Raw genomic sequence first — 53,194 nt, forward strand, 5'->3', positions numbered from 1 at the left:
CCCGCGCCCGGGGGCTTGTCACGGGGGGTTGTTGCAAACCCCGGGCCAACTAGACTGACCGCCCGGGGGGGGGGGGGGGGTTGCCCCCCCCCCCCCCGCCCCGCGCGCCCCACCTCACCTTACGGAGATACGCATGCCGGTGAACCAGATGCCGCGCCCGTCCCGGCGGCTGCCTGTCGGCTGGGCCATCGCCCTTTCGTTCGACTTCCTCGCCACGGTCCTGACGGCCCTCGTGCTGTGCGCCCTGGGCCTGCTGCTGCCCGGGATCACGGAGGACTACGGCCCCACCACCGAGTCCACGTCGCCCAGGGCCCTGGCCTGCTTCCTGGCCGCGCTCGCGCTGGTCTCGTCACTTGGAGGGACGGCGGTCCTCCTCTCGCGGGCCGGGACCGGGCGCTCGCGCACCCTCGGCCTGTGGCTCTCGGCCGTTCGGCTCGGGCTGATCGTGCTCTCGGCCGCCGCCTTCGTCGCGTACGGCATCGTCACTGTCGAGCTCGCCTGACGCGGCCCGTCCTACGCCGGTGCCAGGTTGCGGGCGCGGGCCGGGAGGCTGCGCAGACCGCCGCGATGGCCTACCGGCTGGTGATGACCATCACCGACGCGGTCCGCCGCGCCACCCAGAAGCGACTCACGGGCAAGGAGGAGGAGCTCAGCGAGGACGCGGAGAAGATGGCGCCGGGCTGGTCGGCCAACCAGCTGCGCGGCGTCCTCGGCGACGACATCCTCGCCGAGCTGATGGCGGGGGCGGACTGGCCGGTGATGGTTCGCCAGCTGGTCGGGCTCCAGCAGGCCGGAGTCGACCTCGGTGTTCGGGAAGTTGACGAGCAGCCAGGCCGGCCGCGTGCTGCGCAGCTTCACCGAGGCGCCGATCTCCGCCAAGCTCTGGTCCGCCAAGCCTCAGGCACGGTGGAAGAAGCTGCTCGACATCATCGAGCCCAAGCTGACCGCCCGCTCGGACCGAGAATTGCTTGAGGCGGTACGCGCCTTCACCGGGACCCCGGACAAGCTGGCCAGCGACACCAAGATTGCTCGGCTGGCTGCCCCCCGGCGCGTCGTACGGCGCCCGAAGAAGAAGTGAGTGGGTGGGCTCCATACCCGGAGCCCACCCACTTGCCTACGCCCAGCCCACGCCCAGCTTCGCGAGGGCGGCGAGCGGGTCGGCGGTGAGCTTGTCGGCGATGAGCTTGTCGCGCCGGCTCTTGGTGTTGGAGACCCATACACCCAGCTTCACGATCACCGGCTCCGCCTCGCCCTTGACCGCGAACTTCCTGCATGCGCCCTCGGGACCGGCCGGTCCGCACCTTCCCACGCGACCCACTGCGTAAGGGCCTCCAGGCCCCGCTGGAACACCTGCTGTGCCTTGGCTCGGACCCTTCGCTGCACGACCGGCTGCCGGGGCGGGAGAGGGCGCCTGGTCGGGCTGCACGCCCAGCGTGGTCAGCCGCTCCTGCTGTTCGGGCAGGAGCCGCGCCCAGGTGGCCGGCTGCTTCTGCTGCCGGAGCCACTTGCCGACGTCGTCGCCGTAGAAGACGACGCCCGGCGCGATGTAGGGCAGGACGCCGTCGGCGTCGAACAGGTCCGCCAGGACGCGGTTGTGAATGGGTGCGGTGGTGGCACTGGCTGGGCGTCAGCCAGGGCGGGACGGCTGTCCCTGCTCACGTTGCACAGCGGTAGTGATTATGGCTGTCACAGGGTGACCAAGCTGCTGCCGTCAGGCGCCAATCGCGAAGATGGCTGGCTGCCATTGGCGCGGCTGTTCACAACTGGTGCTGGCCTGGGTTGATGGCGTTACGAGGGTGTCGTTTTGCTGGTGAAGGCCGCTGTCGTTTGGTGGGTGGGCTGTATGTCGCCCCTGTGGGTGGGTGTGGCGAAACGGTGGGTGGGGCCGTGTGGGCCTTGACCCCGGATTTTGAACACGTCTATGCGGCTTGGGCCGGGGTAGTTGCTGTCGCTCGACGTGCCGATCGCGGAGCGGCCCGCCCCGATGATCAAGTCGCCTTCCCAGTGTCCGGGGACCGTACGGTCCCCGGCCTCGGCGGGCCGTTCACTGAGGATGACGTCCGCGGTGACATGCCCCTGCGGCTTGCTCTGCGACCGTGCGCGGGGAACCCGCAGCGCCCGGCCGGTGCGCAGACACGCGACCAGTTCCCGCTTGAGCGCGCCACGGCCTTCGATGAACAGCGCCTGGCAGATCGACTCGTGGCTGATGCGCATGGACTCATCATCGGGGAAGTCGACATGGAGCCGGTGCGAGATCTGCTCCGGGCTCCATGCCGTCGCCCACCGCCTGTCCTGCCGATGCGGCTTGTTCAGCCCTTTCCACCCAGGCGTCTCAGGCCCGGTGACGATCATGCCGTCGGGGTGACGGACGCTGCCGGCGAGCCGCTCCTGCACGTACTCACGCAACCTTTCGTCGCCTGCGAGCTTCGCGGTCTTCGGGCGCTTCGCAGCCTGCTGCGCTTTCCACTGCGCCACCAGAGCCCGGTAGACCGGTTTGCCGCCCCGGGTCGCCGCGTTGCGGCGCAGCTCGCGTGAGATCGTGCCCGCGTCGCGGCCGATCCTGCGAGCGATCTCCCGCACGCCGAAAGTAGATCCGGACCGCACCCGCCCCCTGACCGGTGACGCCCTGGGTGTAACAGGAAGGAACCTGCCAGGGTGGCGAGCAGCGCGGCCGGCAGGAGCAGCCGACGGAACATCCGGAACATGCGGGGCGGACGGTGTCGGCGGAGCGTATGGAGCGGGCCGCTCCGGTGGATGGCGCGTGCGGTGTTCATCAGGGCCCTCCTCGCTCGGGTCAGTGGCCGAAGCCGAACCAGTTGACGTTGACGAAGTCGGCGGGCTGGCCGCTGGTGAAAGTCAGGTAGACGTCGTGGGTGCCCGTCACGGCGGTGATGTTGGCCGGCACCGTCCGCCAGCTCTGCCAACCGCCGGTGTTCGCCACGGAGAAGCTGCCGATCGGCGGGGCGGTCCTGCTGTCGAGGCGGACCTCCACGAGGCCGCTGGCCCCGCCCGCGGCGCCGCTCGCCACCCGGCCGAGGAACTGCCGCGCGGGGGTGGCACCGAAGTCCACGCCCTGGTAGCGGGCCCAGTCGCCGTTGCCGATCGTCGTGAGGTCCTGGCCGCCACCGGTGTCGGTGGTCGTTTCGTGTACCACGCCCGCCTGGCCGTCGTGGGACTCGGCCTGGATCGCGGCGTACGCGTCGCGGTGGCCGGGCGGGGGTGTGCTGGGGGGAGTCGTCGGCGGTGTGGTGGGCGGGATCGTGGGCGGGGTCGTGCCACCGGTCGAGCGGAGGACCGACACGTAGTCGACGACCATCGGGTGGCCCGGCTGGGTGCCCGCGTCGGGGCCGCCGCCGAAGGCCGCCGGGAACTCCCCGCCCATCGCCACGTTCAGGATGATGAAGTAGCCGTGGTCGGTCGCGTTGGTCCAGGTCGCCGCGTCCACCTGACTCGCCCGTACGGTGTGGTAGTTGGAGCCGTCGACGTAGAAGCGCATCTCCTCCACCGCTATCGACCTGTCCCACTCCACGGCGTACGTGTGGAACCCGGACTGGCAGCTGGTGCCCGGGCAGACGGTCTGGCCGCCGATGCCGGACTTCTCGTTGCAGGGCCCGCCCGGGCTGGTGCCGCAGTGCATCGTGGCCCATACCTGGTTGATGCCCTGTACGTTCTCCAGGATGTCGAGCTCGCCCACGCCCGGCCAGTTCCACCAGTTGCCGCGGTAGGGGGTGCCCAGCATCCAGAACGCCGGCCAGTAGCCCTTCGCCGCCGGGCCCGTCACGTTCGGCATCTGGATGCGCGCCTCGGTGCGCATCTTCCCGCCCGCCGGAGGCTCGAAGTCGGCTCGTCTCGTCTCTATTCGGCCCGAGGTCCAGTTGCCGGCGGCGTCCCGCCTCGGGGTGATGCGGAGGTTGCCCGCGCCGTCGAGCGAGACGTTGGCGGGGTCGGCGGTCATCGTCTCGATCTCACCGGTGCCGAAGCCCCCGGGCCCGCCGGGGTAGCTCGTCCCGGTGGTGTACTGCCAGTTCGCGGTGTTCACGCCGGAACCCGCGGCCCCGTCGAAGTCGTCCAGGAACACCTGGGACCAGCCGGCGGGGGCGAGGGGAGCCGCGGCGCTGGCCGGCAGGGACAGGGCCGCCGCTGCGGCGGCGATCACGGCCACGGCGGCCAGTGTGGCCGTGCGGGCCCGTCGGACGGTGGGTCGCCCGCTGTGGGATGTCCGGTGCATGGATGCCCTCTCTGAGGCGCCGCGAGGCGCCGGTGGGGGGAGGATCAGAGGCGGGGGAGCGGTGGGGCGCCCTTTTTGAGAGCGCTCTCAAGCGCTGCCGCTGACACTGTGCTCCCCACCCCACGGGGCGTCAAGACATTGCGCCGGAAAAGGGCGTGGGAGGGAGAGAGGGTTCAACCGTTGAACACCGGCCGGGCCGGACCGCGCCTAGGGAAGCCGCTGCCCCGCGCCCGGCACCCCGTGCCCGGCACCCCGCGCCCGCCGGAACCCGCCGACGCCCGGGTGCCCGCCGGCCTTTCGAGGCGTCCGTCACCCGTCCGGGCCAACCCGCCGCGTCCGGATCACTCCGGCGGCCAGAGCACCTCGTCGGCGCCGGGCAGGTCGTGGACCGCCGACGCCGTTCCCGTCAGGGGCAGCAGCCCTTCGAGCGGGCACACCACCGATGTCTCGTGGTCGACCTCCCACTGCCCGGCCGCGTTCCCGCCGGCCCGGTCCGTGGTGCACACGGCGTACAGGTGGCCGGAACATCCCCGGCAGAGCAGGGTCTGGTGTCCGCTCATGACGGGCCCTTCTGGAGTGCGGCCCCGGCGAACGCCCGGACCGCGGGGGACATCGGGACCTCCGGCAGGGCCGGCGGGTTGCGCCGCGCGCTCCGTTCCGCAGGCCGGGGGCCGCGCCGCGCCGGAATGCCGGGTGCGCGCCGCGCTTGTAGCGTCGGTCGCGTCGGGAGTCCGGGTGACCCGACGAGAATCCGCCGGCCGGTTCGCTTGCGCGGAACACCTCCCGTCAGTGTGCCGCGCCACCCGTGCGCCGCCCGAGTCAGCGCCGAGCAGGTTCGCCCCCCGCGCCAAGACCGGGCACACGGGCAGTCCCCGTACGAGAGGCCGTGCCGATGTCGAACGATGCCGCGACCGCCCCGATAGCCCAGGTGGCCCCGTCGGCCCCGATCGCGAGTCTGATCCGGGTGGAGAGGGGCCTGGCAGCCCCCGAGGAACTGGCCGCCATCGCGGTCGTGGTCGCCTGCTACGCGCGCCGGACCGGTCGCGAGCGCGACGCGGCCGAGCCGAAGGGCGCCGGCCCCGGGCACGGCGGTCGCCGTCCCGCCCGGGCGAACGCCGGCTGCTGGGCAGGATGCTGGGCCTGCCGCTGAGCCCCTTCCGCCGGCCGCGCGCACGGCCGGCGGAAGGGAGAGCGAGGTCGTCACGCCCGGCGCAGCACCGTGGACATGACGTCGAGCAGGACCGCCCGGGGGTCGGAGACCGCGTCCTCGGACCGCCACGCGACGAATCCGTCCGGCCGTACGAGCACGGCCCCCTCGGGCGTCAGCTCGTGGGCCGCCGCCCAGTCGGCGTCGCCTTCCGGAACCAGGTCGGCACCCCGGCCCGAGCCGATCGCGTATCCGTCCAGCCGCACCGACAACTGCCCGGCCACCTCTTCGGCGGCCTCGCGCCACGGCGTGCCCACGCCGCTGAGCAGGACGAAGGACCGCTCGTACAGGTCCAGGGTGGAGACGCGCTCACCCGCCCGGGTCACCCACAGGTGCGGGGCGCGGGTACCCGTGTCACCCGTCAGGCGCAGCGCCTCCGGGATGATCGGCCGGCCGGGATCGCCCCCGACGACCGCACCCTGCGGGTAGCTGTAGCCCATCGCCGTGGTGAGGACCCCGCTGCCGGGCCCGCCGCCCATGGTGGGCGGAGGCGCGTACCCCGGGTGGCTGTGCTCCGCCGAACGGGCCGAGGCGCGCTCGCTCGTGGCCCGGGCCACCGGGAGCCGCTCGGCCTCGTACGTGTCGAGCAGCTCCATCCCGGCCGATCCGTCCAGCACGGCCGCGATCTTCCAGGCCAGGTTGTGCCCGTCCTGAATGCCGGTGTTGGAGCCGAACGCCCCCGTGGGGGCCATCTCGTGGGCCGCGTCCCCGGCGAGGAACACCCGTCCGGACGAGTACCGCTGCGCCACCCGTTCGGCCGCGTGCCACGGCGCCTTGCCGCCGATCTCCACGTCCAGGTCCGGTACGCCGATCGCGTTGCGGATCTGGGCCACGCAGCGCTCGTCGGTGAAGTCCTCCAGGGTCTCGCCCCGGTCGGGGTGCCACGGGGCGTGGAACACCCACTGCTTGTCGTTGTCCACCGGCAGCAGCGCCCCGTCGGCTCCGGGCCGCATCAGGTAGCAGACGATGAACCGCAGGTCGCCCAGGGCCTCGGCGAGCCGCTCCGAGCGGAAGGTGACGCTCACGTTGTGGAACAGCTCGCCGTTACCCGTCTGGGGGATCCGCAGCTGCTCGCGGACGGGGCTGCGGGGCCCGTCCGCCGCGATCAGGAAGTCGGCGCGCACGGTGGTGTGCTCGCCGGTCTCCCGGTCCTTCACCACGGCGCTCACCCCCGTGGCGTCTTGGTCGAAGCTCATCAGTTCGGTGGAGAACCGCACGTCGGCGCCCTGCGCGCGGCTCTGCGAGGCCAGCACCGGCTCGATGTTGTTCTGGCTGCACAGGCACCACCCGGTCGGGCTGAAACGCCGGAGCGCCCCGGCCGGGTCGATGGCCTTGACCAGCCACTTGTGGTTGTCACCGGTCAGTGACTCGGTCTGCAGAATGCCCTGGTTGCCCTCCAGTACGGACGCCGCCCGGCGGATCGCGCTCTCGGCTCCCGCCGTACGGAACAGCTCCATCGTTCGGGCGTTGATGCCTCGGCCGCGCGGGTGCGCGGAGGTGCCGGAGTGCTTCTCGACCAGCAGGTGCCGCACTCCGTGGCGACTCAGGAACAGCGAGGTGGACAGGCCCACGAGAGAGCCGCCCACGACGAGAACCGGTACGCGAACATCGGCTTTGTCTTCCATCAGCTGCGGGCTCCTGTTTTCTGTGTGGGGGAGTGGAGTCTTTATGCCCCCGATCCAAGATCAGGCCCAGTTGATTCGCCGGTTGTCACCCGCTTGATCCGGACATGTAGCGGTACGTGCCCTTTCGGATGACGATGAGCGACAGCGGATCACCCTGAGACGCGCCGGCCCGCCCCGTCCCGAACGAGGCGGCCACCGGCCCGGGAGACCGCCACCGGTGACGGACGAGGGGTCCGTACGCGATGGATCTCCACCCCCTCATGAAGGAGTGAGTAGATGACAACCACCCTGTCCGAACGGGTGTCGCAGTCAGCCTTCGACGGCTCCATGCTCCGGGTCGTCCTCCTGATGGACCTCCACGAGGGGACCCAGCAGCAGTTCTTCGAGGCGTACGAGAAGCTCCGCCACGACATCGCGTCGGTCCCGGGCCACATCAGCGACCAGCTGTGCCAGTCCTTCGAGAACCCTTCGCAGTGGCTCATCACCAGCGAGTGGGAGAGCGCCCCGCAGTACCTCGCCTGGGTGAACAGCGAGCACCATGCCGAGCAGGTGAAGCCCCTGGGCGCCTGCGCCCGCGCCATGCGCCCGCTGAAGTTCACCGTCCTGCGCGAGACGGGACGCGGCTACGACCAGGTGGCCCGCCCGGCCTCGGCCCGCCTCCAGGCCGCCCCCCGGCTGGGCGCGGGCATCGTGCGCCACGCCCTCACCTTCACGGTGAAGCCGGGCAGCGAGGAGGAAGTCGCCTCCATCCTGTCGAGCTACGCCTCGCCGGAAGCCCGGGTCGACGACCACACCCGGCTCTGCCGGACCTCGCTGTTCATGCACGGCAACCGCGTCGTGCGCACGGTGGAGGTCCAGGGCGACCTGATGGCGGCGCTGCGCCACGTCTCCGAGCAGCCCGGGGTCCGGGCCGCCGAAGAGGCGCTCAACCCGCACCTGGAGAAGGACCGCAACCTCAACGATCCGGAGTCCGCCCGCATGTTCTTCATGCGCGCCGCCCTCCCCGCGGTCCACCACATCGAGGCCGGGGAACCGGAGAGCGCCGACGTACGGCGGCACGCGCTGTTCTACCCGGCGAAGCCCGGCTGCGGCCCGGCCCTCGCCAAGTTCCTCGCCCGACAGGACGAGGCCGCCGCGCACGGCGCCGAGAGCCCCGTGCGCAGCAGCAGCATCTTCCAGCGCGACGACATCGTCGTCCGCCTGGTCGACGTGCGCGGACCGCAGGGCGCCGAGCCCGACGCGGCCTACGGGATCCAGGACCCCCGCAAGGCGGCGGTGCTGGCCCGGCTGACGGACGCGCCCGCCGAGCGGTCCGGCGCCGCGCACCGCACGATGAACCTGGTCACCGACCGCCGGGCACCCGCGCAGTCCTGACCCCCGGTCCAGCCACCCCCAGCCTCGTCCAGGCTTCCCACACGCCAGGAGGAACCCCGTCATGACCAGACAGCGCCCACGCATCGTGGACCTCAGCGAGACGCCGCCCAACCGCCGGCGCGGAGGCGATCTCCGGGCGGTGCTCACCCCCACCTCGGTGGGGTCCACCAGCGGCTTCATGGGTCTGGCCGTGATGGCCCCCGGGGAGTCGATCGCCGAGCACTACCACCCGTACTCCGAGGAGTTCGTGTACGTGGTCGCCGGGCAGCTGGAGGTGGACCTCGACGGCGAGGCCCACCCGCTCCGCACCGACCAGGGGCTCCTCGTCCCGCTGAACGTCCGCCACCGCTTCCGCAACGTCGGCGACACCGAGGCCCGGATGGTCTTCCACCTCGGCCCGCTCGCCCCGCGTCCGGAGCTCGGCCACGTGGACACCGAGGAGGCACCGCACCCGGAGAGCACCGCCTGGGAGCAGCCCCCGGACCGTACCGGGGTGGTCTCATGACGCGCCGCCGGGTGGCGGTCACCGGGGTCGGCGTCGTCGCCCCCGGCGGGATCGGCGTCTCCGCCTTCTGGGACCTGCTGTCCAACGGGCGTACGGCGACCCGCGGCATCACCCTCTTCGACCCGGCCGGGTTCCGCTCCCGGATAGCCGCCGAGGTCGACTTCGACCCCGCCGCGCACGGCCTCACCGAGGGCGAGGCGGCCCGGGCCGACCGGTACATCCAGTTCGCCCTGGTCGCCGCCCGCGAGGCGGTCCGGGACTCCGGTCTCGACCTCACCACCGACGAAGCCTGGCGGACCGGGGTCTCCCTCGGCACCGCCGTCGGCGGAACCACCCGCCTGGAGCACGACTACGTGGCCGTGAGCCAGTCCGGCGCCTGGTGGGACGTCGACCACAAGCTCGCCAGCCCCTTCCTGCACCGGGCGTTCACGCCCGCCACCCTCGCCTCCGCCGTCGCGGAGCAGACGGGTGCGCGCGGCCCGGTGCAGACCGTCTCCACCGGCTGCACCTCCGGGCTCGACGCCATCGGGTACGCCGTCCACTCCATCGAGGAGGGGCGGATGGACGTCTGCATCGCCGGCGCCTCCGACTCACCCGTCTCGCCCATCACGGTGGCCTGTTTCGACGCCATCAAGGCGACCTCCCCCAACAACGACGACCCGGCCCACGCCTCCCGGCCCTTCGACGCCGACCGGGACGGTTTCGTCCTCGGCGAGGGCGGCGCCGTCCTCGTCCTGGAAGAGCTGGAACATGCCCGCGCCCGCGGCGCGACCGTGTACTGCGAGATCGGCGGCTACTCCACCTTCGGCAACGCCCACCACATGACCGGGCTGACCACCGAGGGCCTGGAGATGGCCCGCGCGATCGAGACGGCCCTGGCCCAGGCCCGCATATCCCCGTCCGACATCGACTACGTCAACGCGCACGGCTCCGGGACCAAGCAGAACGACCGCCACGAGACGGCGGCCGTCAAGCGGGTCCTCGGGGACCACGCGTACAAGACGCCGATGACCTCCATCAAGTCGATGGTGGGCCACTCCCTCGGCGCCATCGGGGCGATCGAACTCGCCGCATGCGTCCTCGCCATGACCCACCAGGTGGTCCCGCCGACGGCGAACTACGAGACGCCGGACCCCGAGTGCGATCTCGACTACGTGCCCCGCACCGCCCGCAGCCGCACGCTGCGCAGCGTGCTGTCGGTCGGCAGCGGCTTCGGCGGGTTCCAGTCCGCCGTCGTCATGAGCCGGCCGAAGGAGGAGGTCTCGTGAGCAGCCGTACGGTCATCACCGGCATCGGGGTCGTCGCGCCCAACGGAATCGGCGCCGACGCCTTCTGGAAGGCCACCCAGTCCGGCGTCAGCGTCCTGGACCGGGTCACCCGGCCCGGATGCGAGCACCTGCCGCTGCGCGTCGCGGGCGAGGTGCGGGGCTTCGACCCCGGCGCGATGGTCGAGGACCGGTTCCTCGTCCAGACGGACCGGTTCACCCACCACGCGCTCGCCGCCGCCGACCTCGCCCTGGAGGACGCCCGGCTCGGCCGGGCCGACTACGAGGACGACCCGTTCTCCGTCGGCGTCGTCACGGCCGCGGGCTCCGGCGGCGGTGAGTTCGGCCAGCGCGAGCTCCAGCACCTCTGGGATCAGGGCCCGCGCTTCGTCGGCCCGTACCAGTCGATCGCCTGGTTCTACGCCGCGAGCACCGGCCAGATCTCCATCCGCCGCGGCCTCAAGGGCCCCTGCGGGGTCGTCGCCAGCGACGAGGCCGGCGGGCTCGACGCCTTCGCGCACGCCGTCCGCGGCATCCGCCGGGGCAGCCGGGCGATGCTGGCCGGTGCGACGGAGGCACCGCTCGCGCCGTACTCCATCGTCTGCCAGCTGGAGTACGAGGGACTGAGCACCCGGAACGACCCCGAGCGCGCCTACCGGCCGTTCACCGCCGGCGCCTGCGGCTACGTACCCGCCGAGGGCGGCGCGATGTTCGTCGTCGAGGACGAGGAGGCCGCACTCGCGCGCGGAGCCACCGTGCGCGCCGTACTGGCCGGCCACGCTGCGACCTTCAGCGGCACCCGGCGGCCCGACGAGGCCGGCGAGGGCCTGGCCCACGCCATCCGCGGCGCCCTGCGGGAGGCGGGCTGCGCCCCCGAGGAGATCGACGTGGTCTTCGCCGATGCCCTGGGCACTCCACAGGCCGACGCGGCCGAGGCGGCGGCCCTCGCCGACGCCCTCGGCGCACACGGGCGCAGGGTGCCCGTGACGGCGCCCAAGACCGGGACGGGCAGGGCCTACTGCGCGGCCCCGGCCCTGGACACCGCCGCGGCGGTCCTGGCACTGGAACACGGGGTCGTCCCGCCGACCCCGAACGTCTTCGACGTGTGCCACGACCTCGACGTGGTGACCGGCAGCGCCCGCCCCGCGGAGCTGCGCACCGCGCTCGTCCTCAGCCGCGGCCGGATGGGCTCCAACTCCGCGCTCGTCCTGCGCAGGGGCCGCCCGGCGCCCGCTTAGCAGGCCAGCAGTCCCCTTCAGGAAGAGAGACGCCACCATGTCCGACCGACTGACCATGGAAGAACTGGCGGTCCTGATGAAGACCGCCGGCATCACCGTCGACCCCGCCGAGATGGCGGCCCGCCCCGACTCCGCCTTCGACTCCTACGGACTCGACTCGCTGGGCCTGCTCGGGATCGTCGGCGAGCTGGAGAACCGGCGCGGACGGGCGCTGCCCACCGACGCCGACCGTTGCAAGACCCCCCGCGAGTTCCTCGACCTCGTCAACAACAGCCTGATGACAGGAGCCTGAGATGGCACACACCGAGAACGAGATCACCGTCAACGCGCCCCTCGACCTGGTGTGGGAGGTGACCAACGACCTCCCCAACTGGCCGCAGCTGTTCAGTGAGTACGCCGCGCTGGAGATCCTCGAAGCGGAGGGGGACACGACCCGGTTCCGCCTCACCATGCACCCCGACGAGAACGGCACCGTGTGGAGCTGGGTCTCGGAGCGCACCGTCGACCGCGCCGCCCGCAGCGTGCGCGCCCGCCGGGTCGAGACCGGCCCCTTCGCGCACATGGACATCCACTGGCAGTACGACGAGGTGCCCGGCGGCGGCACCCGGATGAAGTGGACCCAGGACTTCGCGATGAAGCCGGAGGCCCCCGTCGACGACGCGTGGATGACCGACAACATCAACCGCAACTCCAAGGTCCAGATGGCGCTCATCCGGGACAAGATCGAGCAGCGCGCGAGCGAGGCCGGTGTTCCCGCCGTCAGCCGCCGGTGAACCGTCCGCTGTGACCGGCGGCATGCGGCCCGGGGCTTGTCGCCCGGGGCCCGTGACCCGCCGATCGTGATCCGCCCCCGAAGCGAAAGGCAGCAATCCGGATGCACCGCGCTCTCATCGTGGCCCGCATGGCGCCGGGATCGGCCCCCGACATCGCCGAGCTGTTCTCCGGCTCGGACGCGGGTGAGCTTCCGCACCTGGTCGGGGTCTCGCGCCGCAGCCTGTTCCAGTTCGGCGACGTGTACCTGCACCTGATCGAGTCCGAGCGGCCGCCCGGCCCGGCCATCGCGCAGGTCACCGAACACCCCGAGTTCCGGGACCTCAGCGACCGGCTCACGGCCTACATCAGCCCGCACAACCCGGACACCTGGCGCAGCCCGAAGGACGCCATGGCGCACGAGTTCTACCGCTGGGAGAACCCCGCCGCCAAGTGAACCGAGCGGTACGGACGGGACCCGCACACCCCGGTGTGCGGGTCCCGCCGCGCGTACCCGTCGCGGCCGGGCCGGGGGAGCGCCCCGCATCCGGAGCCGGGAGCCTCCGGCGCCCGTACGGGGCCGTCCGGCGCGTCGGCGACCACAGGGCGTGAGCTATGTTTGAACGCGAGTGACATGAGAAGGAGGCCCGCCGGTGTCATCGGGGCAGCAGGCACGCGCGCAGGCGGCCGCGATCACGCCGAGCGGCCGACAGCCGCTGGAGCCGGAGCAGGGGAAACCCCCGGCCGACCGGCTTCTCGCGCTCTTCGACGGCCACCGGCTCTCACCGGGGCAGCGCCGGATCGCCCAGTACCTGATCGACCACCTCACCGAGGCCGCGTTCCTGTCGATCACCGAGCTCGCCGAGCGGGTCGGCGTCAGCCAGCCGTCGGTGACCCGGTTCGCCGCCTCGCTGGGGTTCAGCGGCTATCCCGCCCTGCGGGACGTGCTCCAGCCGATCGCGCTGAGTGCGGTCGCCGGGTCCCCGGACATCCGTGAGCAGATCCGCCGCAACGAGCTCCAGGCGGCCGTCGACGCGGAGATCGAGAACCTGGAGAACGTGCGCCGGCTGCTCGCCGACACCAACCAGGTCCTCGACATCGGCCGCGAGCTGGCGGCCTCGGTGCCCCTGACCGTGCTGGGGCTGCGGATCTCGGTCTCCCTGGCGGAGTACTTCGCGTACGCCGCCCGGCGCATCCACCCCGACGTACGCCTGGTGACCCGCGGCGGCAGCGTCGCCTTCGACGCCCTCCTGCAGTCCCGGGCGGCCGGCGGGACCTGGGTGCTGGCCTTCGCCATGCCGCGGCACGCCAAGGAGACCCTGGCCGCGATCCGGGCCGCCCGCAGCACGGGGCTGCGCGTCGTGCTGATCACGGACCCCACGCTGGGGCCGCTGGTGGACGAGGCGGACGTGTCGCTGACGGCGGGGACCGGGTCGCGCCTGGTGTTCGACTCGTACGCGGCGCCCGGCATGCTGTCGGCGGCCCTCCTGCAAGCCATGGCCGACGCCGACCCGGAGCGCACGCAGGCGCGGCTCGAAAGCTACGAGCAGGTCGCCGACCAGCACGGATTCTTCCTGTAGCAGCCGGTCACGGCTGTTTGACCGCGGGGGATATTCAAACTTACCGGCGCATGAAATTTTTCATACGCTTGCTTACTCGACGGTATATATGTTTACTGGCGGCGGCGCTCCGGATCCACCAGATGCCAAGGAAGGCGTCCCCACGCCCTCCTGAAGAGACACCCGGCACGACGAACCTCCTCAGGTCGCGGCCCGGGTGCCGAGTCCAGGCTTTCGGATCCCGCTGAGCGCCCCGGCGGCCTCGGTCAACCCCTGGGCCGAGGCCGCCCACCCTGCACGTCTCGATCAGAGTTCGACACCCCTCGGAAGTGACGAGAATGCCCCAGACGGCCACCATCACGCGCAGCCCGGACTGGCCCCTCCAGGTCAAGGCGCCCGGGACCCACGACTGGGAACGCACGGCCTCGCGCTGGCTAAGGGACCTCCTCCCGGCCCGCTACGGCAGCTACCTGACGCTGAACCGCCACCACGCGATCCTCGTCCGGCACGTGCAGCTCCAGCTCCAGCACGAGATACGCGCGGTCCGCGTGGCCCTGCAGACCAGCCGGGCCGAGCTGCCCACGCTGGGCGTGGCCGAGTCCGTCATCGAGAACACCATCCGGATGTACGCGGTGGAGCTCGAACAGCTCAGCCGCCTCGCCCGCGGAGTCCGCCTCGTCGACGAGGCGCTGAAGGCCGCGCCGCGCAAGCGGTGACGACCGCGCGGTGCGGGCGCTGACGGCCTCGGGGTCCCGGGCGCCGGCTACGCGCGCCACGACCGCAGGCGGTCGGCCACATCGAAGACGGTCACGCGCAAGAGCCGGATGTCGGTGACGAGCTCGCTCCACTGCTCGTACGCGGCGTCGACCGCCCCGCCCCCGGAGGCCTCGATGTAGGCGACGGCCACCCCGTACGCGAAGTACTCGTTGTGGTCGGGGAGCGGCCGCAGCAGGACGATCGCCTCCAGGAGCGCCGCGGCCCGCCAGAAGGCGTCCGGGTCGTCCACGCGCAGACTGGGGGTGTTCACCCGGTGCCGGGCGACGGCCGCGACGAGAGCGGAGTGGTCGGCGACCTCCACGTCCTTGAACAGGGCCTCCTGACGCTCCAGCAGCCAGCGGTGGTCGATGTGCAGTTCCACGCGCCTCACGCCGCCCGGAAGCCCGGGCGGCCGGTGGCGCCGGCGCGCGGGTGGACGGTGGCGTGCGGGGGGACGGTGGTCTCGGCCATCCCCCGAGTATCCACGCCCGCGCCCCGCTCCGGAGGCCTTTCCGGCCCGGGCGCGGGGCGGGGCGGGAACGCTACGGCCCCGGCAGGGTGCGGCCGGGGCGGTTCGGGTCGACGAGACGGTGCGGGCCCGTCGCACACCGCTGCCATCGGCTCGTACGGTGGCTGAAACCGGCCCTGGGGATCCTGGCCGTTCCGGCCTGTCCGGTGGGTGGGGACGCGGACGTACCGCCGTGGTCCCGCCGACGAGCCCGCCGCCGTGGCAGCGGACCCGTACGAACGCGCCCGGGGGTCCGCTGCCGTGGTCAGGGCCCTGCGAGGGCGCAGGGGGTGCTCCCGTACGGGGCGCGGGCGTTCGCGCGGACCCCGATCCGCAGCCGTGCCCGGCGGTGGTCCGGCCGTTCGGGGCGGTGCGGACACACGGTGGACGGGCCGGTCTCAGGCTCTGGCCGGAAACAGCATGGTCTCGCTACCGTAAAGGTGTTCCATACCGGACCCTTTGCCTCCTACGGTCGGTGCAGCACAGTTCCGGACCAGGAGGCAGCGTGGAGCGCGAGATCGGCATCGATGAACTGGTGGCGGCGATGAAGGCCGTCGACGAGGCGGGTCGGCTCTTCGAGGACGCCCTCGCCGTGTACGGGGCACGCGGCCCCAAACGGACCGGCGACGACTTCAAGGTGGCGGGCGGCCCGGTCCAGACGCTCCAGGGCGCCGAGGAGATGGCCCGCGGCGCACGCCGGCACCTCGCGGATCTCGCGGTGATCGTCGGGTACGCGGCGGCCGGCCTGGAGGACCCGGTGGGCGGCCGCCTCGACGCGGTCCGCAAGGGATTCACCGGGGTCTCCGTCGGCGGCTCCCGCATGGCCCGCCCGCTGCTCGAACCGACCGTACGGGGGCTGCGGCTCCTGCTCGCCGTGGACCTCTTCGAGCCCGGGTTCCTGGAAGAGGTCGAGGAGGTCGTCCGCGCGGAGAAGGCCACCTACCCCGACCCGGCGACGTTCCGGGTCCCCGCCTCCGCCGCCCGCCCCGCGGCGGCCCGCTCCGCCTGAACCGGCTGCCGGGGGCCGGCCGGCCCGTGACCGCGGCCGGGCTCCCGTCGTCCCCGCCCACCCGGCGCCGCCCGGTGTCAGCCCACCGGGGAGGGGCTGCGGGGGTCGGTCGGGCGGGGGACGAAGACCGGGGAGTCCGACTGGTAGAAGAGGTCGATGTCGGCCTCCTCGCCGCCGACGATCAGGGTGTCCCAGGCGCCGCTCTCCCGCAGGGTTCGGAGGGTGGACGGGGCGATCGAGGCGAGGTGGGCGCGGAGTTCCGCGTCGCCGGGCAGACCGGGCATCCGGGGCGCCAGCCGCTCGCGGATCCCGCTCATGCGGTCCAGCAGGGCGTCCAGGTCGCTCCCGTCCGCGGGAGCGGAGGCGGGGCGGCTGCCGGCCTCCGAGCTGCGCGCGATGATGTCCTTGATGGCGTGGGTCACGCCCTGCTCGTCGGTGGTCACCATGGCGTTCCAGGCCCGGCTCTTGTGCCGGTACTGGAGCATGGACATCGCCGCCTCGTGCCGGATGAAGTCGGCGTCCCGCAGCGGCTTTCCCCGCCAGGAGCGGCTGAGCGAGCGGGCCAGCGAAGTGGCCGAGGCGAAACCGCTGTTGAGGCCGCGGCCCGGCCAGAAGTGGATCGCGTTGGCCGCGTCGCCCAGCAGGAAGCCGTAGGTGCCGGGGGCCGTCCCGGTCGGCCGGTGCAGCTGGGCGGTGAACCGCGGGCGCTGCACCATGTCCAGCCGGAACGAGGTGATCGCGGACAGGTCGTCCTCGGCCACCCCGAACAGGGCGAGGCCCTGCCGGATCTCCTTCCACAGGGGTGAACCGCGCAGCAGGGCGGGGAGGAAGAGGGTGCCGTGGGTGGGGCAGCGGAACTCGTTGTCCTCCTCCTGCCGGCTCATCAGGCACGGGCGGGCGGCGATGCACTCCTCGAAGACGTGGCGGACCGGGTCGATGCCGATGACGTTCCTGGCCTCCTCCCGGGTGAGCCGCATGTTCAGGAAGCCCTCGCCGCGCAACGAGTTGAGCAGGAAGCGGTTCTGCGACACGGTGAGCAGCACGCTCATCGGGTCAGGCAGCTGCGACTTGACGCGCAGTCCCAGCACGATGTCCTGCAGGTGCTCGCCGTCGAGGGAGTAGATCGACGCGTCGGCCGCGCCGAAGCGGTCCGCGTAGTGCTCCCGGGTGCGGGAGCGGCCCCCCTCGGCCACGACCAGGACGTGTTCCTGGGTGATCCGGCCCTGCTGCTCCGCCACGTCGAAGCGCTTGGGGACCAGGCGGATCGACGGTCTCCGGTTGGCCAGGTCCAGCAGCCGGTCCTCGATGTGGGCGATGCGGATGTTGCGCGGCGGGCGGCCGTCGACCGAGTCGGGGCCGACGGGCCACATCTCGGAGTAGGCGGCGCCGTCGTCGAAGAGTGCGGAGAGCACCTCCTCGGGCAGGGCGAGGTACTGCCGGCTCTGGACGGTCACCACCTGCTGGCGGCGGAAGTTGCCCTGGGTCTCGTCCTTCCAGACGACCGTGGAGCCCTTCCTCGTCCAGCGCCCGTCGTAGAGGGTGATGGCGGTCCGCCCGGGCAGGATCTCGTCGAGCGCCAGGGCGAAGGCCAGGCCCACCGGGCCGCCGCCCGTGACGGTGACCCGCAGCGTGCCGGGGTCCGCGGCGCTCGGCCGGGGCACGTCCATGAGGGAGAGGTCCATGACCGTCTCCATCGCGTCCTGCGCCTCGTAGAGGAACGTCTCGTCGCCGATGCGGATGCAGTCGTTCGGACGCAGCACGTGCCGCGTGACGCGCTGGTCGTTGACGAACGTACCGTTCCGGCTGTCCCGGTCGTAGAGGACGAAGCCGGCGTCCTCGGTGAGGATCTCGGCGTGCAGCCGGGAGGCGCTGGGACTGACGATGACGACGCTGCTCTCGCCCTTGCGCCCGAAGCTGAGGGGCTCGTGGCCCAGGACCACGCTCTGCCCCGTGAAGGGACCCGTGCGTCCAACGATGACCGAAGGCACTCCGACACTCCTTGGATGAGACGCCTGCTGACTGCTCGTACGACAGAACACGCCATCGAGAAGGTGTTCGGTTCAATCATTTTCGAAAGAGTTTGGCCCGTTCGTGAACCGGACGCGCCGGTTCGTACGTGATGTTGACGTCGGTAGGCGATCAGAGGAGAACCGCCCCCATGTACAACGAGGATTCCGAGACCGTGACGGAGAGAACGCTCGCGGCCACCACCGCGGCCGCGCCGGTTGTACCGGGCGGGGGGCCGGAACGGCTGATCGCCGGCCGGTACAGGCTGCTGTCCCGGCTCGGCGAGGGCGGCATGGGCACCGTGTGGCGGGCCCGTGACGAGACCCTGCACCGCGAGGTCGCGGTCAAGGAGGTCCGGGCCCCGGCCCACCTGCGGGACGGCGACATCGCGCGGATGTACAGCAGGCTGGAGCGGGAGGCGTGGGCGGCGGCCCGGATACCCGACCGCAACGTGGTGATGGTCCACGACGTGGTCACGGAGGACGACCGGCCCTGGATCGTCATGGAGCTGATCCGAGGGCAGTCGCTGGCCGACCTGCTGCGCGCCGAGGGGCCCCTGACCCCCCGGCACGTCGCGCACATCGGCGCGGAGGTGCTGGGCGCGCTGCGCGCCGCGCACGCCGTCGGGGTGGAGCACCGCGACGTCAAGCCGGCCAACGTGCTGCTCGCCGAGGACGGGCGGGTGGTGCTCAGCGACTTCGGCATCGCGGTGGTCGAGGGCAGTACCGCGCTGACCATGACCGGCGAGGTGGTCGGCTCGCCCGAGTACCTGCCGCCGGAGCGGGCGCTGGGCCGCCCCTCGGGTCCCGAGTCGGACCTGTGGTCGCTGGGCGTGATGCTGTACGCGGCCGTGGAGGGAATCTCCCCGTTCCGGCAGGACACCGCGCTGAGCACCCTGCGGGCCGTCGTGGACGAGGAACCGCCGGTGCCGACCCGGGCGGGCCCGCTCGCCCCGGTCATCGCCGGGCTGCTGCGCAAGGAACCGGCCGAGCGGACCCCCGCCGCCGAAGTCGCCGGGGCCCTGCGGGGCATCGCCCACGAACCGGACGCCACCACGGCCGCCTCCCGCGTCCTGCCCGGGCCGGCGGAGCCCGCCACGGCTGTTACGGCCGCCACGGAGGCAGCCGACACCGCGGCGGCACGTCCCGCTGCGGCGACGGCCGCGGGGGCGGCGGGCGGCACGCCGGCGGGTGGCACGGGGTCGGGCGCCATGGGGACGGGCGCCATGGGGACGGGGCCCACCGCCACCACCGCGGAGGCCACCGCCGGTTCGGCCGCGGGTTCTGCCGCGCCCGCCGCGACCGCGCCGTCCGCCCCGGCGCCGTCCGCCCCGGCCCCGTCCGCCCCGGCCCCGTCCGTCCCGTCCGTTCCGACCGCCGGGCATCCGGCGGCGGCGCCGCCCGCCGGCCCGCCCCGCAAGCGCCGTACGGCCGTCTTCGTCGCGGCCGGCGCGGCCGCCTGCGTACTGATCGCCGGCGGTCTGGTGTACGCCCTCAGCGGCAACGGCGAGGGATCCGCCGCTGGTTCGGGCGGCGTACGGATGTCGGTGGCGGGCGCGAACACCACCTACACCGGCAGCTGCCCGACTCCCCAGAACCAGGCCCCCGCGTTCACCGCGACCTTCACCGCCTCCGAGCCCACCCTGATCTCCTACCGCTGGGTGTCCGGGGACGGCTCGGTGGTGGATCCGCACTGGCGCACCATGTCCATCGGGAGCAAGGCCAACCCCACCGGCCACGACACGGTGCGGCTGACGACCTACGCGAAGGCCGGCACCCTGACCACCGGAATGGCCGTGGAACTCCAGAGCCCCACCCGCACCACGTCCAACCCGGTCCCCTTCTCGATCACCTGCTCTGGCTGATCCCGACCGGCCGACCGTCTGTCCGGAACGGCGCACCGGGCTGCCGCAGCCTCTCGACGTACGCGGGCCAGTCCGGTCCCATCGCGGGCTTCAGTGCGGGTCCCAGTACGTTGACCAGGACCAGTCCGCGCGTCTGCCCGGGGTGTTCCTGCGCGTAGCGCAGGACGAGCATGCTGCCGAAGGAGCGCCCCACCAGCAGGTACGGTCCGGGCACCCCGGCCGGCGGTCAGTACCCGGTCCAGGTCCTGGGCCATGGCCGTAAGGGTCCGGGTGCCCCGCACGGGCGTGCTGCGGGTGCACCACCCTGACGCGGTGCAGCCGCGGCCGCCCTCGCCTGCGGTCTCGTCATGCGGCCAGGCTACGGGGCAGGCGCAGCCGTCGGAGCGGCGTGGGTTCGGTGCGCCTCAGGCCGGGGGCCACGGGTCCTCCTGGGGTATGGCGGGCTCCAGCGGGAGGGTCACGGACACCGCGTACCCGCCCTCCGGCCGCGGGCCCGTGTCGAAGGTGCCGCCGAGGGCCGTCGCCCGTTCGCGCATACCGAGCAGGCCGTTGCCTCTGCCGTCCGGGGAGTCGTCCGCGGGGCCGCACGACGACGGACCGTCGTCCTCCACCCGCAAGGTCACCGCGCGGCCCCTCCAGGTCAGGCGGACCCGAGCGGTCCGGGCGCCGGAGTGCCGTACGACATTGGTCAGTGCCTCCTGGACGATGCGGAAGGCGGCGAGATCCACGCCCGGCGGCAGCGCGCGGGCCGTTCCCTCGGAGGTCACCTCCACGGTGAGCCCGGCCGCGGCCGCCTGTTCGACCAGTTCGGCGAGCCGGTCGAGGCCGGGGGCGGGCGTTCGCGGAGCCTCGCCGGGGGCGCGCAGGGTGTCGAGCACCTGCCGGACCTCGCCCAGTGCCTCCTTGCTCGCCGCCTTGATCGTGGTCAGGGCCGTACGGGCCTGCTCGGGATCGGTGTCGAGGAGGGCCAGCCCGACCCCGGCCTGCACGTTGATCACCGAAATGCTGTGGGCCAGCACGTCGTGCAGCTCCCGCGCGATGCGCAGCCGCTCCTCGTCCACCCGCCGGCGTTCGGCCGCCGACCGCTCGGCCCGCTCGCGCGACCACTGCTCCCGGCGTACGCGCACGAGCTCGAAGACCGCCAGCACGGCGAGGATCCACGCGGTGGCCCCCACTTCCCGGGCCCAGGGCGTCGGGCCGTCGCCGGGCGGTGGAAGCCACCGGTAGAGCCAGTGCCCGATCAGCAGGTGCCCGGCCCACGTCAGCCCGACGGCTCCCCAGGCCGCCCGCCGGTGTCCGGCGATGACTGCCGCGAAGCAGGCCACGGCGAGACTGAGGAACACCGGACCGTAGGGGAAACCGGCCCCGAGGTAGGCAAGGGTGACGACGGCGACGCCGTAGGCCACGGCCACCGGGTACCGGTGGCGGACGAGCAGCAGCGCGGGCCCGAGGAGCAGCAGGAACCGACCGACCCAGTCCAGTGGAGCCCGGCCGGTCTGTGCCTGCCCGGCCCATCCCGCCGCGATCTGCGCGAACACGGCGACGCACAGCGTGGAGCGCCAGGCCGGGCCCCGCCCGGTCCGCTCCACCCATCGCCGCCACGGGGGTCCGAGGCGCTCGCGCTGCTCTCCCATACCCGCCACGCTAGACCTCGCCCGCCGTCACCGGCGTCACTCCGGCGTAGCGTTTTCCGGCATCCACCCCAGGTAGTACGCCGGGCTGTGCGGCTGTGCGGCTGTGCGGCTGTGCGGCCGTCCGGGATCCGGTCGACCCCGGCTTCTGCACGGCGGGGGACCGGCGCTAGAGTCCCGTGTTTGTTCGAATCGATGTGAACCGGGGGCTGGGATGAGCGCTAAACTGCGGGAGACCGCAGACGAGTTGGCGGACGTGTTGTGGCGGGAGCACACCGTCTACCGCGACCGAACGGGCGGCGTCGTCATCCGGGGGGAGCACGTCGAGCGGTGGATCAGCCTGTCCATCGGCGCCGGGCGCGACGAGGTGCTCCTGCGTGCCGGCCGGATACTGGACGGCGGGACCACCGCACCGGCCCGCAGCGAAGCGGTCGCCAGCCTCTCGGCCGGTACGACCGCGCTCGCGGCCGTATGCCGCAGGCTGCTGGCCGAGACCGCGCCGGGCCCCTCCCGCCCCGCACCGCACCCGGCGCACCCGGCGTACCCGTCGGTCCGAGAGCGGGCGCGCCCGGGGCCGGCACACCGGCCTCGTCTCCTGGCTGGTCGTGGCCTGCGTCGTCGGACTTATCGGTCTGTACGTCGCAGGCAGGACCGGCGCGCTGTAGCCGCAGCCCGGGCCGAGCGGGACCCCGCCCGAGGAGACGCCCCGCCGGACAGACGCCCCGGCGGGGCCCCGCCGGGGCCCTGGGGCGAGGGCACATTTGCTTTCGCCACTGTCCCAACTCACCGACCACTGCCCAGATCTGCTGCATGACGCAGCCACGAGACCCACAACCGGACGTCCCCGGAAGCTACCTGACCGCGCTCGCCGAACGGCTGAGCTCCGACGGGTGCGTGACCGACCGGGCCGAGTGGCAGGGCAGGCCCGTCCTGGCCGGCACCCGGTCCGACAACTCTCTCCGCTCGACCGCTCGACCGCTCGACCGGTCGCCGTGGACACCGGGACCGGCGAGGTGTTTCTCTACCGCGGCAGGCCGATGCACGGCCGCATCTTCGTGCAACACGTCCTGACCAAGGCCGACTTGTACTTCCCGTGACGTCACAGGGTCTCGTCACCAGCGGCTCAGCCATGAGGACGACCCGGTCGGCCTCGACATCGAAGCCGAGCGCCGGATGGCCGTGAACTCCCCCGGATCCATCAGCACCGGTCTGCCCAGACGCCGCCCGATCGCCCGCAGGAAGCCGCAGAACACGTCGAGTCGTTCCTGGCCTTGCAACTCCCGCAGGCCAACGCCGAAGTCGATGACCTCGTGATGGGGGAAGCGGAAGATCGCCAGGACCTCGGGCGTCGGCCAGACCCGCAGGTTCGGGCACTCGGCGTCCACCGGGCGGGACAGCACGGCTTCCGTCCGGGGCACCCGAAGCACGGTCGCGCCTTCGGAGTACTGGCACCCCCCAGCCCCTCGCCCTCGCGAGATCGAGGAGCGACTGCCAGCCAGCCACCGAACAACCCGGGACGCGCACGTCCGGCAACGACCCCATCAGGTCAGGGTCGAAGAAGCACCTCACGTCATCCCGGAGAAGATCAGCCACACCGGCAGGGTGCCCGGCGCCTCGATCCCGCGCAGCACCGTTTCCCCTGACCCGCGAGGTGCGGACCTCGTACCGCCGGACGGGTGCGATCGTTTCGAGCGAATAGAACTTTATGATTGATGGATCTTGACGATCGGAACCGGGCTCCATAGAGTCGGCGCGGCCTCATCCAGCCGCAAGGAGCACCCCAGATGCCTGGTCGCCGACCGCGAGTCCTGCTTGCCATGGCCCCCGAACTCCGCCCCCGCCTGTTGGGTGACGCCGTCGCCCAACGGCTCAGCGAGGTCGCCGAGTTCGACCCCGACTTCGTCGCCGACGACTACGCCAGACCCGAGGCGGCGGGGGCCCTGGCCGAGGCCGAGGTCCTGCTCACCTTCTGGGGGGCGCCCGCCGTTGACGCCCGGGCACTCGCGCGCGCTCCCCGCCTCCAGGCCGTCGTGCACGCCGCCGGCTCCGTCAAGCAGCTCGTCACCGGCGCCTGCTGGGACCGCGGCATCGCGGTCTCCTCCGCGGCGCTGGCGAACTCCATGCCCGTGGCGGAGTACACCGTCGCGATGGTGCTGTTGTCCAACAAGCGGGTGCTGCAGCTCCGCGAGGAGTACCGCAGTGTCCGCGGGACCAGGCACGACTGGCACCTGAGGTATCCCCACGCGGGGAACTACCGCCGGACCGTCGGCATCGTCGGAGCCTCCCGGATCGGACGCCGCGTCATCGAGCTCCTGCGCCCGTACGACCTCGAACTCGTCCTGTACGACCCGTACGTGTCGGCCGGCGCGGCCGCGGCGCTCGGCGTCCGCGGGGTCGGGCTCGACGAGCTGTGCCGGATCGCGGACGTGGTCAGCCTGCACGCACCGGAACTGCCCGAGACCCGGGCGATGATCGACCGCAGGCGGCTGGCGCTGATGCGCGACGGCGCCACGCTCATCAACACGGCGCGAGGCTCACTGATCGACGGAGCCGCGTGCACGGCGGAGCTCGCCTCCGGTCGGCTCCACGCGGTCATCGACGTGACGGAACCGGAGGTGCTGCCCGGGGACTCCCCGCTCTACGACCTGCCCAACGTGCTGCTCACCCCGCACATCGCGGGCTCGCTCGGCAACGAACTGCACCGGATGGCCGACTCCGCCGTCGAGGAGATCGCCCGCTACGCCGCAGGCGAGCCGTTCGCCCACCCGGTGCACCGCGAGGACCTCGACCGGACGGCCTGAACTCCCGCCGCCCGACGCGGTCCCCGCCCACTCCGCGCCGAACTGATCGTATTGATCAATGGTTCACATGCTCTTGACGTTCAAGAAGCGGGGGCGAAAGATTCAACCCGTTCAGCCCACTCGCCAAGGAGCAGTCCACATGAAGTCTCAGTCCTTGCGTGTCTACGGAGCGGTGGCCGCAGCGGTTTCCCTCGCCCTGCTGACCTCCGCCTGCGCCGGCTCCGATTCCACCGCGTCGTCCACCGCCGGGGACGACGGCAAGCCGGTGACCATCACGTACTGGACCTGGACGAGCGGAGCGGAGGCCGCGGCCGCGGAGTTCAACAGGACGCGCACCGACATACAGGTGCGCTTCTCCCAGATCCCGGGCGGCGCCGACGGCTACAGCAAGATCAGCAACGCCATCAAGGCGGGGGACGCGCCGGACGTCGCGACGATCGAGTACAACATGGTCCCGGAGTTCGCGAGCCAGGGATACCTGGAGGACCTCACCGCTTCCTCCGGCGCGCTGGTGAAGAAGAGCTTCCCGGCCGGTGTCCAGGACCTGGTGACCTTCGGCGGCAGGACCTGGTCGGTCCCCTTCGACGCCACCCCGCAGGTGTACTTCTACCGTAAGGACCTCTTCGAGAGGTACGGCGTCACCGTCCCCGGGACGTGGGACGAGTACCGTGCGGCCGCGGAGAAGATCAAGGCCGCCGACCCCGCGGCGCGCATCGGCTCCTTCCCTACGGACGCCCCGCTGCAGGCGACCCTGTCCTGGCAGGCGGGCGCCAAGTGGTTCGAGGTCGAGGGCGACGCCTGGAAGCCCGCCATAGACGACGCGCCCTCGCAGAAGGTCGCCGCCTTCTGGCAGGGGATGCTCAAGGACGACCTGGTCTTCAACTTCGGCGCCGGCACCCCAGAGGAGAACAAGTCGAAGGCCGACGGTACGACGGTCAGCGTCGTGGGCGCCTCCTGGAGCGCGGGCGGCATGGTCTCCAGCATGCCGGACCTCAGGGGCAAGTGGGGCGTCGCCCCCGTTCCCCACTGGGGTACGCCCGCCAGCGGGATGTACGGCGGCACCAGCTTCGCCGTCACCAAGGGCAGCAAGCACGCGGCGGCCGCCGCCGAGTTCATCAAGTGGGTGACCACCGACCCGGCGTCGATGAAGGCCCGGATCGGCGCCCTGAAGAACCCGAGCAGCGCCCTTCCCGCGAACCCGGCCATGGCCGAGGTGGCGGCGCAGGCCTTCGACACCTCGTACTTCGGCAACCAGGACCTCTACGAGCTGACCGGCGAGCAGGTCGCCACGATCGTCCCCGGCTGGACATGGGGGCCGGTCTGGGGGAAGGTCGGCGCCGACTTCAAGGACGAGGCCGCCAAGAACGGCCTGCCGAGCGGCCTGACGAAGGCCCAGGAATCGGCCCGGACGGCGATCGGGAGCCGCGGCCTCAAGCTCGCCAAGTGAGCCCGGGCGCCCGGGCGTAGGCGTAGGCCTGATCCTGATCCTGGCCCCGGCCCGCCCGAGCCGGCCCACCCGGGGCAGCCGCCACACCCCGCCGCAACACCGCCGCCGCACCACCACGCCCCGCGGCCGGAAGCGGGCCGCACCGCCCCCGCGCGGCAGCACGCGGTGACGGGATCGCCCCCTCGTCACGAACCCCCCGTACGCCAAGGAGCCCTCCCGTGGCAGCAACCACCACCCCGGCACCCGCCGGAAGCGCGCTGCGCCGCAGACAACGCGGCGCCGTGGTTCTCTTCCTCTCCCCGTTCTTCGTGCTCTTCGCCGCCGTGACGGTCGCGCCCGTGGTGTACGCGGGCTGGATGAGCCTCTACCGGGAGCAGTCCTCGGGACTCGGGTTCGGCGGCGTCGAGCGCACCTTCGCCGGGATGGCCAACTACGCGACGGTCCTGTCCGATCCGGCGTTCCGGGACTCCTTCCTGCACGTCGCCGCGTACTGCCTCGTCTACATCCCGGTGATGATCGGCGTCGCGCTCGGCCTGGCGCTCCTGGTCGACTCGGCCCACGCCCGCGCCAAGCGCTTCTTCCAGCTCGCCTTCTTCCTGCCGCACGCCGTCCCGGGACTGATCGCCTCGATCGTCTGGATCTACCTGTACACCCCGGGGCTCAGCCCGGTCATCGAGTGGATCGACGGCGCCGGCGGCAGCTGGAACTTCTTCTCGCCCGACCACGCCCTGTCGTCGGTGGTCAACATCGCCGTCTGGCAGTGGGTCGGCTACAACATGGTGATCTTCTTCGCCGCGCTCCAGGCCGTGCCCCGCGAGGTCATCGAGGCCGCGACAGTGGACGGCGCCGGTGCCTGGCGCATCGCCCTGGGCATCAAGGTCCCGATCATCCGCTCCTCGGTGGTCATGACCGTGCTGTTCACCTGTGTCGGAGCCATCCAGCTCTTCACCGAGCCCAAGCTCCTCTCCGACAAGGCGCAGACCCTCGGCAACGACTGGTCTCCCACGATGTACATCGTCAGCAAGGCGTTCGTCGACCACGACTACGCGGCAGCCGCCGCGGCCTCCCTGCTGCTGGCCGTCGTGGCCGGAGCACTGTCCTTCGTGGTCACCCGGATGGGGAAGCGGTGGCAGGAATCATGAGCACGGACACAGTCTCCCCCCGCACCGCCGAGCGGACCGGCCCGCCGCGGCCCGGAGCCCCCACGGCGCCGGCCCGACCCGGTGCCCCGGGCACCGCGCGGGCCTCCAAAGCCGCCGTCAACGGCGTGCTGATCATGCTGGCGCTGTACACGCTGATGCCGATCAGCTGGCTGCTGGTCGCCGCCACCAAGAACCGCCGCGACCTCTTCGGCACCGGTGGTTTCAGCTTCGGCGAATTCAACCTCTTCTCCAACGTCCACGAGGTGTTCACCCACGACGACGGCATCTACGGACGCTGGCTGCTCAACACCCTCCTCTACGCGGTCGTGGGCTCGGCGCTCTCCTCCCTGATATCGGTCGCGGCCGGGTACGCATTCGACAAGTACGCCTTCGCGGGCAAGGAGAAGCTCTTCGGCGTGGTCCTGGCGGGCGTACTGGTACCGGGAGCCGTCCTCACCCTGCCGATGTACCTGCTGGCCTCGAAGGCGGGCCTCACCAACACCTACTGGGCGCTGCTGATCCCCTCCCTGGTCAACCCGTTCGGCGTCTACCTCGCCCGGGTCTTCTCCGAGGGCTACGTCCCGTACGAGGTGATCGAGGCTGCGAGGGTCGACGGCGCCGGCGAGGTGCGGACCTTCGGGGCCATCGCCCTGCCCATGCTGGCGCCGGGGTTCGTGACGCTGTTCCTGTTCTCCTTCACCGCGAGCTGGAACAACTTCTACGGCGCGCTGGTCATGCTGAACGACAAGGACCTGTACCCCGTCAGCCTCGGCCTCCACATGTGGAACGTCTCCATCACGGAGAGCCCCGAGATGTACTCGCTCGCCATCACCGGTTCGCTCATCGCCGTCATCCCCCTGGTGGCCGCCTTCCTTCTCCTCCAGCGTTTCTGGCGCTCGGGACTGACCGCCGGTGCGGTGAAGTAGCCGTGACGGTCCGACCGACACCTGCGCAACGCGCTTGGCAGGAAGCAGGGTTCGGGCCCTTCCTGCACTTCGGCGTCACCACCTTCAGCGGCCGGGAGTGGAGCGACGGCACCCAGGATCCGGCCGTCTTCGCCCCGTCCGCCCTCGACGCCCGACAGTGGGCGCGGACCGCCGTGGAGGCCGGAGCCCGCTGCGTGGTCCTCACAGCCAGGCACCACGACGGCTTCTGCCTCTGGCCCACGGCCACACCCCGTACTCGGTCGCCTCGTTCCGGCATCCGGACGACCTGCCAGTGCGTCCACGCCCACCGGGGGTCCGCCGATGGCCGGACCATCGCCGCCGGACGGACGGACGGACGGACGGTCGGCGTACGCAGGATCCACGCGTTCCCACCCGTGGAGATCACCGAACTGCGCATCCGCCTCGCGGGCGCGGCGGCCCGCCTGACCGGGGCCCGCGGATTCCGTACGGGTCACGGCACCGTCCCCGAGCTCGCCGAGGACCACCCCGGTCCCGGCGCCCCCTGGCCCCCGCACGGAAGCCCCCCCTCTCCCACACCCAGCGAAGACGGGACCACGACCGTTGTCCACCTCACCCCGCGGCCGCCGCCGCGTCCTGGTCGTCGGCATCGACGGCGTACGCCTCGACGTCCTCAAGACCGTACCGACCCCCCATCTGGACGGGGTCGCCGCGGCCGGATTCCTCGGCCGGATCGACATCGACGAGACCACGCCCACCATGCCGGGACCCTGCTGGGCGACCATCGCCACCGGCGTGGGAGTCGCCAAGCACGGGGTGTACGGAAACCATTTCGGCGGCCACCGCCTCGACGTCTTCCCGGACTTCGCCACGCGCCTCGCCCGGCAGGACGGCCGCAGGACCTTCACGGCCGGCGGCTGGGAGCCGCTGTTCCTCGCGCGCGGCGGCGGACCCCTCTTCGCCGCCCCCGGCCGCCTCTCGTACATCGCGCCCCGCGCCGACACCTGCGAGGCCTGGGAGGTCTGCGACGACGAGGTCACCGCCGAGGCCGTGCACGTGCTGGGCACCGACGACCCCGAAGCCTCGTTCGTCTACCTCGGCGCGGTCGACGAGACCGGCCACCTGCGCGGCTGCGGCGACGCCTACCGGCGCGCGATCGCACGCGCCGACGCACGCCTGGGGCGCCTGCTCGAGGCGGTCCGGGCGCGGACCGCGTACGGGGAGGAGTCCTGGACGCTGATCGTGGTCACCGACCACGGGCACCGGGACGACGGCGGCCACGGCGGGCGCACCGACCCGGAGCGGACGGCCTGGGTCGCCTGTTGCGGACCGGGCATCGCGGCCGGGCCATCGCCTTCCCGGCCGCTGCGCTTCGAGGACGTCGCCGCCCAGGTGTACGCCTCACTCGGGCGCGCCGCCGACTCGCACTGGACCCTCGACGGCCTCCCCTTCTCCACCCCCGCACGCCCCGCGTCCACCCCCGCCACCGCCGCGGCCGGCCGCCGATGACGCCTTCCCCCGGACTCCCGGGACCACGGAGAGCGCCGTCGGCTCGCGGACCCGGTGGGGGACCGGGCGCCGTGTTCTTCGACATGGGCGGCACCCTCGTCGACACCGAGCCCCTGTGGTGGCGCCCGGCGGAAGCCGTCGCCCGGCGTACGGCACTGACCCGCGCCGCATACCCTCCCGGCCGACGTGCCGGGAGGGTACGCGCCGTTCAGGCGAGCAGGACCTCGATCCGCTGGGTGGCTCCCGCCTGACCGGTGAGGTCCCCGAAGGTGAGCGTGAGGGCGGAACCCGGCACGGCGGAGGTGACGGTGGCCGGCTTGGAGAGGACGCCGGCCACGGGGCGGTGCCACCTGACCGTGAGACCGGTCCGCATCCGCATCGGGTCGGATACGCAGACCGTCGCGGTGCCGTCCCCGTGCTCCCGGACCATCACGCAGGCCGGGTTGTCGGCGGTGAGTGCGCCGGCCGAACCGGCGAACCAGAAGTTCACGGCGGTGACGCCGAGCGAGGGCACCGCGACGCCCTGCCGGGTGTTGTCGTTGGCGAGGACCACGACCCAGCCGGGGTCCGCGGCCCGGGCGGCGGTCGCGGCCGCGGTGGCGCCGGGCATCAGGACGGACGCGCAGGACGCGTCGACGGGGTCCACACCGTGGTCGAACCACAGGGTCAGGTAGCGGCGGGTGATCGGGTCGGCCGTCCCCGTCGTGTTGACGTCCCGCCAGGACCCGGTGCGGGCCTCGCGCCGCGCCCTGAGCGTGGCCCCGCCCGGGAACACGTACCCGCCGTGGCCCGCGATGTGCGCCCAGCGGCTCCCGGCGAGGGTGGCCGACCAGCCGAGGGCGGCGGGCTGGACGGCGCCGTTCACCGTGAGGGCGTGGGAGCCGGTCGCGCCGAGGTTGCGGTTCTCCACGACCGTCTCCGCCGCGACGCCGTCGGTGCTCCTGACCGCGCCCGTCAGGCAGACGACGGAGTCGTCCAGGCAGAACCAGGACTTCTTGGCGTACAGGGTGCTCGACAGCCCGCGGACGAACTGCCCCAGGGCCGCGTACTCCCCGTCCGTGGCGCCGCCGACCCAGCTCACGTCCGGCCGCGGCAGGGCCCATGCACCGCCCTCGGCGTCGGCGAGCGCCTTCGTGGAGACGGTGGTGCCCGGCAGCCGGTACGGGTCGACGGTCGGCCAGAACGCGTCCGTGTACTGGCCGTTGGCGTACGTGTCGCCCCACCACTGGAGCATGCCCGCGCCGGTGTGCCAGCCGCGGAGGTTCTCCCCGTTGCCCGTCTCGTAGGAGCCGATCCGCCGGGAGGCCATGCTGAGCGACGCCGCCCAGCGGGGACGCCGGTGGACGGCCCGGTCCATGCTCGGGAAGAGCCGGTGCCCGGTCGGCTCGGCGATCGGCGTGAGGGCGTCGTCGTCCCGTACGGCCTTCAGGCGGGCCAGTGCGGCCACGCCCAGGTCGGTGTCGGCGAGCACCGGGCTGTAGTAGTCCCGCTGGATCCAGCCCTTCACCAGCCCGCGCCAGCGCCGGTTCTCCGCGCCGCTCGCGGCGGTGCCCAGCAGCGCGATGGCGGCGAGGACGCCGTGGCCCCGGCCGTGGTCGCCGCCCTGGAAACCGTGGGACGTGGTCCGCGGGTTGCCCCGACTGGTGGAGCGGCCCGACACCGCGTCCATCATCAGGCCGTTGTAGAGGAACGGCGCGAAGGACTTCTCCACCGAGTCGAGGACGATCTGCCGCCGGGGGTCGGACACCGCCCAGGCCGATCCGTTCAGCAGCGAGAACAGCCCGGCCAGGCCGCTCAGCAGCACGGCGCCGTACGAGCCCGTGTAGGCGAGGTGGGTGTGCTGGACGAAGGACCCGTCGGCGTAGAAGCCGTCCCCCGTGGTGACGAAGGGGAAGACGGGGGAGAGGGCGTCGCGGGCGAGCGCGATCTTGGCCGCGTCCTTGCCGAGGACGCCGCGCAGCGCCAGCGAACGGCACAGGTCCACGCGGTTGGCGCCGGTGCTGGTACCGGTGTAGCTGCCCACCGAGGAGTTGGGGACGAAGCGGTCGACGGCTGCCAGGTACCGGGTCAGCTGGGTGGCGGCGAGCTGGTCGTAGAGGATCGTGCTGATGTCCAGCAGGGCCTGCGGGGAGCCGATCTGGAAGTCCCACCAGTTGCCGAACTGGCTCCTGGACGCGTTGTAGGCCTGGTCGTGGAGGTGGTCGAGACCCGTCCTGATCTGGCTCAGGAGCGCGGCGCTGCCGGTCAGGCCCGTGCCGGGCTGGGCGTGGGCCTGCGTCATGGTGGCCAGCCGCGTGTAGCTGGCGGTGATCGAACTCGACACGTTCAGGGGGAGGTCGGGCCAGAGCGACCCGCTCGCGGCGGCCATCGTGAAGCGGTGCTCGCCCGCCTGTACGCCCAGCAGGGCCAGCTTCTCCGCGAAGGGCGCGGCCGCCGGGTCGAACCCGCTGCCCAGCAGCGTCCCGCGCCAGGCGCCGCGCAGCGCGTCGTACGCGTCGCCCGCCGCCGACCGCGGGGACGCGGCCGAGGCCGGGCCGGCCGAGAGGTTTCCGGCGAGGAGTGCGGCGCTGCCGGACAGCAGGAGGAAGGAACGGCGGGACCACGGGATGGACATGGGGCCTCCAGCGCTGGGCGTGGGCCGGCTCGACGTGCGGCGGGCCGCGGGCCGCGCGGGTGCGCGCGCAGCAGGGCGACCGCTCGACGGTGAGGCGGCGACACGGCGGGGTGCGGGGCGGGAGGACGCCCCGCTGACCGGTTTCTAGCACGCGATCGAAAGAACGCTCAAGAGGCGCGTACGGATCGATACGCTCAAGCGATCAGATCGGGGTCGCGGAACCGCCGTACGAGTCGCGCACGCGCAGCTCCGGAAGCAGCTCGACGAGGCGGCGTGACCCGCCCGCACCGCCCGCACTGTTCGTACTGTTCGTACCGTCCGTACCCACGAGGGCGCCCGCGTCGAAGCCGGGCGAGAGCGTGGCGGGAAGCCGGAGCGCCGACAGCGCGGCCTCGAATTCACGGACGATCCGGCTCACGCGATCGTGCCGCTCGCGGACATGAACTCGCACGTCCCGTCCTCCTGTTGTCCCCGCCGCGCCGGATACTCCGCGCGCTCTCCCGGCGTCCTGGAGTGAATGTATTGAACGATCGTTCTTCACGTCATTCCGCCCGCCCTACACGGTCCCTCCCCGGATCCGCCGCCGGGGGAGGATCATGAGGGGGCAGGCCGCCTCGCTACTCCGGGAAAGTGGGTCAGATGTCAGTGGTCACTCTTGCCGTCGTCGGTGCCGGAGACCGGGGAACCGGCCACGCCCGCTGGGCGCTGGCCCACCCGGACCGGGCGAAGGTGGTGGCGGTCGCGGAGCCGCGCGGGCCGCGCAGGAAACGGCTGGCTGCCGCCCACGGCCTGGCGCCCGCGGCGGCCGTGGACGACTGGCGGACGCTGGCGGCCCGCGGCCGGATCGCGGACGCGGTGCTCATCTGCACCCTGGACCGCGATCACCTGGAACCGGTGCTCGCCTTCGTCGCCCTCGGATACCACATCCTGCTCGAGAAGCCGATGGCACTGGACGAGGAGGAGTGCCGGCGGATCGTCGGCGCGGTGGAGGAGGCAGGAGTGGTCCTCGCCGTCGGCCACGTCCTGCGCTACACCCCCTACACACAGGCGCTGAAGCGCCTCATCGACTCCGGCCGCCTCGGTGACGTCGTCAGCGTCCAGCACCTGGAGCCGGTCGGCTTCTGGCACCAGGCCCACTCGTTCGTACGGGGCAACTGGCGCCGCGAGGACGAGGCCACCTCCATGCTCATGGCGAAGTCCTGCCACGACCTGGACTGGCTGCAGTACGTGCTCGGCGCCCCGCCGGTGCGTGTCTCCAGCTTCGGCCGCCTCTCGCACTTCCGGCCCGAACAGCGGCCGGCGGGCGCCGCGGACCGGTGCCTGGACTGCGCGGTCGAAACCACCTGCCCCTACTCGGCGCCCCGCGAGTACGGGGAACGGCTCGCGGCGGGCCGGCACGGGTGGCCCCTGAGCGCGGTGCTCGACGAGTTCACCCCCGAGGCCCTTGCCGGCGCCCTGCGCGACGGCCCGTACGGGCGGTGCGTGTACGCCTGCGACAACGACGTCGTCGACCACCAGGTGGTCGCCATGGAATTCGCCTCCGGGGCCACCGCCACCTTCACGATGACGGCCTTCACCGAGCGGGCGGACCGCCAGACCCGCATCTTCGGCACCAGGGCCGAACTGCGGGGCGACGGCCGGAGCCTGCGGCTCTACGACTTCCTCACCCGCACCGAGGAACACATCGACGTCCGCGCCGAGGGAACGCCGGACGCCGGCGGCGGCCACGGAGGCGGCGACGCGGGCCTCATGGACGCGTTCGTGGCCGCCGTGGCCACGGGGAACCCCGCCCTCGTGAAGTCGGGCCCCCGGGAATCCCTGACCAGTCACCTGACCGTGCTGGCCGCCGAACGCGCCCGGCTCTGCGGAACGGTCGAGACCCTGGACCTCGTCGGACCCCGGAACCCGGTCGAGCCCTCGGGCCCCGCAGGCACCCCGGGCCGACCCGCCCGTGACGGGGCCGCGCACCCCTAGGGCAGCGCCAGCTCGCGCACCGTGGCCATGTCGCTGAACGGGAGCAGCTCATCGCCGACGATCTGGTGCGGCTCGCTGCCCTTGCCGGCGATCAGGACCGTGTCCTCGGGACCCGCCGCGGACAGCGCGAAGGCGATCGCCCGGCGCCGGTCGGCATGGCGGTGGAAGGGGGTGCCGGTCGCCGTGAGGCCGGGGGCGACCTGGTCCAGGATGGCCTCGGGGTCCTCGTGGCGGGGGTTGTCCGAGGTCAGGACGCACAGGTCGGAATGGGTCCCGGCGATCTGGCCCATCTCGGCCCGCTTGGTGGTGTCGCGGTCTCCGCCGCATCCGAAGACCGTGATCACCCGGCCGCGGGCGAACCCCCGGATGGTCGTCAGGACCTTGTCGAGGGAGTCCGGCGAGTGGGCGTAGTCCACGATCACCGACGTGCCCGACGGGGTCCGGAAGCGCTCCAGGCGCCCCGGCACCGGCGGCATCCGGTCGAGCGCGTCCACCAGGGGGCCCAGCTCGTGCCCCAGCACGTGGCAGGCCGCCACCGTGGCCAGCGCGTTGGCCACCGAGAACCGGCCGGGGACCGGGATCGACGCCGGGTAGGCGCGCCCGCCGTGGTGCAGCGTGAACCGGGTGCCCGCCGCGCTCACCTCCAGGTCCGTGGCCCGGTAGTCCGCCGGGGAGTCCAGGGCGTACGTGGTCACCGCGCCCGGCATCATCGCCACGATGCCCGCGCCCACCGGGTCGTCGGCGTTGACCACCGCGCGCCGGCACAGCCCCTGGAACAGGCGCAGCTTGGCGTCCCGGTAGCCCGCCATCGTCCCGTGGTCGTCGAGATGGTCCTGCGTCAGGTTGGTGAAGACGCCGACGTCGATGAACGTACGGTCCACCCGGTGCGTCAGCAGCGCCATGGAGGTGGCCTCCAGCACCACGCTGGCGGCGCCGCGGTCGCGCATGTAGCCCAGCAGGTACTGCAGGTCGGGCGATTCCGGAGTGGTCAGCACCGAGCGCGGCATCGGGATCGGCTCGTCGCCGATCCGGCTCCCGGCGGTGCCGATGACCCCCACCTTCGACCCTTCGGCGAGCCGCAGGACGGATTCGACCATGTACGACACGGAGGTCTTCCCGTTCGTGCCGGTGATCGCCACCATGTCCATCTGCCGGCCCGGCTCGCCGAAGTACCGGGACGTCACCACCGCGGCCGCCGTCCGGGTGTCGGGTACGCGTACGGCGCAGGTGCCCGGCGGCCAGACCGCGGCGGGTAGGGCGGGTTCACCGCCGTCGACCAGCACGGCGGCGGCCCCCCGGGCCAGCGCCGGCGAGACGGCGCCGGGGCCGCCCTCCCGGTGTCCGGGTACGGCGATGAACAGGGAGCCCGGGGTCACCCGGTCGGCGTCGAAGGTGGTTCCCGCGGTGATCAGCGTCGTGTCGGGATCACCCTGCAGGACGTGGTACTCCTGCCCGGCCAGCAAATCGCTCAGCTTCACAATGATCCCTTCGAGGGGGCTGGGCCCGGGCGTGCGGCCGTAGCCAGGCGGCAGCGCCGGCGGCATGCCGGAGGGCTGCTGTGGTGATGTGGAGCGGAGGGGCCTGAGGCGCGAAGCGCTAGCCGTGGCCGTGCAAGGCGACACGGCGGGTCTCGGGCGCCGCGGCGAAGGCTGCGCGGGCCGGGTCGACGACGGTCGGGACGCCGGCGGCCGGACACGTCCAGAGGGCGGCCTGCTGCAGGCACTGCCTCGAAGAACGTGTGTCACCCATGGGCCGAGTGTACGGCCCACCCAGCTGCCCCGGCCCCACACCGGACACCGGCCCGGGGCCCACAGCGGGCGAGCCCCTAGGGTGGGCGCGTGGCGGCGAACCTGAACACAGACGAAAACGCACGCGCGGACGTCGGGACGAGCACCGATGAGCACGTGAAACGGAACACCACGGGCGACCGGGTGCTGTACGGCTGCATGGGCCTCGGTGGGAGCTGGGAACCGGGCCCGTACGGGCCGGACGACATCGACGCGGCCGAGGCCGCCGTCGAGGCGGCCCTCGACAGCGGCATCACCACCTTCGACCACGCCGACATCTACCGGCACGGCAAGGCCGAGGCCGTGTTCGGCGAAGTGCTCGCTCGCACGCCCGGCCTGCGCGAGCGGATCACCTTGCAGACCAAGTGCGGCATCCGCCTGGGCGGCGAGGACGGCCCCGGCCGGTACGACCTGCGCGGCCCCGGCATCGTCCGGCGCGTGGAGGAGAGCCTGACGCGGCTGCGCACCGACGTGATCGACGTCCTGCTGCTGCACCGCCCCGACCCGCTGGCGGACCCGGACGAGACCGCGGCGGCGCTGATGTCCCTGCACGGGCAGGGCCTCGTCCGCGCCTTCGGGGTGTCCAACATGGGCGCCCCGCAGATCACGGCCCTCCAGGCCCGGCTCGACGTACCGCTCGTCGCCAACCAGCTGGAGATGAGCCTGCACAGCCGCGACTGGGTCGAGGCCGGGGTCCTGCTCAACACCCCCGCGTACGCGTCCAACGCCTTCCCCTTCGGCACGCTGGAACACTGCCGCGACCACGGCATCCGCCTCCAGGCATGGGGCGCACTGGCGCAGGGGCGCTTCACCGGCCGCCAGAGCACGGCCGCCGAGCACGCCACCGCGAAGCTCCTGGCCGACCTCGCCCGCAAGAAGGACACGACACCCGAAGCGGTCCTGCTCTGGTGGCTGGCCCGTCATCCCGCGGGCATCGCCCCGGTCATCGGCAGCGCCCGACCGGACCGCATCCGCGCCTGCCGCGATGCGGCCGTGCGCGAGCCCGACCTCACGCACGAGGAGTGGTACGAACTCTGGATCACCGCCCGGGCCACCCCGCTGCCCTGACCGCTCGGGCCGGACCCGGGGTGTCCGGGACGGGGGAAACCTGCTTGGCGGAACCACCCGGCAGCCACGATGATCGGCTCATGATCGACGAACAGCGGACCCCGCCCGTTCTGACGGGCGACGAGCGTGCCACGTTGACGAGCGTCCTGCAGGGGCAGCGCGACACCCTGATGATGAAGTGCGCGGGACTGAGCGCCGAGCAGTTGCGCAGGAGGGCGGTCGCGCCGTCGAGCCTGACGCTGCTCGGCCTCGTGCGCCATCTCGCGGAAGTCGAACGGGGTTGGTTCCACAACGTCTTGGGCGGTGGGGACGTACCGGCGTACTTCCCGAAGAGCGAGGGCGGCGCGTGGACGGAGTTCCACGTCGAGGACGCGCAGCCGGCCGCTTCCTTCGCGATCTGGGAAGAGGCCTGCGCGCGGTCGCGGGCGATCGTGGACGCCGCCGAATCCCTGGACGCGGTGGGGCACTTCGAGGACCAGACGTACTCGCTGCACTACATCCTGGCCCACTTGATCGAGGAGTACGCCCGGCACAACGGCCACGCCGACCTGCTGCGCGAGGCGATCGACGGGTCGACGGGGGAGTGAGAGGCGGCGAGCAGCTCGAGCGCCCCGTTCCCGGGGAACTCCGACAGGTCCGTGCGGAGGGTGTCGACGGCTCTCGTGTGCGCCGAGCACCCGGAAGGTACTGCCGAGCCCGAGGAACGCGCCCCGACGGTCCGTCGCCGGCAACGCGCCGTCCGCGAGGCTGCGTTCGCAAAAGGGGACGGCTTCGGCTTCGAGTCCCAGCGCGTCATGGACCCAGGCGGTCTGGTACGCCACCCGTGCGTCCTCGGGATGCTCTCCGGCAAGGGCCAGCAACACGGCTCGGGCTTGCTCCGGTTGCCCTTGTTCACGCAGCCGGACGGCTTCCGTCAGAAGGTCGTCTCTCCGATGTCCGCTCATCGTCGCAGTACGAGCAGTATGAGCAGCTTTCGGGCCGTGACCACCCGTCCCGTACGGGCCTGGGTTCAGCCGGCCGCGCCTTCGACGTACGACGCCAGGTTGGCCAACGAGGAGGCGATCCCGGCCTCGTGGTCCGTCCGGTCGATGCCGGGCGGCACGTCCGTGGCGGTGACGGTCACCTCGGTCCCGCCGCCGGTGGCGGCGAGGCTCCAGGTCATCGTCATGGCGCCCGCGTACGACGGATCGTCGGCCTCGAACACCGCCCGCTGCACCACGCGCTCCGCCGGCACCAGTTCCGTGAACCCCACGTCGACGACGTCCGTCGCGTCCGAGGTCTTGCCGGGGCTGCCGGCGGGGTCGAGGTGGGTGAGCACCATCCGGAACCCGCCGCCGGGGCGGGGGTCCCACCGCTCGACGCGCCCGCGCATGCCGTCCGGCGGCAGCCACACCTCCAGCGACTCCCGGTCGAGGAGGGCCCGGTAGACGGTCGCCGGCGGTGCCGCGATCACCCGGCTGGCGCGGTCGGTCCTGTTCATGCGCCGATCCTAGGACCGGGAGGGGCTCTTCCCGGGCCGTCCCCGGCCGACGACCCGCCGGCGCCCGGGCCGAAGCCGGCTGCACGACCTCCCGTCCGCGGCGGAAATCGACGTGCGCACCACCCCCGGGCGCTGGCAGGCTGCGCCGGTGAACCGTGAACAGATCTCCGCGCTCGCCCACGCCCGCCACCCGATCAAAGCCCCGCTCGACGACGCATCCGTACGAAGTCTGCTGGAGCACGGCGTCCCCCGTGACGACGCACGGGTGCTCGACCTGGGGTGCGGCACCGCGGAATGGCTCCTGCGCGCCCTGAGCGCGTACCCGCACCTGCGGGCCGAGGGCGTGGACATCGCCGAGGACTCCCTCGGCGCGGCGCGCGAGGCCGCGACCATGGCGGACATCGGAGGGCGCCTCGCACTGCACCACCAGGAGGCCGCGGACTTCCGCTCCCCGCACCCGTTCGACCTCGTCCTCAGCGTCGGGGCGGCGCACGCCTTCGGCGGCCTCCTGCCCACCCTCGCGGCAGCGCGCGGACACCTGGCCCCCGGCGGACGGGTCCTGATCGGCGAGGGCTTCTGGGAACACGAGCCGTCACCTGAAGCCGTGGAGATGCTCGGCGACTTCACCGACCTCGCGGACACCGTGGACCGTGTCGTCGCCGACGGGTGGACCCCCGTCCACGGGCACGTCAGCACCCGCCGCGAACGGGACGACTACGAATGGGCCTGCTGGGGGTCACTGGCCACGTGGGCGCTGGACCACCCGGCCGACCCGGACAGCGCGCAGGTCCTCCGGACGGCGACGGACCGCCGTACCGAATGGCTGCGCGCCTACCGGGACACGTGGGGCTTCGTCACCCTGGTCCTGCGCCCGACCTCCTGCTGACGCCCGTGAGGCCGAGGCCTTAGCATCGACCCCATGCCCACCACCCAGCCACGGGTTGAACTGTGCCCGCTCACCCTCGCCGACCAGGACGAGTTCTGCTCGCTCGTGCGGGCCAGTGCCGAGCTGTACGGACCGTGGATGCAACTTCGCACGACGGCGGGGGAGTTCCAGGACTGGATGGGCCGATTCGGCGACGGCACCAACCGGGGCTTCGTGATCCGCGTACGGGAGACCGGCGGCGCCGCCGGCACGGTCAACATGAACTCGATCATCCGAGGCCGTTATATGGGCGCGTCCCTCGGCTATGCGGCCTTCGCCCCGTCCGCGGGGCTGGGTTACATGACCGCAACCCAGCCCCACGGGCTCGGGTCACTTGTGCATGCGGGCGCCCTTGAGGACCTTGTCCACGGAGTTGCGCGGCCCGTGGACGGCGATCCCGACCAGATCGAGTTGGTCCCTGCCCACTGCCGCGACTGCTGCCCGGTTCGCGCGGTCGTGGCCCGTGCCGAACAGGTCCGAGGTGAACACCGCGGTCGGCAGGTCACGCCGCACTGCCCGTTCGTGCGCCGTCGTCACGGCCTTCTTGTCGCCTTCGAAGACGAGAACGGGCTGGCGGAACATCGGCAGGTAGGGCGTGCCGTCGGCGTCCTGGTAGGGCTCGCCGACCATCTCCGGGAGGGCGGTTCCGAGCCCGCTGACGAGGAACGCGGTGACATTCAGCCGCTGCCACGTCTCCAGGTCGTCGCGCAACAGCACCGCGATCTTGCTGTCGAAGCGCACGGGCGCGTCCGCGGCGCCCCGCTCGTTGATCTCGTTCTTCGTCTCGTTGCTCATGGCCCCGAGACTGCCGGGCGCTCCCTCGCGCGGTCTTGTACGTTCTTTGCGTGCAGCTCCCACAGGAAGTCTCGGCCTGGCGCCCCCGGGTCGCGGGTGTCGTCGAGGTCTTCCACGCCCGCTTCACCGCGCACGCGTACCCGATGCACGTCCACGACGAGTGGACCCTGCTGATCGTCGATGACGGTGCCGTCCGCTACGACCTGGACCGCCACCGGCGCGGCACACCGGGCGGCACCGTGAGCCTGCTCCCGCCCCGGGTTCCGCACAACGGCTCCGCCGCCACCTCGCACGGGTTCCGCAAGCGCGTCGTCTACCTCGACATGACGGTGTTGGACGAGCGCTTCATCGACGCCGCCGTGGACGGTCCGGACCTCGCGGACCCGGTCCTGCGCCGGCGCGTCGGGCAGCTCCACCGGGCCCTGGCCTCTCCGGGTGACGAATTCGAGGCGGAGAGCCGGCTGGCCCTGATCGGCGAACGGCTGCGCGCGTTGCTCCAGCCGCGCCTCGAACTCCCCGGCGGGCACACCGCGCCGCTCGGTGTCGGCACCCGTCGCGGTATCGCGCGAAGCCTGCGCGAGCTCCTCGACGAGAGGGTGGTCGCCGGCATCTCACTGCCGGAAGCCGCCGGTCTGATGCAAGCCCACCCCGCCCATATGGTCCGCTCGTTCAGCGCCGCCTTCGGCATCGCCCCGCACCAGTACCTCATCTCGCGCCGGATCGCCCTGGCCCGCCGACTGCTCCTCGATGGCCGACCGGCCGCCGAGGTGGCGGTCGAAGCGGGATTCCACGACCAGTCCCACTTCACCCGGCACTTCAAGCGAATCGTGGGCACCACGCCCGGGCGCTACGTCTGCTCCGCGATGTCCAGCTACTGAGGGCTTCGGGCAGGGCGCCGGTGTCGGTCCGCCGCAAGGCGGGCGACCGTACGGCGTTTGGTGGAGACCAACGTCATCGGCGACGTTGTCCGGGTCATCAACGCCGTGATGCCGGTCGGCGCACCCGCGCATCGTGAACCAGTTGGTCCTGCCCCGCGTCCGGGTGGAGAGGCGGGGCAGGGCCAGGGGGCACGGCGTTGGTGACGCGGAGCGTGGACGAGGCCCGTCAGACGCGGTCTGCGGCGATCAGCAGGTACTGGAAGGAACCGTCCTTGTACGAGTTGATGAACGCCTCCTCGATGCCGGTGACCAGCGAGGACGTGGCCCGCAGTTCCCAGTAGGGCAGGGTCGCGGGGGTCAGGTCGATGACGGCCTGCGGTACGAGGCGGTTGTCGACCATCGCGCGCAGGTACTCCCGGCGCGAGTGGATGTTGCACTCGAAGTGCGCGTTGATCTGCGAGACCCACTTCGAGGGCTGCCCGTAGCGCGGGTTCCAGCAGCCGGTGATGGTCACGTAGCGGCCGCCGACCTCAAGGATGCGGGCGTGCTCGGCGAAGAGGTCGTGCAGGTCGACGTACATGCTCGACTCGTTGTTCCAGGAGGCCGCGGCCTGCCCGGTCTCGAAGGGCATGCCGAGCATGTTGCAGACGCGGGCGCGGACGCGGTCCTGGATCCCGAGCTCGCGGGCGCGCTGGTTGCCGAAGTCCGCCTGCTTCGCCGACAGGGTGACGCCCTCGACCTTGCACCCGAAGCGCTGGTGGGCCATGACCATCGAGCCGCCGCGCCCGCAGCCGGCGTCCACGAGGGTGTCGTTCCGACCGATGGGGCCGAGGTGGTCCAGGAGGAGTTCGGCCTGCGCCGATTCGAGACGGTGGAGCTCGGCGATCAGCTTCTTCTCGTACGCGCTGTCGTCGGGGTTGCTGAGGGAGGCGTGGTCGACGTCGCCGATGCCGTAGTGGTGGTGGTAGAGGCCGTCGACGTCGCCGAGGCGCAGATTCACGGGCCTGGCCTCGTGGTCCCAGTAGCGGGCGATGTCCCCCTGGTAGGCCGTCGCGGGGGAGGGGATGGACACCGGGGGACTGGTGGAGGTGGCGATCGCGGAAGCGGTGGGGGTGAGATCGGTACCGGTCATGGAAAGTCCCATCCTTTACCAGAAGTCGGGCAGGCTGTAGCGGTAGGTGTTGGTCTGGTGCCAGTAGTGGTTGCCGTCGACCCACGCGGCCACCCCGCGCAGGAAGCGCAGCACGCTCGGGACGGCGCAGGCGCCGGCCAGGGCGGCGGCCTCGGATTCGAACGCGTGCATGAGCTCGTTGTGGACCTCGATCGCCTTTAGGTAGGCCTCGCGCACAGGGCGGTGCTCACGATGGGCGATCACCACGGGCAGGTTCAGGTGGAGGCCCGGACTGTCGAGTTCCTTGGTGTAGGAGTACAGGTCGTTGACGATGGTGGTGGCGTTCCCGGCGAGCGCGATGACGCGCTGCACGGCGGGCTGCACCTGGAGGTCCGCCGGGAGTTCGTAGCCGCCCACGGTGTCGGTGATGGTGGGGCAGGGGCGGAAGCTGTTGAACTGCCGCATCGCCAGGTACTCCCACACCTCGGGCATGTGCTCCGTCTGGGACCAGGCCGCCTCGGCGAGGTAGCCCAGGTGCAGCCGGGCCATGTCGTGCCGGAAGCGGTCGGCCTGCGAGGGCGTCGACTGCCGCAGGAAGTACTCCATGGCGGAGCGGTAGGCGCGCCGCGGGGCGTCCGCGTGGAGCGACTGCTCCCACGGCGGCTGGTACTCCCGGGTGGTGTGGAGGGGGTCGAGCGCGGTGTGGGCCAGCAGGAGCCGTCCGCCGAGGCCGACGGGTGAGCCGCCGTGGTCCTCGCAGTAGCAGTCGTCGACGGCGTTCTCGGCGACCATCAGCCGGGTGGCGAGCATCAGGTGCTCGATGGTGGGGGCGTCCGGGTGGCAGGCGACCATGTAGCGGCCGACCTGGAAGCCGTCGAACTCCCCTGCCCAGTCCTCGGGGTAGAGCTGGACCTCGTCCATTGCCCAGGCCTTGATCCTGCGGCTGACTTCCTCCACCCGCGCCGGGTCGGGCTCCGGCACCGGGTGGTGGTAGAGGCCGGGGATCGGTGTGCCGCTCGCGGGTGCCGGTTCCGGTTCCGGTTCCGCTTCCCGTTCCGGTTCCGGGCGACGGGTCAGGTACAGGCCCGTCGTGCCGATACCGGTCGGACCGCGCAGGACGCGCTCCAGGGCGCTGACGGGCCCGTCCGCCGGTGCGGCCCACCCCGCCCCCGCGGCCACCTCGGCGGCCACGTCGACGGGCGGGGCGACAACGGGCCCGCCGACGGCAGGGGTGTCGACGACGGGACCGACGGACGAGCCGGGGACCGGGGGCAGGCCGGGAACGGTGTGTGAGCGGGCGCCCGCGAGGACGTGGGCGCCGAACTGCGCCGCGGCGGCGGGCAGGCTCGATTGAAGAGGGGAGGGCCCGGCGTCAGGCATCCGTAACTCCTGTGTGAGGTGGGCGGGTTCATCCATGTCCGCTAGTTGCGCCTGCGCGCGATCTGTACGTTCTCCAGCACACCGAGCGCGTCGGGCACCAGCACGGCGGCGGAGAAGTAGGTCGTGACCAGGTACGAGATGATCGACCGCTCGTCGAGGCCCATGAAGCGCACCGACAGGCCCGGTTCGTACTCCTCCGGCAGGCCGGTCTGGCGCAGGCCGATGACGCCCTGGTTGTCCTCACCGGTACGCATGCACAGGATCGAGCTCGTGTTCTCCTTCGTGATGGGGATCTTGCCGCAGGGCAGGATGGGGACCCCGCGCCAGGCCGGGACCTGCTGTCCGCCGAGGTCGACGTGGTCGGGGTAGAGCCCGCGGGAGTTGAACTCGCGCCCCATGGCCGCGATCGTCCGGGGGTGGGCGAGGAAGAACTTGGAACCGCGCCGACGGCACAGCAGCTCGTCGAGGTCGTCCGGAGTCGGCGGTCCGGAGTGCGTCTGGAGGCGCTGTTTGAAGGAGACGTTGTGGAGCAGCCCGAACTCGCGGTTGTTGATGAGCTCATGCTCCTGGCGCTCGCGCAGCGCCTCGATGGTGAGCCTGAGCTGCTCCTCGGTCTGGTTCATCGGGTCGTTGTACAGGTCGGCCACCCGAGAGTGGACCCGCAGCACGGTCTGTGCGATGGAGAGTTCGTACTCGCGGGGGTTCAGTTCGTAGTCGACGTAGGCGCCGGGCAACTCGGCCTCGCCGGTGTGGCCGGCCGACATCGCGATCTCGGCCTCGCCGTGCTTGTTCTGCCGCTGCAACGGGAGCGCGCTGAACCGCCGGACGTGGGCCTGGAGGGCCGGTGAGGCGTCCAGTACGGAGTGGAAGTCGGCGCGGGAGAGGGTGAGCAGCGTGCCTGCGGTTTCGGCGGTCACCGTACGGTCCCAGGTGGCGTCGGCGTCCAGCAGGGCGTCCTCGCCGAACTGGTCACCGTCGGCCAGTACCGCGATGGTCACCTCGTCCCCGTACTTGCCCACGGAGGTCTGGCTGACCCGGCCGTGGGCGATCAGATGGAGCCGTTCCGCGGCGGCGCCGCGCTCGGCCAGCACCTCGCCGGCGCCGAAGTCACGCTGGACGCAACGGCCGGCGAGTGCGGTGAGGACCTCAGGCTCGTCGAAGCCTTTGAGCAGGGCCAGTTCGCCGAGCTCGCGCGGGATGACCCGGACCCTGCCGCCGTCCTGGACGAACTCGATGCGCCCGTCGCCGACGGTGTAACTCACCCGGCGGTTCACCCGGTAGGTGCCGCCCTTCGTCTCGACCCACGGGAGCACCCGCAGCAGCCAGCGGGAGCTGATCTCCTGCATCTGGGGCGCGGACTTGGTGGTGGTGGCCAGGTTGCGGGCGGCTGCAGTGCCGAGGCTGGACTGCCGAGGTGGCTCAACCGGGGCTTCGGGCCGGGTTTCAACGGTCATTGGCGGAATCTCCTTCAGGGGAGGGCAATGATCGGAAATGCTGTGCGGCGTACGTGTGCACCATTCGAACAAATAGGAAATCCGTGCCGGTTTCTCGTGATTCCTTGAGAAAGGTAGCGGCCCGGGCAATTCGCTCCGGCGGCGCTGGTCCGTTTTACCCAGATGTAGTGATTTCACCGCGCACGGAGTTTGCCTTGGCGGTTTCGGGTGTGCGGACCTTGCGCGCTTGTGCCCACCACGGCGGCGTGTGTACGCGAACACGGGGCAGCGTTCGCGGCCGTCCCACGCGGACCAGCCGAAGTCGGTCGGGGTGGGGGCGTGGCCCTCCGACTCGCCCCGGACGGCCTCACGGTAGGCCCGGACGGCAGCGAGGTGGTCTCCGGTCACGCATTCGCGATCCCCGCACCTCCCGCCGCCGATCGGACGGGCATGCGGATACAGGAGGCCGGCGCAGAAGACGCCCGGCCGGGCGGGATCCGGACTCGCCGGGCGCCCGGCGGGTCCGTGGTGGGAGGGTTGACGCAGGCCGACGATGGGCAGCCGCTGGCCGTGACCTCGAAACCCAAGCCGGCCACCACCCCCGACGGGCACCACGTCGTCATCGACGGCCGCCGATGGCGTGCCACGGATCCCGACATCGACGAAGACGCCGCCGCTCGGCTGCGCGTCCACCTGATGGCGGCCCGCCGCGCGGTCGGCGCGGCCCTCCGCGCCGACGACCCGGAGGCCGAGCGCGCCGCCCGGGACCGGGTGCAGGCCGCGAAAGTGGCGCTCGGGGAACGCGGCGTCCCCTGGTGGGAACAGAGTGCCGAAGAACGCCGGACCCGCTGGACGGAGGGACTGGCCGCACTCGACGTACGAGACAACCCGGCGTGAACGCGCCGCCCGCGCCGGGGCCGCCCTTCTCGGGAGCGTGCCCTTGGCACGAGCGAGCGAGGTGGCTCAGGTGTCTCCGAGGAGCGCGATGACCCTCTCGCAGCTGATGGTCTCGCCCGTGCGTCGGCCGCGGTGATGATCCTGTCGGTTGCCGGAGGGTACCGAGATTCTCGCGAGGAACCAGCGGGCCGCGGGTCACCGACTGGGACAGGACCATCCGGTAGGTCCCGGGTTCCAGTTCCTGGGCGAAGGTGCCGACCCGAGCATCGCTCACCCCCGCCACCGGAACCGGGCCGCTACCGAAGACGGCCGCAAGGGGCCGCTGGTCGGTCGTTGGAGGTCCGGAAGTCCCGGGAGGAGGGGCCGGGCGACCCAGATGCCGCCCGGCCCGCGGGGGAAGGCTCTGGTTCCCAGCCATGCAGCCGAAGGAAGGGAACCACCGTGCCCGGTTGCGCCGCCACGGCCACCACAGCAGCCGGATCCCCCGCCCGGGATACATCGCTCGGGAGCGGAGACCACAAGGGCTTTCGGGACGCCGATGCCGCCCTGCCGGTCATCGCGAACCCCCAGCGTGTTTCGCCGCTCGAGGCGAAAGAGCTCTCGAAGGTGTTCCTGGCGCGGCTGGCGTGCCTTCCTGAGGGCACACCGCAGTACCAGTACGTCCGGAACACCCTCATAGAGATGAACCTGACCCTCGTCCAGTTCGCCAGCAGGGCGTTCCGCAGCAGAACCGGAACCCCAGCAGGCGCCGGTACTGAGCTGGAGGACGTCGTCCAGGCCGGGACCATCGGCCTCATCAAGGCGATCGACCGGTTCGACCCCGAGCGCGGTGTCGAGTTCGCCTCCCTGGCCCTGCCCTACATCACCGGGGAGATGAAACGGCACTTCCGGGACACCACCTGGGCGGTCCGCGTGCCCCGCCGGCTCCAGGAGCTGCGCGTCGAGCTCGCGAAGGCGCGCGACACGATGGCCGCCACGCTGGGCCGGGCCCCCACGGTCAGGGAGCTGGCCGACCACCTGAACCTGGAGGAGGACGAGGTGATCGAGGGGCTGGTGGCGGCCAACGGCTACTCGACCGAGACCCTCGAACCGTTCGCGCCGTGCGAGGAGGACAACGTCACGGCCCAGGCCCTGGGCCGTCAGCCGGCATCGGAGGAAACCACCCGGGCCATCGATCTCTTCGAGAACCTCCACGCCCTCGGTCCCCTGCTGGAGCGTCTCCCCGAACGGGACCGCGAAATCCTGTACCTCCGGTTCGGGCGGGAGCTGACCCAGTCCGAGATCGGCGCCGAACTCGGGATCAGCCAAATGCAGGTCTCGCGCCTCCTGACCCGCATCCTGAGCGGCTTGCGCACGGCCATGCTCGACCTGTAGCCGCAGCCATCGGCCGCAGTCAGTCCCCGAAACTGAGAGCGAGGGCAGGGGCACGGTCCTGAGGGCGTGAAGAGGACCACCTCGGGGCCGACCTCCTCCACGATGCCAAGGGCTCGTGTCCGAGGATGTTCCCGGCGCTGAGGGACGGGCCGAACACCGAGCAGCAAGCCGTATCGGACCGCCGGCCGTGACAGGGCCGCGCCCGCCGCCGGCCGCTTGGTCAGCTGTGCGACGACCGGCGAAACCCTCTGGCGCACCGATCGCCGCCGTCGGCGGGGTTGTCGACCACGGTGTCCTCCCTCTCGTCCAGGTGCTGAAGCGCTGCTCAGCTCGCCGGGTAGGGGGCGGCCTTGAGTTGTCGGGCGAGGTGTGCGGTGTTGGCGGCGAGGGTCTTGGTGGTGGCGGCGGTCTTTTCGGGGGTCTTGTCGAGGTCCTGGTAGTCGGTGCCCTGCATGGCTTCGCCGACCCAGTAGGTGACGGCGTTGGGGGCGAGCGAGAAGCCGACGTCGTTGAGCCCTTGGAAGAGATCGGCACTCGCCTTGTGGGCGCCGTCCTCGTTGCCGACGACGCAGACCGCGGCGACCTTGCCGTAGGTGAGCATGCGGCCCTCGTCGTCGGTCTCGGAGATCTCCGCGTCGAGGCGCTCCAGGACCCGCTGGGCGATGCTGGAGGCGTGTCCGAGCCAGATCGGCGTGGACAGGACCAGGATGTCCGCGCCCAGGATCGTGTCCCGGATGCCCGGCCAGGCGTCGCCGTCGCCCATGTCCGTCTCCACGCCCGGCTTCACGTCGTGGTCCGCGATACGGATCGTCTTGCCGGTGACGCCGTGCTCGGCGAGGGCTGCCATCGTCTGCTCGGCCAGCAGCTGGGAGCTGGAGGGCTTCGGGGACGGGGACAGGGTGCAGACGAGTGCGACGGCCCGCAGGGGAGTGGTGTTCATACGCAACCGCCTACCCCGCCGAGCGACCCCGATGTCGGCATGCTTCCTGTTTGGACCCGCTCGGGGCGCGGGTTGGTGCGTACGGACGCCGCTGTCAGGGGCCGCACGCCACCGGGCGCGGCACGGGTCTGTGGGGTATGCGCGCGCCGCACGGGGTCGTCTCGATCGAAGATCTCGGCCAGGCCGGTGAGGCGCCGGCTCATCCCGTGTAGAGGTCGGCGACGTCCTCCTGCCGGTGACGGACGTGGCGGGCGGGCGCGAGGACGAGACGGGCGGCGAGCCGCACAGCGCACCGATGCCGACCGGTACGCCGTGGCCTGCAGGGCCACCAGCGCGGTGAACCGGGCGAACGTCGAAACGGTCGGCGGCAACGGGTGGCGGGCCAGCCCCCCAGGCGACCATTGCCGCCACTAAGGACTTCGCGCCGAGGATCAGATCGTCCCGCTCGGCTCCCGGCCCCCGGACGGCCCGCCGCATGGAGCCGACCCTCTCGGCACCGGCCGCTCGGACGTTTCCCCGTACCCCCACCCGCCCCATCTGGGCGCAACCGATCACCTCACCGGCCCCGTAGGGGAAGAGCCGCGTCCTGGACGACAGGGCCTCGGAGCGGTCGGAGCCCGTGGAGTGCGAGCTCACGGACGAGGCGCGCGGGTTGCGCCTCTTCGGGTGGGTGGCAGCGTGATTGCGGGGTAGCAGCGTGTCGACGGCGACATGCGCATCTCAACCCGGAAGGCGACCACTTCATGAGCACGCCCGAGCGGCAAACCTTCGACGCAGACGGTTCGGTGAGCGAACTCGTCTCGCGCGCCTCTCAGCAGATCTCCGAGCTGGTCCGCGAGGAGATGCAGCTGGCACGGGCGGAAATGGCCGAGAAGGGCAGGCGCTACGGGAAGGGCGGCGGGCTGTACGGCGCCGCGGGTCTCACCGGCGTTCTGGCAGCCCAGGCTTTTGCAGCAACTTGTGTCGCCGCCCTCGCGTTGCTCCTACCGGTATGGGCCTCTGCCCTCATCATGACGGCGGTACTGGCCGTCGGCGCCGCAGTCCTGGCCCGTGCCGGAAAGAAGCAGGTCGCCAAGGCCGGCACTCCCGCGCCCGAGCAGACCATCGACAGCCTCAAGGCCGACCTGGCCGAAATCAAGGAGAAGGCACAGCGATGACCAACGACCACCACGACGCCCTCGGCACCCCGACGCCTCAGCCCCCCTCCACCGGGGAGCTGCGCGAACAGGTCGAGCGCACCCGCGAGGAGCTCGGCCAGACCGTCGAAGCGCTGGCGGCCAAGACGGACGTCAAGGCGCAGGCGAAGGACAAGGCGGCCGCCGTGAGGGAACAGGCCGCCGAGAAGGCTTCGCTGATCGGCGACCAGATCCGGGAGAAGGCCGGGCAGGCCGCCCAGCTGGTGAAGGACAAGACGCCCGATCCCGTCCTGGAGAAGACGGCCCAGGCGGCGTCGCAGGTGAAGGAGGCCGCATCCCAGGCCGGGCAGTACGCCGCGGAGAACACCCCGGAGTCGGTCCGCGACAGTGCCGGCCGGGCGGCGGTGCTCGCGCGAGCCAACCGCAAGCCGCTCGTCGCGGCCGCCGCCGTCCTGGTCGTCTTCCTGCTGGTCCGCCGTAGCCGGGGGCGCGCCCGATGAAGGCTTCCAAGATCGCCTACAGGCCCGTCGGCCTGGCCCTCGGCGCCGTCAGCGGCATGATCGCGGGCGCCGCCTTCAAGCAGGCCTGGAAGGTCATCGAGGGCGAGGGTGACGCGCCCAACGCAACGGACGAAGACCGGCCCTGGCGGCAGATCCTGCTCGCCGCGGCCATCCAGGGGGCGATCTTCGCCGTGGTGAAGGCCGCCGTCGACCGCTCGGGCGCCGTGGCTACCCGACGGGTGACGGGCACCTGGCCCGGCTAGAACGCGGCGGTGCCGGCCCTCACGGGCCGGCACTGTCCGGTCCGAGTTGTGACCCCGGCTCTTCCTGGAGGAAGCGGTGCCCGCCCACCACTCAGTGCACGCTCTGGCCGCCACAGCCGCAACCGCTGCCGCCGTTCTCGCGGCCCGCTGGTGGACCACCCGGGCGCGCCGGCCCTCTGGACACGGGGCCAGCGCAGCTCGGGCACCTTGGCGTCGTACGGCGCCCGCTCCCGACCCCGCGCGCGTCGGACACCAGCGTGTCGCCGAGCTGCACGCGGCCCTGCTCGAACCGCGGGACGACCCTGGCTTCAGGGCCACCGACGCCGAACTGGACCGGTACTGGAAGAACATCGCGCCCTTCTACCCGTAGCGCGACGCCAATCAGAGACGCCCATCAGACCGGCAGCCCGCCCGGTTCCGCCGCGCTACAGGAGAACTGCCGTGCCGAGGACGCCGGGCAGTGGTATGCGGCCGCAGATCACAAGGGGTGGCATGACGGACCGCCGGCCGGGCACACGCAGCCCATGCCCGGACAACACGCGCGTCCCGCGAGCACCCCTACTCCTGCCGCCCCCGCAGCACCCGAGCGGCCCCCGCGGCCTGCTGGGAGCAGGCACGCGCGCCGCGGACGCCTCGCCGAACGGCTGCGCCGAAAGATCCTCGCCTACCGCGACATCGACTTCCTGTCCTCTCACCACCCGCGCGGAACCGGGGGCGACGAGTCGTGCCTGCTCCTCGTGCACATCCGCAAGGTCGTGGGCCTGGTCCGCTACCGGATCTGCCCCAGCTGCGCCGAAGCCGTGATCACCGGCGTCGAGATCGAGGACCGCTTCCGCTCCGCCGGGCTGGGTACCAGAGCCCTGGCGCACCTGCGATCCCGCCATCCGGGACTGAAATGGCGAGGCACGTCAGCCGCCCGCCCCGCCCGCGACCTCCTGCGCCGGATGGGCATCCCGGTGACCCGCGCCGGCATCACGTGCACCCACGTCAGCGACCAGCCGGGGACGACGCCACCCACTCGCCGGGAACAGGCGCAGCGGCCGGGACGGATACGAGCCTGAGCGGCGTACGGCGTATGCGCGTCGCCCTTCCGGGGCAACCCCGCCCCGGCCAGAGGCGATGCGGGGGTCCACGGGGTAGACGGCATCGGGGCGGCCGGGCCGCGGCGCCCGGCACGGGAAGGCCGAGGAGGCGCTGGTGGACGGGATCGTACTGCTCAAGGAAGACCACAAGACCGTCGAGAAGCTGTTCAAGCAGTTCGAGAAGGCCGACGAGAACGCGCACGCCACGAAGAGGAAGATCGCTGACCAGGTGATCGAGGAGCTCACCACCCACACCTGGATCGAGGAGAAGATCTTCTACCCGGCCGCCCGCGAAGCGGCTCCCGACACCAAGGACCACGTCCTGGAGAGCATCGAGGAGCACCACGTCGTGCTCTGGATGCTCTCCGAACTCAAGGGCCTCGACGCGAGCGACGAGCGCTTCGACGCCAAGATGAGCGTCCTGATGGAGAACGTGCGTCACCACGTCGAGGAAGAGGAGAAGGAGTGGTTCCCCGACGTCCGCAAGGCCATGGGCCGCAACCGTCTCACCGAACTCGGCGAGCAGATGGAAGCGGCGAAGCAGAAGGCTCCCCGCGACCCGCTCGCCGTTCCCAGCGCCGATCAGTAGCCGAACGTGCCGGGCACCCGCACGGGTGCCCGCGGAGGGGGGCGCCGACATGGACGAGTTGACCCTGTACCTGCAGGAAGCACTCGACTCCGGAACCGTGAGCCGCGCCGAGGTCCTGCACCTGGACGGCTCGGTTCGCGCGATCGCAGGACGGCCCCTCACGGCGCTGCCGGAGGGCAGGAGGCTGGCAGAACTCTTCGACGCCCCGGCCGACGCCATCGCCGCGGGGATCACCGTGGACGCGGTGAGGTACACGGCCGCGCAAGCGGACCGGCGCCTCCTGCACGGCAAACACGGCGGCGCCGGCGTCGTCGCCGTGAAGCACCCCCCGTACATCGTGGTCGCCGCGTACGAAGAGGGACGCCGACCGGCGGATGCCGTCCTCACGGTCGGAAACCTTGCCGACCTCCTGGCCTCCCGCTGCGGCACGTCGGACCCGCCGGACACGGACAGCCCTGTCCCCCCGACGCCCTGACCGCCCGCGCCCTGCGTCGTTCCGCAGACGGCGTGCCACCCCGCACCCCCGCACCCCCGCGCACGCCCGGCCCAAGACGGCTGAGCCCGTTGCCGTGCTGGACGGCGGAACGGTCCCTTGCCGGGGTTGGGTGTCTCGCGACCTCGGCGACCGTGACCTGTGCCAGTCAGCCGGCCGAGTGGTGGCGGCCGGGCGGTCAGGTGAGGGCCTTCTCGTACTCGACCTGCTGGAGCGGGTTCCCGTCACCGAAGTCGTGGAGCCGTGTGCCGCCGGTCTCGGCAAAACCGGACTTGGTGTAGAAGCGGCGGGACTGCGGGGTGTCGCGCAGGGTCCACAGGTGGACTCCGGCGGCCCTCTGCCCGCTGATGCGGCTCAGCGTCGTGTCCATGAGGGCGGCGGCGATGCCGGTGCCCCAGCCCTCCGGGTGGCTGTAGAAGCTGTGCACCTCCACGAGTCCGGGCCTGTCTGCCGAGGGGCCGAAGAACGAGAGCGCCAGGGGGCGGCCGTCGAGCGTGGCGAGCAGCACCGTCTCGGGCCCCGCGGCGACGCGGGCGTGCCAGCGGCTGCGGCGGTCGCGGACCGCCCGGGCCGCGAACTCGGGTGCGAAGAAGGGTGCGTAGGCGGCCTTCCAGGCCTCGGCGTGGATCTCACCGAGAGCACCACCGTCCGGTGGCCCCGCGCGACGGATTTCGATCATCGGGTCAGGCTAGTCCGAGCCCGCGCCCGCCGTCATGCCGTCCGGGGACCTGCCCAAACCGCCGACGGGGGCTTACCCGCCAGACCCGCGCTCCAGAGGCCGCGAGGGGAACCTCGCGGATCGCCACGTCGTACGCATCGGCCGCGACGAGGTCAGACATCTGCCACTCGTGGAACTCCAACGGGGCCACAAGGTCGGTGCGTGCGGAACGCCCTTCAGCAGGACCAGCACCGACCGGGGCCCGGCGACGGTGACACCGGTATGGGGGGTCGAACGCCCGTAGGGGGCTCCGGGTATGACTGCTGCGTCACGGCGACCGTCCCGGCTGCCGCGCGGATACGCCCGCCCCGGGGCGGGCTCGGGTGCGACGGCATGCCGGTGGCCTGGACCTCCGATCGGGACGGGGGGCCAGGCCACGGGCATGCAGTGTCGGACTGCGGTGTTGTCGTGCGGTTACCAGCGGTAC

At 72.1% G+C, this 53,194-nt stretch carries 52 protein-coding genes and 5 pseudogenes; 34 read left to right on the top strand and 23 right to left on the bottom strand.

Translation table 11 applies throughout. The features are described from left to right. The first annotated feature begins 133 nt into the window (after positions 1 to 133). Positions 134 to 502, top strand: coding sequence for a hypothetical protein (locus tag ACFWTC_RS29635; RefSeq protein WP_383925543.1), 369 nt, complete (start codon positions 134 to 136; stop codon positions 500 to 502). Positions 503 to 513: 11 nt separating this feature from the next. Here the strand turns inward: ACFWTC_RS29635 and ACFWTC_RS29640 are convergent, their stop codons facing one another. Then, positions 514 to 858: a hypothetical protein gene (locus tag ACFWTC_RS29640; protein WP_384029184.1), complete on the bottom strand. Its 345-nt coding sequence runs from the start codon at positions 856 to 858 to the stop codon at positions 514 to 516. Here ACFWTC_RS29640 and ACFWTC_RS29645 point away from each other — a divergent pair. Then, on the top strand, positions 842 to 1,078 hold the full coding sequence (locus ACFWTC_RS29645; RefSeq protein ID WP_383925537.1) for a hypothetical protein: 237 nt from the start codon (positions 842 to 844) through the stop codon (positions 1,076 to 1,078). The two genes, ACFWTC_RS29640 and ACFWTC_RS29645, sit on opposite strands and share 17 nt — an antisense overlap. A 36-nt stretch (positions 1,079 to 1,114) precedes the next feature. Here ACFWTC_RS29645 and ACFWTC_RS29650 read toward each other — a convergent pair whose 3' ends face one another. From ACFWTC_RS29650 to ACFWTC_RS29665, 4 genes and pseudogenes are all read right to left on the bottom strand, one after another. Beyond that, entirely contained in the window at positions 1,115 to 1,309 is a 195-nt protein-coding gene (locus ACFWTC_RS29650) for a hypothetical protein (protein ID WP_383925535.1), read from the bottom strand. 643 nt (positions 1,310 to 1,952) lie between these two features. Further along, positions 1,953 to 2,583 (bottom strand): annotated as a pseudogene (locus ACFWTC_RS29655) (transposase); the annotation flags it as partial. 211 nt (positions 2,584 to 2,794) lie between these two features. After that, positions 2,795 to 4,228: a glycoside hydrolase family 16 protein gene (locus ACFWTC_RS29660; protein WP_384029186.1), complete on the bottom strand. Its 1,434-nt coding sequence runs from the start codon at positions 4,226 to 4,228 to the stop codon at positions 2,795 to 2,797. 341 nt (positions 4,229 to 4,569) lie between these two features. Beyond that, a complete protein-coding gene (locus ACFWTC_RS29665; RefSeq protein WP_383925529.1) occupies positions 4,570 to 4,788 on the bottom strand; it encodes a hypothetical protein in 219 nt (72 codons plus the stop codon). 332 nt (positions 4,789 to 5,120) lie between these two features. Here ACFWTC_RS29665 and ACFWTC_RS29670 point away from each other — a divergent pair, with 332 nt between their 5' ends. Further along, a complete protein-coding gene (locus tag ACFWTC_RS29670) occupies positions 5,121 to 5,378 on the top strand; it encodes an acyl-CoA carboxylase epsilon subunit (RefSeq protein WP_383925526.1) in 258 nt (85 codons plus the stop codon). Positions 5,379 to 5,428: 50 nt separating this feature from the next. Here ACFWTC_RS29670 and ACFWTC_RS29675 read toward each other — a convergent pair whose 3' ends face one another. Beyond that, positions 5,429 to 7,060, bottom strand: coding sequence for an FAD-dependent oxidoreductase (locus tag ACFWTC_RS29675; protein ID WP_383925523.1), 1,632 nt, complete (start codon positions 7,058 to 7,060; stop codon positions 5,429 to 5,431). Between the two features lie 276 nt (positions 7,061 to 7,336). On the opposite strand from ACFWTC_RS29675, the gene ACFWTC_RS29680 reads away from it, so the two are divergent. From ACFWTC_RS29680 to ACFWTC_RS29720, 9 genes are all read left to right on the top strand, one after another. Beyond that, positions 7,337 to 8,434 (top strand): SchA/CurD-like domain-containing protein, encoded by a 1,098-nt coding sequence (locus ACFWTC_RS29680; RefSeq protein WP_383925521.1) that lies wholly within the window; start codon positions 7,337 to 7,339, stop codon positions 8,432 to 8,434. A gap of 61 nt (positions 8,435 to 8,495) precedes the next feature. Beyond that, a complete protein-coding gene (locus ACFWTC_RS29685) occupies positions 8,496 to 8,939 on the top strand; it encodes a cupin domain-containing protein (protein WP_351282109.1) in 444 nt (147 codons plus the stop codon). After that, entirely contained in the window at positions 8,936 to 10,207 is a 1,272-nt protein-coding gene (locus ACFWTC_RS29690) for a beta-ketoacyl-[acyl-carrier-protein] synthase family protein (RefSeq protein WP_383925517.1), read from the top strand. The genes ACFWTC_RS29685 and ACFWTC_RS29690 overlap by 4 nt, the downstream gene beginning before the upstream one ends. Then, positions 10,204 to 11,442 carry a beta-ketoacyl synthase N-terminal-like domain-containing protein gene (locus ACFWTC_RS29695; RefSeq protein ID WP_383925515.1) on the top strand — a complete coding sequence of 413 codons (1,239 nt, stop codon included), beginning with the start codon at positions 10,204 to 10,206 and terminating at the stop codon, positions 11,440 to 11,442. Before ACFWTC_RS29690 ends, ACFWTC_RS29695 begins: the two co-directional genes overlap by 4 nt. A 37-nt stretch (positions 11,443 to 11,479) precedes the next feature. Beyond that, positions 11,480 to 11,734: an acyl carrier protein gene (locus tag ACFWTC_RS29700; RefSeq protein WP_384029188.1), complete on the top strand. Its 255-nt coding sequence runs from the start codon at positions 11,480 to 11,482 to the stop codon at positions 11,732 to 11,734. A gap of 1 nt (position 11,735) precedes the next feature. Continuing rightward, positions 11,736 to 12,215, top strand: a complete 480-nt coding sequence (locus ACFWTC_RS29705; RefSeq protein WP_383925509.1) for an SRPBCC family protein — start codon at positions 11,736 to 11,738, stop codon at positions 12,213 to 12,215. A gap of 101 nt (positions 12,216 to 12,316) precedes the next feature. Beyond that, entirely contained in the window at positions 12,317 to 12,649 is a 333-nt protein-coding gene (locus ACFWTC_RS29710) for a TcmI family type II polyketide cyclase (protein WP_383925506.1), read from the top strand. 196 nt (positions 12,650 to 12,845) lie between these two features. Next, positions 12,846 to 13,772: a MurR/RpiR family transcriptional regulator gene (locus ACFWTC_RS29715; protein ID WP_383925503.1), complete on the top strand. Its 927-nt coding sequence runs from the start codon at positions 12,846 to 12,848 to the stop codon at positions 13,770 to 13,772. A gap of 317 nt (positions 13,773 to 14,089) precedes the next feature. Further along, on the top strand, positions 14,090 to 14,467 hold the full coding sequence (locus ACFWTC_RS29720; RefSeq protein WP_351274245.1) for a hypothetical protein: 378 nt from the start codon (positions 14,090 to 14,092) through the stop codon (positions 14,465 to 14,467). 47 nt (positions 14,468 to 14,514) lie between these two features. Here the strand turns inward: ACFWTC_RS29720 and ACFWTC_RS29725 are convergent, their stop codons facing one another. Beyond that, the gene (locus ACFWTC_RS29725) at positions 14,515 to 14,889 is read right to left on the bottom strand and encodes a toxin Doc (RefSeq protein WP_383925500.1); all 375 of its coding nucleotides are present in this window, start codon (positions 14,887 to 14,889) and stop codon (positions 14,515 to 14,517) included. 631 nt (positions 14,890 to 15,520) lie between these two features. Between ACFWTC_RS29725 and ACFWTC_RS29730 the strand changes: the two genes are divergently transcribed. Further along, complete coding sequence (locus ACFWTC_RS29730) at positions 15,521 to 16,024, top strand: hypothetical protein (protein WP_384029190.1); 504 nt, start codon at positions 15,521 to 15,523, stop codon at positions 16,022 to 16,024. Positions 16,025 to 16,101: 77 nt separating this feature from the next. Here ACFWTC_RS29730 and ACFWTC_RS29735 read toward each other — a convergent pair whose 3' ends face one another. After that, positions 16,102 to 18,012, bottom strand: coding sequence for an FHA domain-containing protein (locus ACFWTC_RS29735; protein WP_384029192.1), 1,911 nt, complete (start codon positions 18,010 to 18,012; stop codon positions 16,102 to 16,104). Positions 18,013 to 18,323: 311 nt separating this feature from the next. Between ACFWTC_RS29735 and ACFWTC_RS29740 the strand changes: the two genes are divergently transcribed. Beyond that, on the top strand, positions 18,324 to 19,895 hold the full coding sequence (locus ACFWTC_RS29740) for a serine/threonine-protein kinase (protein ID WP_384029218.1): 1,572 nt from the start codon (positions 18,324 to 18,326) through the stop codon (positions 19,893 to 19,895). On the opposite strand, the gene ACFWTC_RS29745 is transcribed toward ACFWTC_RS29740, so the two are convergent. The 3 genes and pseudogenes from ACFWTC_RS29745 to ACFWTC_RS29755 form a co-directional block, all read right to left on the bottom strand. Next, complete coding sequence (locus ACFWTC_RS29745) at positions 19,879 to 20,109, bottom strand: alpha/beta fold hydrolase (RefSeq protein WP_384029194.1); 231 nt, start codon at positions 20,107 to 20,109, stop codon at positions 19,879 to 19,881. The genes ACFWTC_RS29740 and ACFWTC_RS29745 overlap by 17 nt on opposite strands. Before the next feature lie 190 nt (positions 20,110 to 20,299). Beyond that, a complete protein-coding gene (locus ACFWTC_RS29750) occupies positions 20,300 to 21,529 on the bottom strand; it encodes a sensor histidine kinase (protein ID WP_383925489.1) in 1,230 nt (409 codons plus the stop codon). Between the two features lie 1,110 nt (positions 21,530 to 22,639). After that, a pseudogene (locus ACFWTC_RS29755) lies at positions 22,640 to 23,119 on the bottom strand (hypothetical protein); the annotation flags it as partial. Between the two features lie 191 nt (positions 23,120 to 23,310). Here ACFWTC_RS29755 and ACFWTC_RS29760 point away from each other — a divergent pair. The 6 genes and pseudogenes from ACFWTC_RS29760 to ACFWTC_RS29785 all read left to right on the top strand — a co-directional run bounded on the left by ACFWTC_RS29760 (position 23,311) and on the right by ACFWTC_RS29785 (position 29,330). Continuing rightward, a complete protein-coding gene (locus ACFWTC_RS29760) occupies positions 23,311 to 24,327 on the top strand; it encodes a hydroxyacid dehydrogenase (protein WP_383925480.1) in 1,017 nt (338 codons plus the stop codon). Positions 24,328 to 24,466: 139 nt separating this feature from the next. Continuing rightward, a complete protein-coding gene (locus ACFWTC_RS29765) occupies positions 24,467 to 25,774 on the top strand; it encodes an ABC transporter substrate-binding protein (protein WP_383925477.1) in 1,308 nt (435 codons plus the stop codon). Between the two features lie 281 nt (positions 25,775 to 26,055). Further along, positions 26,056 to 26,916 carry a carbohydrate ABC transporter permease gene (locus ACFWTC_RS29770; RefSeq protein WP_383925548.1) on the top strand — a complete coding sequence of 287 codons (861 nt, stop codon included), beginning with the start codon at positions 26,056 to 26,058 and terminating at the stop codon, positions 26,914 to 26,916. After that, positions 26,913 to 27,842, top strand: a complete 930-nt coding sequence (locus tag ACFWTC_RS29775; RefSeq protein WP_383925474.1) for a carbohydrate ABC transporter permease — start codon at positions 26,913 to 26,915, stop codon at positions 27,840 to 27,842. The genes ACFWTC_RS29770 and ACFWTC_RS29775 overlap by 4 nt, the downstream gene beginning before the upstream one ends. Before the next feature lie 2 nt (positions 27,843 to 27,844). Continuing rightward, a pseudogene (locus ACFWTC_RS29780) lies at positions 27,845 to 28,078 on the top strand (alpha-L-fucosidase); the annotation flags it as partial. A gap of 346 nt (positions 28,079 to 28,424) precedes the next feature. After that, entirely contained in the window at positions 28,425 to 29,330 is a 906-nt protein-coding gene (locus ACFWTC_RS29785; protein WP_384029196.1) for an alkaline phosphatase family protein, read from the top strand. A gap of 208 nt (positions 29,331 to 29,538) precedes the next feature. Here the strand turns inward: ACFWTC_RS29785 and ACFWTC_RS29790 are convergent, their stop codons facing one another. Both ACFWTC_RS29790 and ACFWTC_RS29795 read right to left on the bottom strand, forming a co-directional pair. After that, entirely contained in the window at positions 29,539 to 31,944 is a 2,406-nt protein-coding gene (locus ACFWTC_RS29790; protein WP_384029198.1) for a polysaccharide lyase 8 family protein, read from the bottom strand. Between the two features lie 202 nt (positions 31,945 to 32,146). Beyond that, complete coding sequence (locus ACFWTC_RS29795; protein WP_384029200.1) at positions 32,147 to 32,395, bottom strand: hypothetical protein; 249 nt, start codon at positions 32,393 to 32,395, stop codon at positions 32,147 to 32,149. A gap of 188 nt (positions 32,396 to 32,583) precedes the next feature. Here ACFWTC_RS29795 and ACFWTC_RS29800 point away from each other — a divergent pair, with 188 nt between their 5' ends. Further along, positions 32,584 to 33,918: a Gfo/Idh/MocA family protein gene (locus ACFWTC_RS29800; RefSeq protein ID WP_384029202.1), complete on the top strand. Its 1,335-nt coding sequence runs from the start codon at positions 32,584 to 32,586 to the stop codon at positions 33,916 to 33,918. Here ACFWTC_RS29800 and ACFWTC_RS29805 read toward each other — a convergent pair. Both ACFWTC_RS29805 and ACFWTC_RS29810 read right to left on the bottom strand, forming a co-directional pair. Beyond that, the gene (locus tag ACFWTC_RS29805; RefSeq protein WP_383925462.1) at positions 33,915 to 35,396 is read right to left on the bottom strand and encodes a UDP-N-acetylmuramoyl-L-alanyl-D-glutamate--2,6-diaminopimelate ligase; all 1,482 of its coding nucleotides are present in this window, start codon (positions 35,394 to 35,396) and stop codon (positions 33,915 to 33,917) included. The genes ACFWTC_RS29800 and ACFWTC_RS29805 overlap by 4 nt on opposite strands. Before the next feature lie 118 nt (positions 35,397 to 35,514). Further along, positions 35,515 to 35,667 carry a hypothetical protein gene (locus ACFWTC_RS29810; RefSeq protein ID WP_383925459.1) on the bottom strand — a complete coding sequence of 51 codons (153 nt, stop codon included), beginning with the start codon at positions 35,665 to 35,667 and terminating at the stop codon, positions 35,515 to 35,517. A 155-nt stretch (positions 35,668 to 35,822) separates the two neighbouring features. On the opposite strand from ACFWTC_RS29810, the gene ACFWTC_RS29815 reads away from it, so the two are divergent. Both ACFWTC_RS29815 and ACFWTC_RS29820 read left to right on the top strand, forming a co-directional pair. Beyond that, positions 35,823 to 36,773, top strand: coding sequence for an aldo/keto reductase family oxidoreductase (locus tag ACFWTC_RS29815; RefSeq protein WP_384029204.1), 951 nt, complete (start codon positions 35,823 to 35,825; stop codon positions 36,771 to 36,773). 80 nt (positions 36,774 to 36,853) lie between these two features. Then, entirely contained in the window at positions 36,854 to 37,360 is a 507-nt protein-coding gene (locus ACFWTC_RS29820) for a DinB family protein (protein ID WP_383925455.1), read from the top strand. A 132-nt stretch (positions 37,361 to 37,492) separates the two neighbouring features. Here ACFWTC_RS29820 and ACFWTC_RS29825 read toward each other — a convergent pair. Both ACFWTC_RS29825 and ACFWTC_RS29830 read right to left on the bottom strand, forming a co-directional pair. After that, positions 37,493 to 37,717, bottom strand: a pseudogene (locus ACFWTC_RS29825) (hypothetical protein); the annotation flags it as partial. A gap of 65 nt (positions 37,718 to 37,782) precedes the next feature. Continuing rightward, complete coding sequence (locus tag ACFWTC_RS29830; RefSeq protein WP_384029206.1) at positions 37,783 to 38,253, bottom strand: SRPBCC family protein; 471 nt, start codon at positions 38,251 to 38,253, stop codon at positions 37,783 to 37,785. Positions 38,254 to 38,401: 148 nt separating this feature from the next. Here ACFWTC_RS29830 and ACFWTC_RS29835 point away from each other — a divergent pair, with 148 nt between their 5' ends. Together ACFWTC_RS29835 and ACFWTC_RS29840 are read left to right on the top strand one after the other, a co-directional pair. After that, a complete protein-coding gene (locus tag ACFWTC_RS29835) occupies positions 38,402 to 39,139 on the top strand; it encodes an SAM-dependent methyltransferase (RefSeq protein WP_384029208.1) in 738 nt (245 codons plus the stop codon). 33 nt (positions 39,140 to 39,172) lie between these two features. Then, positions 39,173 to 39,472, top strand: a pseudogene (locus ACFWTC_RS29840) (GNAT family N-acetyltransferase); the annotation flags it as partial. Between the two features lie 36 nt (positions 39,473 to 39,508). Here the strand turns inward: ACFWTC_RS29840 and ACFWTC_RS29845 are convergent. After that, positions 39,509 to 39,973, bottom strand: a complete 465-nt coding sequence (locus ACFWTC_RS29845; protein ID WP_383925446.1) for a DUF2000 family protein — start codon at positions 39,971 to 39,973, stop codon at positions 39,509 to 39,511. Between the two features lie 50 nt (positions 39,974 to 40,023). Here ACFWTC_RS29845 and ACFWTC_RS29850 point away from each other — a divergent pair, with 50 nt between their 5' ends. Beyond that, a complete protein-coding gene (locus ACFWTC_RS29850; protein WP_383925443.1) occupies positions 40,024 to 40,851 on the top strand; it encodes an AraC family transcriptional regulator in 828 nt (275 codons plus the stop codon). 226 nt (positions 40,852 to 41,077) lie between these two features. Here the strand turns inward: ACFWTC_RS29850 and ACFWTC_RS29855 are convergent, their stop codons facing one another. The 3 genes from ACFWTC_RS29855 to ACFWTC_RS29865 are packed head-to-tail and all read right to left on the bottom strand — an operon-like array spanning position 41,078 to position 44,796. Next, positions 41,078 to 41,983, bottom strand: coding sequence for a geranyl diphosphate 2-C-methyltransferase (locus ACFWTC_RS29855; RefSeq protein ID WP_384029210.1), 906 nt, complete (start codon positions 41,981 to 41,983; stop codon positions 41,078 to 41,080). A 15-nt stretch (positions 41,984 to 41,998) separates the two neighbouring features. Then, positions 41,999 to 43,342 carry a family 2 encapsulin nanocompartment cargo protein terpene cyclase gene (locus tag ACFWTC_RS29860; RefSeq protein ID WP_384029212.1) on the bottom strand — a complete coding sequence of 448 codons (1,344 nt, stop codon included), beginning with the start codon at positions 43,340 to 43,342 and terminating at the stop codon, positions 41,999 to 42,001. Between the two features lie 41 nt (positions 43,343 to 43,383). Further along, positions 43,384 to 44,796 carry a family 2B encapsulin nanocompartment shell protein gene (locus ACFWTC_RS29865; RefSeq protein WP_384029214.1) on the bottom strand — a complete coding sequence of 471 codons (1,413 nt, stop codon included), beginning with the start codon at positions 44,794 to 44,796 and terminating at the stop codon, positions 43,384 to 43,386. Between the two features lie 516 nt (positions 44,797 to 45,312). Here ACFWTC_RS29865 and ACFWTC_RS29870 point away from each other — a divergent pair. Beyond that, the gene (locus ACFWTC_RS29870) at positions 45,313 to 45,672 is read left to right on the top strand and encodes a hypothetical protein (RefSeq protein WP_384029216.1); all 360 of its coding nucleotides are present in this window, start codon (positions 45,313 to 45,315) and stop codon (positions 45,670 to 45,672) included. Between the two features lie 441 nt (positions 45,673 to 46,113). Beyond that, entirely contained in the window at positions 46,114 to 47,046 is a 933-nt protein-coding gene (locus tag ACFWTC_RS29875; protein ID WP_383925429.1) for a SigB/SigF/SigG family RNA polymerase sigma factor, read from the top strand. Positions 47,047 to 47,371: 325 nt separating this feature from the next. Here ACFWTC_RS29875 and ACFWTC_RS29880 read toward each other — a convergent pair whose 3' ends face one another. Further along, entirely contained in the window at positions 47,372 to 47,986 is a 615-nt protein-coding gene (locus ACFWTC_RS29880; protein ID WP_383925426.1) for a flavodoxin family protein, read from the bottom strand. Positions 47,987 to 48,729: 743 nt separating this feature from the next. Here ACFWTC_RS29880 and ACFWTC_RS29885 point away from each other — a divergent pair. From ACFWTC_RS29885 to ACFWTC_RS29910, 6 genes are all read left to right on the top strand, one after another. Next, positions 48,730 to 49,143: a phage holin family protein gene (locus tag ACFWTC_RS29885; RefSeq protein ID WP_383925420.1), complete on the top strand. Its 414-nt coding sequence runs from the start codon at positions 48,730 to 48,732 to the stop codon at positions 49,141 to 49,143. Beyond that, a complete protein-coding gene (locus ACFWTC_RS29890; protein ID WP_383925418.1) occupies positions 49,140 to 49,622 on the top strand; it encodes a DUF3618 domain-containing protein in 483 nt (160 codons plus the stop codon). The genes ACFWTC_RS29885 and ACFWTC_RS29890 overlap by 4 nt, the downstream gene beginning before the upstream one ends. After that, positions 49,619 to 49,885 (top strand): DUF4235 domain-containing protein, encoded by a 267-nt coding sequence (locus ACFWTC_RS29895; RefSeq protein ID WP_383925415.1) that lies wholly within the window; start codon positions 49,619 to 49,621, stop codon positions 49,883 to 49,885. Before ACFWTC_RS29890 ends, ACFWTC_RS29895 begins: the two co-directional genes overlap by 4 nt. Before the next feature lie 524 nt (positions 49,886 to 50,409). Further along, complete coding sequence (locus ACFWTC_RS29900; protein ID WP_383925410.1) at positions 50,410 to 50,946, top strand: hypothetical protein; 537 nt, start codon at positions 50,410 to 50,412, stop codon at positions 50,944 to 50,946. Between the two features lie 136 nt (positions 50,947 to 51,082). Further along, positions 51,083 to 51,556, top strand: coding sequence for a hemerythrin domain-containing protein (locus ACFWTC_RS29905; RefSeq protein ID WP_383925407.1), 474 nt, complete (start codon positions 51,083 to 51,085; stop codon positions 51,554 to 51,556). 49 nt (positions 51,557 to 51,605) lie between these two features. Next, positions 51,606 to 52,031 carry a profilin family protein gene (locus tag ACFWTC_RS29910; RefSeq protein ID WP_383925405.1) on the top strand — a complete coding sequence of 142 codons (426 nt, stop codon included), beginning with the start codon at positions 51,606 to 51,608 and terminating at the stop codon, positions 52,029 to 52,031. A gap of 196 nt (positions 52,032 to 52,227) precedes the next feature. Here ACFWTC_RS29910 and ACFWTC_RS29915 read toward each other — a convergent pair whose 3' ends face one another. Beyond that, on the bottom strand, positions 52,228 to 52,728 hold the full coding sequence (locus ACFWTC_RS29915) for a GNAT family N-acetyltransferase (protein ID WP_383925402.1): 501 nt from the start codon (positions 52,726 to 52,728) through the stop codon (positions 52,228 to 52,230). Positions 52,729 to 53,194 lie beyond the last annotated feature (466 nt).

Origin of the sequence: Streptomyces sp. NPDC058619 (genome assembly GCF_042717785.1) — a bacterium.
Classification (GTDB): Bacteria; Actinomycetota; Actinomycetes; order Streptomycetales; family Streptomycetaceae; genus Streptomyces.

Coding starts and splice junctions, on each gene's coding strand:
- ACFWTC_RS29710 (WP_383925506.1), top strand. CDS start 12,317: ATGCACCGCGCTCTCATCGTGGCCCGCATGGCGCCGGGATCGGCCCCC.
- ACFWTC_RS29810 (WP_383925459.1), bottom strand. CDS start 35,667: ATGGGTGACACACGTTCTTCGAGGCAGTGCCTGCAGCAGGCCGCCCTC.
- ACFWTC_RS29790 (WP_384029198.1), bottom strand. CDS start 31,944: ATGTCCATCCCGTGGTCCCGCCGTTCCTTCCTCCTGCTGTCCGGCAGC.
- ACFWTC_RS29910 (WP_383925405.1), top strand. CDS start 51,606: ATGGACGAGTTGACCCTGTACCTGCAGGAAGCACTCGACTCCGGAACC.
- ACFWTC_RS29760 (WP_383925480.1), top strand. CDS start 23,311: ATGCCTGGTCGCCGACCGCGAGTCCTGCTTGCCATGGCCCCCGAACTC.
- ACFWTC_RS29670 (WP_383925526.1), top strand. CDS start 5,121: ATGTCGAACGATGCCGCGACCGCCCCGATAGCCCAGGTGGCCCCGTCG.
- ACFWTC_RS29895 (WP_383925415.1), top strand. CDS start 49,619: ATGAAGGCTTCCAAGATCGCCTACAGGCCCGTCGGCCTGGCCCTCGGC.
- ACFWTC_RS29885 (WP_383925420.1), top strand. CDS start 48,730: ATGAGCACGCCCGAGCGGCAAACCTTCGACGCAGACGGTTCGGTGAGC.
- ACFWTC_RS29705 (WP_383925509.1), top strand. CDS start 11,736: ATGGCACACACCGAGAACGAGATCACCGTCAACGCGCCCCTCGACCTG.
- ACFWTC_RS29690 (WP_383925517.1), top strand. CDS start 8,936: ATGACGCGCCGCCGGGTGGCGGTCACCGGGGTCGGCGTCGTCGCCCCC.
- ACFWTC_RS29765 (WP_383925477.1), top strand. CDS start 24,467: ATGAAGTCTCAGTCCTTGCGTGTCTACGGAGCGGTGGCCGCAGCGGTT.
- ACFWTC_RS29915 (WP_383925402.1), bottom strand. CDS start 52,728: ATGATCGAAATCCGTCGCGCGGGGCCACCGGACGGTGGTGCTCTCGGT.
- ACFWTC_RS29720 (WP_351274245.1), top strand. CDS start 14,090: ATGCCCCAGACGGCCACCATCACGCGCAGCCCGGACTGGCCCCTCCAG.
- ACFWTC_RS29845 (WP_383925446.1), bottom strand. CDS start 39,973: ATGAGCAACGAGACGAAGAACGAGATCAACGAGCGGGGCGCCGCGGAC.
- ACFWTC_RS29775 (WP_383925474.1), top strand. CDS start 26,913: ATGAGCACGGACACAGTCTCCCCCCGCACCGCCGAGCGGACCGGCCCG.
- ACFWTC_RS29890 (WP_383925418.1), top strand. CDS start 49,140: ATGACCAACGACCACCACGACGCCCTCGGCACCCCGACGCCTCAGCCC.
- ACFWTC_RS29865 (WP_384029214.1), bottom strand. CDS start 44,796: ATGACCGTTGAAACCCGGCCCGAAGCCCCGGTTGAGCCACCTCGGCAG.
- ACFWTC_RS29860 (WP_384029212.1), bottom strand. CDS start 43,342: ATGCCTGACGCCGGGCCCTCCCCTCTTCAATCGAGCCTGCCCGCCGCC.
- ACFWTC_RS29900 (WP_383925410.1), top strand. CDS start 50,410: ATGCCCGGACAACACGCGCGTCCCGCGAGCACCCCTACTCCTGCCGCC.
- ACFWTC_RS29665 (WP_383925529.1), bottom strand. CDS start 4,788: ATGAGCGGACACCAGACCCTGCTCTGCCGGGGATGTTCCGGCCACCTG.
- ACFWTC_RS29880 (WP_383925426.1), bottom strand. CDS start 47,986: ATGAACACCACTCCCCTGCGGGCCGTCGCACTCGTCTGCACCCTGTCC.
- ACFWTC_RS29660 (WP_384029186.1), bottom strand. CDS start 4,228: ATGCACCGGACATCCCACAGCGGGCGACCCACCGTCCGACGGGCCCGC.
- ACFWTC_RS29750 (WP_383925489.1), bottom strand. CDS start 21,529: ATGGGAGAGCAGCGCGAGCGCCTCGGACCCCCGTGGCGGCGATGGGTG.
- ACFWTC_RS29800 (WP_384029202.1), top strand. CDS start 32,584: ATGTCAGTGGTCACTCTTGCCGTCGTCGGTGCCGGAGACCGGGGAACC.
- ACFWTC_RS29740 (WP_384029218.1), top strand. CDS start 18,324: ATGGGCACCGTGTGGCGGGCCCGTGACGAGACCCTGCACCGCGAGGTC.
- ACFWTC_RS29855 (WP_384029210.1), bottom strand. CDS start 41,983: ATGACCGGTACCGATCTCACCCCCACCGCTTCCGCGATCGCCACCTCC.
- ACFWTC_RS29685 (WP_351282109.1), top strand. CDS start 8,496: ATGACCAGACAGCGCCCACGCATCGTGGACCTCAGCGAGACGCCGCCC.
- ACFWTC_RS29635 (WP_383925543.1), top strand. CDS start 134: ATGCCGGTGAACCAGATGCCGCGCCCGTCCCGGCGGCTGCCTGTCGGC.
- ACFWTC_RS29830 (WP_384029206.1), bottom strand. CDS start 38,253: ATGAACAGGACCGACCGCGCCAGCCGGGTGATCGCGGCACCGCCGGCG.
- ACFWTC_RS29700 (WP_384029188.1), top strand. CDS start 11,480: ATGTCCGACCGACTGACCATGGAAGAACTGGCGGTCCTGATGAAGACC.
- ACFWTC_RS29680 (WP_383925521.1), top strand. CDS start 7,337: ATGACAACCACCCTGTCCGAACGGGTGTCGCAGTCAGCCTTCGACGGC.
- ACFWTC_RS29675 (WP_383925523.1), bottom strand. CDS start 7,060: ATGGAAGACAAAGCCGATGTTCGCGTACCGGTTCTCGTCGTGGGCGGC.
- ACFWTC_RS29820 (WP_383925455.1), top strand. CDS start 36,854: ATGATCGACGAACAGCGGACCCCGCCCGTTCTGACGGGCGACGAGCGT.